At 71.7% G+C, this 44326-nt stretch carries 44 protein-coding genes and 3 pseudogenes; 23 read left to right on the top strand and 24 right to left on the bottom strand.

All coding sequences use genetic code 11. The annotated features are described in order from the left end of the window. Positions 1–91 precede the first annotated feature (91 nt). Positions 92–502, bottom strand: a complete 411-nt coding sequence (locus AB0M76_RS40115; RefSeq protein ID WP_030293449.1) for a Fur family transcriptional regulator — start codon at positions 500–502, stop codon at positions 92–94. 217 nt (positions 503–719) lie between these two features. Here AB0M76_RS40115 and katG point away from each other — a divergent pair, with 217 nt between their 5' ends. Next, on the top strand, positions 720–2951 hold the full coding sequence (katG, locus tag AB0M76_RS40110) for a catalase/peroxidase HPI (RefSeq protein WP_365957684.1): 2232 nt from the start codon (positions 720–722) through the stop codon (positions 2949–2951). A gap of 60 nt (positions 2952–3011) precedes the next feature. Here the strand turns inward: katG and AB0M76_RS40105 are convergent, their stop codons facing one another. Then, a complete protein-coding gene (locus AB0M76_RS40105) occupies positions 3012–3503 on the bottom strand; it encodes a DUF6194 family protein (RefSeq protein WP_365957683.1) in 492 nt (163 codons plus the stop codon). A gap of 86 nt (positions 3504–3589) precedes the next feature. On the opposite strand from AB0M76_RS40105, the gene AB0M76_RS40100 reads away from it, so the two are divergent. From AB0M76_RS40100 to AB0M76_RS40085, 4 genes are all read left to right on the top strand, one after another. Then, on the top strand, positions 3590–4312 hold the full coding sequence (locus tag AB0M76_RS40100) for a MerR family transcriptional regulator (protein WP_365957682.1): 723 nt from the start codon (positions 3590–3592) through the stop codon (positions 4310–4312). A gap of 103 nt (positions 4313–4415) precedes the next feature. After that, entirely contained in the window at positions 4416–5357 is a 942-nt protein-coding gene (locus AB0M76_RS40095) for a DUF5996 family protein (protein ID WP_365957681.1), read from the top strand. Positions 5358–5421: 64 nt separating this feature from the next. Continuing rightward, positions 5422–7470, top strand: coding sequence for a SpoIIE family protein phosphatase (locus AB0M76_RS40090; RefSeq protein ID WP_365957680.1), 2049 nt, complete (start codon positions 5422–5424; stop codon positions 7468–7470). Positions 7471–7699: 229 nt separating this feature from the next. Beyond that, on the top strand, positions 7700–9334 hold the full coding sequence (locus tag AB0M76_RS40085; protein ID WP_365957679.1) for a hypothetical protein: 1635 nt from the start codon (positions 7700–7702) through the stop codon (positions 9332–9334). A gap of 102 nt (positions 9335–9436) precedes the next feature. Here the strand turns inward: AB0M76_RS40085 and AB0M76_RS40080 are convergent, their stop codons facing one another. The 6 genes from AB0M76_RS40080 to AB0M76_RS40055 form a co-directional block, all read right to left on the bottom strand. Further along, positions 9437–10675, bottom strand: a complete 1239-nt coding sequence (locus tag AB0M76_RS40080) for an MFS transporter (protein ID WP_365957678.1) — start codon at positions 10673–10675, stop codon at positions 9437–9439. Beyond that, positions 10672–11901, bottom strand: coding sequence for an ATP-grasp domain-containing protein (locus AB0M76_RS40075; RefSeq protein WP_365957677.1), 1230 nt, complete (start codon positions 11899–11901; stop codon positions 10672–10674). Before AB0M76_RS40075 ends, AB0M76_RS40080 begins: the two co-directional genes overlap by 4 nt. Before the next feature lie 78 nt (positions 11902–11979). After that, positions 11980–13122 (bottom strand): peptidogalycan biosysnthesis protein, encoded by a 1143-nt coding sequence (locus AB0M76_RS40070; RefSeq protein WP_365957676.1) that lies wholly within the window; start codon positions 13120–13122, stop codon positions 11980–11982. 112 nt (positions 13123–13234) lie between these two features. Continuing rightward, positions 13235–14131, bottom strand: a complete 897-nt coding sequence (locus AB0M76_RS40065) for a homocysteine S-methyltransferase family protein (RefSeq protein WP_365957674.1) — start codon at positions 14129–14131, stop codon at positions 13235–13237. Next, positions 14128–14901, bottom strand: coding sequence for a hypothetical protein (locus AB0M76_RS40060; RefSeq protein ID WP_365957673.1), 774 nt, complete (start codon positions 14899–14901; stop codon positions 14128–14130). Before AB0M76_RS40060 ends, AB0M76_RS40065 begins: the two co-directional genes overlap by 4 nt. Before the next feature lie 454 nt (positions 14902–15355). Next, positions 15356–15874, bottom strand: a complete 519-nt coding sequence (locus tag AB0M76_RS40055; RefSeq protein ID WP_365957687.1) for a hypothetical protein — start codon at positions 15872–15874, stop codon at positions 15356–15358. Positions 15875–15933: 59 nt separating this feature from the next. Between AB0M76_RS40055 and AB0M76_RS40050 the strand changes: the two genes are divergently transcribed. Next, positions 15934–16437 carry a GNAT family N-acetyltransferase gene (locus AB0M76_RS40050; RefSeq protein ID WP_365957672.1) on the top strand — a complete coding sequence of 168 codons (504 nt, stop codon included), beginning with the start codon at positions 15934–15936 and terminating at the stop codon, positions 16435–16437. Positions 16438–16489: 52 nt separating this feature from the next. Here AB0M76_RS40050 and AB0M76_RS40045 read toward each other — a convergent pair. Beyond that, a pseudogene (locus tag AB0M76_RS40045) lies at positions 16490–16709 on the bottom strand (IS701 family transposase); the annotation flags it as partial. Positions 16710–16953: 244 nt separating this feature from the next. On the opposite strand from AB0M76_RS40045, the gene AB0M76_RS40040 reads away from it, so the two are divergent. After that, the gene (locus AB0M76_RS40040) at positions 16954–18120 is read left to right on the top strand and encodes a CopD family protein (RefSeq protein WP_365957671.1); all 1167 of its coding nucleotides are present in this window, start codon (positions 16954–16956) and stop codon (positions 18118–18120) included. A gap of 243 nt (positions 18121–18363) precedes the next feature. Here the strand turns inward: AB0M76_RS40040 and AB0M76_RS40035 are convergent, their stop codons facing one another. Then, a complete protein-coding gene (locus tag AB0M76_RS40035; protein WP_365957670.1) occupies positions 18364–19635 on the bottom strand; it encodes an MFS transporter in 1272 nt (423 codons plus the stop codon). A gap of 129 nt (positions 19636–19764) precedes the next feature. Here AB0M76_RS40035 and AB0M76_RS40030 point away from each other — a divergent pair, with 129 nt between their 5' ends. Next, positions 19765–20748 (top strand): ArsR family transcriptional regulator, encoded by a 984-nt coding sequence (locus AB0M76_RS40030; protein ID WP_365957669.1) that lies wholly within the window; start codon positions 19765–19767, stop codon positions 20746–20748. A 34-nt stretch (positions 20749–20782) separates the two neighbouring features. On the opposite strand, the gene AB0M76_RS40025 is transcribed toward AB0M76_RS40030, so the two are convergent. Together AB0M76_RS40025 and AB0M76_RS40020 are read right to left on the bottom strand one after the other, a co-directional pair. Next, positions 20783–22060: an Nramp family divalent metal transporter gene (locus AB0M76_RS40025; protein WP_365957668.1), complete on the bottom strand. Its 1278-nt coding sequence runs from the start codon at positions 22058–22060 to the stop codon at positions 20783–20785. Positions 22061–22193: 133 nt separating this feature from the next. Continuing rightward, positions 22194–22424: pseudogene (locus AB0M76_RS40020) on the bottom strand (hypothetical protein); the annotation flags it as partial. Between the two features lie 43 nt (positions 22425–22467). Here AB0M76_RS40020 and AB0M76_RS40015 point away from each other — a divergent pair. From AB0M76_RS40015 to AB0M76_RS40000, 4 genes and pseudogenes are all read left to right on the top strand, one after another. After that, positions 22468–22545 (top strand): annotated as a pseudogene (locus tag AB0M76_RS40015) (DJ-1/PfpI family protein); the annotation flags it as partial. A gap of 62 nt (positions 22546–22607) precedes the next feature. Beyond that, complete coding sequence (locus AB0M76_RS40010) at positions 22608–24116, top strand: APC family permease (protein ID WP_365957667.1); 1509 nt, start codon at positions 22608–22610, stop codon at positions 24114–24116. Positions 24117–24149: 33 nt separating this feature from the next. Next, a complete protein-coding gene (locus AB0M76_RS40005; RefSeq protein WP_365957666.1) occupies positions 24150–24578 on the top strand; it encodes a universal stress protein in 429 nt (142 codons plus the stop codon). A 55-nt stretch (positions 24579–24633) separates the two neighbouring features. After that, positions 24634–24930, top strand: a complete 297-nt coding sequence (locus tag AB0M76_RS40000) for an SDR family oxidoreductase (protein WP_365957665.1) — start codon at positions 24634–24636, stop codon at positions 24928–24930. A 12-nt stretch (positions 24931–24942) separates the two neighbouring features. Here AB0M76_RS40000 and AB0M76_RS39995 read toward each other — a convergent pair whose 3' ends face one another. The 6 genes from AB0M76_RS39995 to AB0M76_RS39970 form a co-directional block, all read right to left on the bottom strand. After that, complete coding sequence (locus AB0M76_RS39995; protein ID WP_365957664.1) at positions 24943–25323, bottom strand: VOC family protein; 381 nt, start codon at positions 25321–25323, stop codon at positions 24943–24945. A gap of 109 nt (positions 25324–25432) precedes the next feature. Then, complete coding sequence (locus tag AB0M76_RS39990; protein WP_365957663.1) at positions 25433–26323, bottom strand: hypothetical protein; 891 nt, start codon at positions 26321–26323, stop codon at positions 25433–25435. A gap of 35 nt (positions 26324–26358) precedes the next feature. Beyond that, positions 26359–27813 carry a DUF6493 family protein gene (locus AB0M76_RS39985; RefSeq protein ID WP_365957662.1) on the bottom strand — a complete coding sequence of 485 codons (1455 nt, stop codon included), beginning with the start codon at positions 27811–27813 and terminating at the stop codon, positions 26359–26361. Between the two features lie 98 nt (positions 27814–27911). Next, positions 27912–28568, bottom strand: coding sequence for a LysE family transporter (locus AB0M76_RS39980; RefSeq protein ID WP_365957660.1), 657 nt, complete (start codon positions 28566–28568; stop codon positions 27912–27914). Positions 28569–28704: 136 nt separating this feature from the next. Then, positions 28705–29478 carry an ABC transporter permease gene (locus AB0M76_RS39975; protein WP_365957659.1) on the bottom strand — a complete coding sequence of 258 codons (774 nt, stop codon included), beginning with the start codon at positions 29476–29478 and terminating at the stop codon, positions 28705–28707. Continuing rightward, positions 29475–30005 carry a hypothetical protein gene (locus AB0M76_RS39970; protein WP_365957658.1) on the bottom strand — a complete coding sequence of 177 codons (531 nt, stop codon included), beginning with the start codon at positions 30003–30005 and terminating at the stop codon, positions 29475–29477. The genes AB0M76_RS39975 and AB0M76_RS39970 overlap by 4 nt, the downstream gene beginning before the upstream one ends. Positions 30006–30101: 96 nt before the next feature. On the opposite strand from AB0M76_RS39970, the gene AB0M76_RS39965 reads away from it, so the two are divergent. Continuing rightward, positions 30102–30722 carry a putative glycolipid-binding domain-containing protein gene (locus AB0M76_RS39965; protein WP_365957657.1) on the top strand — a complete coding sequence of 207 codons (621 nt, stop codon included), beginning with the start codon at positions 30102–30104 and terminating at the stop codon, positions 30720–30722. Positions 30723–30796: 74 nt separating this feature from the next. On the opposite strand, the gene AB0M76_RS39960 is transcribed toward AB0M76_RS39965, so the two are convergent. Beyond that, positions 30797–31258 carry a Rieske (2Fe-2S) protein gene (locus tag AB0M76_RS39960; protein WP_365957656.1) on the bottom strand — a complete coding sequence of 154 codons (462 nt, stop codon included), beginning with the start codon at positions 31256–31258 and terminating at the stop codon, positions 30797–30799. A 151-nt stretch (positions 31259–31409) separates the two neighbouring features. On the opposite strand from AB0M76_RS39960, the gene AB0M76_RS39955 reads away from it, so the two are divergent. Next, positions 31410–31943, top strand: coding sequence for a DoxX family protein (locus AB0M76_RS39955; protein ID WP_365957655.1), 534 nt, complete (start codon positions 31410–31412; stop codon positions 31941–31943). 33 nt (positions 31944–31976) lie between these two features. On the opposite strand, the gene AB0M76_RS39950 is transcribed toward AB0M76_RS39955, so the two are convergent. Beyond that, on the bottom strand, positions 31977–32438 hold the full coding sequence (locus AB0M76_RS39950; RefSeq protein ID WP_365957654.1) for a hypothetical protein: 462 nt from the start codon (positions 32436–32438) through the stop codon (positions 31977–31979). 219 nt (positions 32439–32657) lie between these two features. Here AB0M76_RS39950 and AB0M76_RS39945 point away from each other — a divergent pair, with 219 nt between their 5' ends. Further along, entirely contained in the window at positions 32658–33266 is a 609-nt protein-coding gene (locus tag AB0M76_RS39945) for a winged helix-turn-helix domain-containing protein (RefSeq protein ID WP_365957653.1), read from the top strand. On the opposite strand, the gene AB0M76_RS39940 is transcribed toward AB0M76_RS39945, so the two are convergent. After that, entirely contained in the window at positions 33204–33491 is a 288-nt protein-coding gene (locus AB0M76_RS39940; RefSeq protein WP_365957652.1) for a hypothetical protein, read from the bottom strand. The genes AB0M76_RS39945 and AB0M76_RS39940 overlap by 63 nt on opposite strands. A 388-nt stretch (positions 33492–33879) precedes the next feature. Between AB0M76_RS39940 and AB0M76_RS39935 the strand changes: the two genes are divergently transcribed. Together AB0M76_RS39935 and AB0M76_RS39930 are read left to right on the top strand one after the other, a co-directional pair. Further along, on the top strand, positions 33880–34917 hold the full coding sequence (locus tag AB0M76_RS39935; RefSeq protein ID WP_365957650.1) for a GlxA family transcriptional regulator: 1038 nt from the start codon (positions 33880–33882) through the stop codon (positions 34915–34917). An 87-nt stretch (positions 34918–35004) separates the two neighbouring features. Continuing rightward, positions 35005–35775, top strand: a complete 771-nt coding sequence (locus tag AB0M76_RS39930; protein WP_365957649.1) for an MBL fold metallo-hydrolase — start codon at positions 35005–35007, stop codon at positions 35773–35775. 24 nt (positions 35776–35799) lie between these two features. Here the strand turns inward: AB0M76_RS39930 and AB0M76_RS39925 are convergent, their stop codons facing one another. After that, the gene (locus AB0M76_RS39925) at positions 35800–36417 is read right to left on the bottom strand and encodes a DM13 domain-containing protein (protein WP_365957648.1); all 618 of its coding nucleotides are present in this window, start codon (positions 36415–36417) and stop codon (positions 35800–35802) included. Between the two features lie 220 nt (positions 36418–36637). On the opposite strand from AB0M76_RS39925, the gene AB0M76_RS39920 reads away from it, so the two are divergent. The 5 genes from AB0M76_RS39920 (at position 36638) to AB0M76_RS39900 (ending at position 41672) form a co-directional block, all read left to right on the top strand. Beyond that, positions 36638–37180 carry a hypothetical protein gene (locus AB0M76_RS39920; protein WP_365957647.1) on the top strand — a complete coding sequence of 181 codons (543 nt, stop codon included), beginning with the start codon at positions 36638–36640 and terminating at the stop codon, positions 37178–37180. Between the two features lie 138 nt (positions 37181–37318). Next, a complete protein-coding gene (locus AB0M76_RS39915; RefSeq protein ID WP_365957646.1) occupies positions 37319–38143 on the top strand; it encodes a CPBP family intramembrane glutamic endopeptidase in 825 nt (274 codons plus the stop codon). Positions 38144–38193: 50 nt separating this feature from the next. Then, positions 38194–39426: a sensor domain-containing protein gene (locus AB0M76_RS39910; protein WP_365957645.1), complete on the top strand. Its 1233-nt coding sequence runs from the start codon at positions 38194–38196 to the stop codon at positions 39424–39426. Further along, the gene (locus tag AB0M76_RS39905) at positions 39390–40034 is read left to right on the top strand and encodes a response regulator transcription factor (protein WP_365957644.1); all 645 of its coding nucleotides are present in this window, start codon (positions 39390–39392) and stop codon (positions 40032–40034) included. The genes AB0M76_RS39910 and AB0M76_RS39905 overlap by 37 nt, the downstream gene beginning before the upstream one ends. A gap of 147 nt (positions 40035–40181) precedes the next feature. Beyond that, the gene (locus AB0M76_RS39900) at positions 40182–41672 is read left to right on the top strand and encodes a cellulose binding domain-containing protein (RefSeq protein ID WP_365957643.1); all 1491 of its coding nucleotides are present in this window, start codon (positions 40182–40184) and stop codon (positions 41670–41672) included. A gap of 109 nt (positions 41673–41781) precedes the next feature. Here the strand turns inward: AB0M76_RS39900 and AB0M76_RS39895 are convergent, their stop codons facing one another. Further along, a complete protein-coding gene (locus AB0M76_RS39895; protein ID WP_365957642.1) occupies positions 41782–41997 on the bottom strand; it encodes a hypothetical protein in 216 nt (71 codons plus the stop codon). Between the two features lie 15 nt (positions 41998–42012). After that, positions 42013–42750: a VOC family protein gene (locus tag AB0M76_RS39890; protein WP_365957686.1), complete on the bottom strand. Its 738-nt coding sequence runs from the start codon at positions 42748–42750 to the stop codon at positions 42013–42015. 289 nt (positions 42751–43039) lie between these two features. Between AB0M76_RS39890 and AB0M76_RS39885 the strand changes: the two genes are divergently transcribed. After that, positions 43040–44236 carry an aromatic acid exporter family protein gene (locus AB0M76_RS39885; RefSeq protein ID WP_365957641.1) on the top strand — a complete coding sequence of 399 codons (1197 nt, stop codon included), beginning with the start codon at positions 43040–43042 and terminating at the stop codon, positions 44234–44236. The last annotated feature ends 90 nt before the right edge of the window (positions 44237–44326 follow it).

Here is a 44326-nt window from a genome sequence, read left to right as displayed (position 1 = left end):
ACCCGAGTACGCCCGGTACGGGGGCGCCGCTCCGCCGTGCGATCCACCGCACCGCACGACGCGGAAACGCACCCCACTTCCCCGAGACCGCTCAGGCGCAAGAAGGGCACAGGCCGCGGTAGGTGACCTCGGCCTTGGACACCGTGAAGCCGAAGCGTTCCTCCGGCGGGAGGCCTGTCAGGGGATCGCCCGTCGGGTGGACGTCGCGGATGGTGCCGCAGCGGGAGCACACCAGGTGGTGGTGCGGGTGGTGCGCATTGGGGTCGTAGCGCTTCGCGCGGCCGTCCGTGGACAGCTCCACCACCTCACCGAGGGCGACCAGTTCACCCAGCGCGTTGTAGACCGTGGCGCGCGAGATCTCCGGCAGCCGCTCCACCGCGCGGGCATGCACCTCGTCGGCCGTCAGGTGCACGTGGTCCCCGTCGAGTACCTCCGCAACGACACGCCGCTGGGAAGTCATCCGCCAGCCACGCCCACGCAGTCGTTCCAGCAGGTCACTCATGTCGGTTCACCCATTCAGGTTCGGTGGGACACCCGGAGTTTGGAGAACGGTCCGGATCCCTATTGGTTATGGGTTTGGTGTGCTTCTTGACTTGGATTGTGTCCATCGTAGGATCGGTTCGGTCGGCAGCCAACCCTCACGACAGCCGCGCCCGTACGACGCTTCCGCCACCCGCACTTCCTTAGCAGCGCGATCCGCCCGGTTTGGAAGGATTCCCATGTCTGAGAACCATGATGCAAACGCCGTAGACGCGAAGAAGGAGGGTGGAGGTGGGTGCCCTGTCGCGCACGAGCGCGCCGCACACCCGACGCAAGGCGGTGGAAACCGCCAGTGGTGGCCCGAGCGGCTCAACCTCAAGATCCTCGCCAAGAACCCCGCCGTGGCCAACCCCCTCGGCGAGGAGTTCGACTACGCCGAAGCGTTCAAGACCCTCGACCTCCCCGCGGTGAAGCAGGACATCGCGCAGGTGCTGACCATGTCGCAGGACTGGTGGCCCGCCGACTTCGGCCACTACGGCCCGTTCATGATCCGGATGGCCTGGCACAGCGCCGGCACCTACCGGATCAGCGACGGCCGCGGCGGCGCCGGGGCGGGACAGCAGCGCTTCGCCCCCCTCAACAGCTGGCCGGACAACGGCAACCTGGACAAGGCCCGTCGCCTGCTGTGGCCCGTCAAGAAGAAGTACGGCCAGAGCCTCTCCTGGGCCGACCTCATGATCCTCACCGGCAACGTGGCCCTGGAGCAGATGGGCTTCGAGACCTTCGGCTTCGCCGGCGGCCGCGCGGACGTCTGGGAGCCCGACGAGGACGTGTACTGGGGTCCCGAGACCACCTGGCTCGGCGACGAGCGCTACACCGGCGACCGTGAGCTGGAGAACCCCCTCGGCGCGGTCCAGATGGGCCTCATATACGTCAACCCGGAAGGTCCGAACGGCAACCCCGACCCGCTCGCCGCGGCCCGCGACATCCGCGAGACGTTCCGCCGGATGGCGATGAACGACGAGGAGACGGTCGCCCTGATCGCGGGCGGCCACACCTTCGGCAAGACCCACGGCGCGGGCCCCGCGGACAACGTCGGCGCCGACCCCGAGGGCGCTGCGATCGAGCAGCAGGGCCTTGGCTGGAGCAACAGCTTCGGCACCGGCAAGGGCGCCGATGCGATCACCAGCGGCCTCGAGGGCATCTGGACCAACACCCCGGTGACCTGGGACAACAGCTTCTTCGAGATCCTCTTCGGCTACGAGTGGGAGCTGTTCGAGAGCCCCGCCGGTGCCAACCAGTGGCGGCCGAAGGCGGGCGCCGGAGCGGGCACCGTCCCCGACGCCCACGACGCGTCGAAGAGCCACGCCCCGACGATGCTGACGACGGACCTCTCGCTCCGCCTCGACCCGGCGTACGAGCCGATCTCGCGGCGCTTCCTGGAGAACCCCGCGGAGTTCGCGGACGCCTTCGCGCGCGCGTGGTTCAAGCTGACCCACCGCGACATGGGCCCGATCGTGCGCTACCTCGGCCCGGAGGTCCCGTCCGAGACGCTGCTGTGGCAGGACCCCCTCCCGGCCGTGACGCACGCGCTCGTCGACGCCGAGGACATCGCCTCCCTCAAGAGCAAGATCCTCGCCTCGGACCTGTCGGTGTCGCAGCTCGTCTCCACCGCGTGGGCGTCGGCCTCCTCCTTCCGCGGCAGCGACAAGCGCGGCGGCGCCAACGGCGCACGCATCCGCCTCCAGCCGCAGAGCGGTTGGGAGGTCAACGAGCCCGACCAGCTGACGACGGTGCTGCGCACCCTGGAGGGCGTCCGGCAGTCCTTCAACTCGGCCCAGGCCGGCGACAAGCAGGTCTCGCTCGCCGACCTGATCGTGCTCGCCGGTGGTGCGGGCGTCGAGCAGGCCGCGAAGAACGCCGGCTTCGACGTGGAGGTCCCCTTCACCCCGGGCCGCGCGGACGCCGTGCAGGAGCAGACCGACGTGGATGCGTTCGCGGCGCTCGAGCCGGTCGCCGACGGCTTCCGCAACTACCTGGGGAAGGGCAGCCGGCTGCCGGCCGAGTACCTGCTGATCGACCGGGCGAACCTGCTGACGCTCAGCGCCCCCGAGATGACGGTCCTCGTCGGTGGGCTCCGTGTCCTGGGCGCGAACCACCAGCAATCGTCGCTCGGCGTGCTCACCACGACCCCCGAATCGCTGACCAACGACTTCTTCGCCAACCTGCTCGACCTGGGCACCACGTGGACCGCGACGTCCCAGGACGCGAACACGTTCGAGGGCCGCGATGCCACCACGGGCGAGGTCAAGTGGACCGGAACCCGGGCCGACCTGGTCTTCGGATCGAACTCCGAGCTGCGTGCGCTCGCCGAGGTCTACGCGAGCGATGACGCGAAGGAGAAGTTCGTGAAGGACTTCGTCGCCGCGTGGGACAAGGTGATGAACCTCGACCGGTTCGACCTGGTCTGATCGTGGCGTCCGGGTCGGTCGGCCCTCACCGGCCGGCCGACCCGGGCGTCCTCTTCTCTTTCACCCCTGCGGGCCGCGGTTCCCGGTCACCGCGCCCGTGCGCCGCTCATGGCGCGCACGCGCCAGGTGGTGCGCGTGGCGCAGCAGTTCACGCAGGGCCGCATCCGTGCGCCCGCCCGGATTCACCACGGCGAGCCAGCCGAGAGAACCGTGGACGGGGTGCGCCATCACGGTGTCCGTGGCACCGGGGTCGTGGTCGGTGGCCGGATCGCGCGGCGCACGGCCCGTCCAGCGGATGAACTCCTCCCTCCCGGCGGCGACGTTGACACGGAACGTGCCGGGCGGGTCCAGGCGCGACGATGCGTCGCCCGGATAGTCCTTCGTCACGATCGTCGCAAAGGGCTGGGCCGCCGTCGGGACGGCGCCGTCGGGCGAGTGGTAGAAGAACGTGTCGCCCCAGCTGATCTCGGGCGACCCGTCGCCGGGGCCGGGCCTGACGGCCAGGACTCCCTCGAGGGCGCCCACGAAGTCGATGATCTCGTCGATGGTCATGTCCGCAAGCGTTTCATTAAAGTGCTTGTGGAGACTTCGGCCGCAGCATGGAGGAGAGATCGGTGCCAACCCTCAAATCTCCGGTCATGCGGACGGTCGATGTCGCGCGGCGGGCCGGCTACTCGGTCCAGCAGATCCGCAACCTCGAGCGCGACGGCGTGCTGCCGCCCGCGGCGCGCACCACTGCGGGCTACCGGGTCTACGGAGAGGTCCACCTGAACTCCGCGCTGGCCTACCGGGCCCTCGCGGCCGGTACGGGCCCGGTGGAGGCCAAGGGGATCGTGCGCGCCGCTCACGAGGGCCCGATCGCTCGGCTGCTCGCGCTGCTCGACGCGGTGCACGCCAGGCTCGACCGGGAGCGTACGGATCTGGGGCTCGCCAAGGAGGCCGCCGGGGCGATCTCGGCCGAGCCGATCGCCGACGTGCGCCCGGCGGACGCGATGGGCGTGGCCGAGCTCGCGGCGGCCCTCGGGGTACGCGCCTCGACCCTGCGGCACTGGGACGCGGAGGGGCTCGTCATCCCCGACCGGCTCTCCGGACGGGGAACCCGGCGCTACTCACCGGCGCAGGTCCGCGATGCCAGAATCATCCACCAGCTCCGCAGCGCCGGGTACCGCATCGATCCGCTCCGCACGCTGATGCCGCATCTGCGGAGCGGGCACGGAGGGAAGACCGTGGAGGCGGCACTGGCGGCCCGGGAGGCGAGCGTCGAGACGCGCTCCCGTGCCCTTCTCGACGCCTCGACCGCCCTCCGGGCCGTCATCGACCTCGCAGATCAGGCCACCCCGGACCGGCCGACTTCGGCGTAACGCCTCCGCGCGCCGTACGCCGTGCCGGGAATTTGCCTTGCGGCGGGGTGAAGATGTCGGTGTCCGGGCCGCGAGGCGTAGCGCAACGAGCTGAGGATGCTCAGTGGACCTGTTCCCTGCAATTCCGCTGTCGGAGTGGCGAGACTCCAAGGAGACACTGCACCGGTTCACCCAGATCGTCGGCAAGATCCGGCTGGCGAGCAGTGTGCGGCGCAACCACTGGTGGAATGTCCCGTTCCATGTCACTGGCCGGGGTGTGACGACCCGCCCGATGGGCGGGATCGACGGCAATCCGGTCTTCACGATGGACTTCGATTTCGTCGACCACCAGTTGAACGTGTCGTGTCTCGACGGCTCGACCGCTTCCTTCCCGCTCGCCGGTCAGTCCGTGTCGTCGTTCTACCGTGAGGTGCTCACCGCTCTGGACAGGGTCGGCGTGGCAGTGACCGTCGCGCACCCCCGCCCGTACGGCCTGCCCGGCACACAGCGGCCGTTCGCCGAGGACACGGAGCATGTTTCCTACGATCCGTTCTGGGTCAACCGCCACTGGCGGGTGCTCAGCCAGGTCGGCCTCGTCCTGGAGGAGTTCGCTTCCGGCTTCTCCGGGAAGATCAGCCCGGTGCACCTCTTCTGGCATTCCTACGACATCGCGGTCACCCGGTACTCCGACCGCTTCGTCGAGCTGGGGGCGAGTGTCGACCCCGTGACCCGTGAGGCCTACTCGCGCGAGGTCATCAGCTCCGGCTTCTGGTTCGGCGACGACGCCTCCCCCCGGCCGGCCTTCTACGCGTACGCCGCGCCGGAGCCGGACGGCCTGACCCGGCATCCGCTGCGCCCGGCGGCCGCGCGCTGGGTCGAGCGGGGCGTCAGCCGCCTGGCCACGCTGGACTACGACGAGGTCCGGGGCAGCGCGAACCCCCGGGAGACCGTCCTCGATTTCTACGAGTCCCTGTACCGGACCGCAGCCGGCCTGGCCGGCTGGGACATCGAGCGCCAAGCCTGCCCCGGCGGCATCACCGATCCCCTGGCCCGTGAACAAGCGTGAGAGAGGGGTGTTTCAGGTGGCCCGAAGCGAGTCGACCGCACATCTGAACGGGCCGGAGGCTGCGATGCTGGACGCCCTGTTCAGCCAGTCCCCCGTGGGCTTGCACCTGCTGGACACCGAGCTGCGCATCGTACGCATCAACACCGCCACGCCCGCCATGCAGGGCGTGCACGTGGAGGACGTCGTCGGGCACCGTTTCGACGAGGTCTACAGGGTTGTCGACCCAGACGAGGCCATGGACCTCGCTCGTGGAGTGCTGGACAGCGGTGTGGCCGTGGTGGGGCATCTCCTGCGGGCGCACCGCCTGACCGATCCCGACACGGAGCACTTCTACGAGGTCTCCGTCTTCCGCCTCGAGTCGCCGTCCGGGGAGGTGCTCGGCCTCGCCGTGGCCGTGGTCGAGGTCACCGAGCGGGAGAAGGGGCGTGCCCGCGCGGAGGTGCTCCGTATCGCCCGCGAGCAAGTGGGGCGAACGCTCGACGTGATGGCCACCTGCCAGGAACTCGTGGACGTCGTGGTGCCGCGGGTGGCCGACGTCGCGGTCGTGGAGGTGGTGGACGCCGTACTGCGGGGCGACGAGCCCCCGCTCGCTCCCCTCCCGCGCCAGGTTCCGCTGCGCCGCGCCGCGTTCCGCAGCAGCATCGCCGGCGAGAGGGGTGGCGGTGGCGCCGACGGGCCACAGGCGCATCCGCTGGGCGACGTACGCGCCCTGCCCGCCCCCACGCCCTACACACAGGCCCTCTCCGACCTGCGGCCGCGCGCGGTCGCCCTGGACGGCGACCTCCCGTGGCTCGCCGCGGATCCGGACCGCGCCGAAGCGATCCGCGCAGCAGGGGCGCATCACCTCATCACGGCTCCGCTGGCGGTACGGGACACCGTGCTGGGCCTGATCAGCCTGTACCGGACGCAGCAGCCCGATCCGTACGACGAACACGATGTCGCTCTCGTGCTCCAGCTGGCCGACCACACGGCACTGTGCATCGACAACGCCCGCCGCTACACACGCGAGCACACCATCGCCGCGACCGTCCAGCGGCAGCTGCTCCCCCACCGCCCGGCCTCCCACACGGCGCTGGAGACGGCGTATCTGCTCCTGCCTTCCGACAGCGGAGTGCAGTGGTACGACACCGTCCCCCTGTCCGGAGCCCGTACGGCACTGGTCGTGGGCGGCGTCGTCGGCCAAGGCGTCCACTCCGCGGCCGTCATGGGGCAGCTGCGCACGGTGGTCCGCTCCCTGGCCGCGTTCGACCTGGAACCCGACGAGCTCCTCGCCCGGCTGAACGACACGGCGACGTTCCTGGCAGCCGAGCGCGCGGCCCTGCCGACCGCCGACCCGGTGCACCGCCAGGCCTTCGCCGCGCGCTGCACGTATGCCGTCTACGACCCGCTGACCCGGATCTGCACGGTCGCGGGAGCCGGGTCCGCGAGTCTCGTCGTCGTCCACCCGGACGGAAGTACCGAGTTCCGTGACGTACCGTCCGGGTCCCGGTTGGGGAGCGCCGAGGGAACGCCCTTTGCCGCGACGGCCTTCGAGATCCCGGAGGGCTGTCTCCTGATCCTCTCCGACACGCCGATCCCGACCCTGGAGCCGCCCGCCGACCCGGACGTCTTCCGGGGCCTGCTCGCGCAGGCCGACCGCTCCCTGGAGGACCTGCGCGACGACATCCTGTACGCGTTCGCGGGCGGTCCCCAAGCCGGCCCCACCGCGCTGCTGCTCGCCCGTACGCGCTCCTTCCCCGCCGACCGGGTGGCCGTCTGGCAGCTCCCGGACGCCCCGACGGCCGCCGCCACCGCCAGACGCCTGGTCCGCGGACGGCTCGCCGCCTGGAACGTGGAGGAGGAGACGGCCTTCGACACCGAGCTCATCGTCAGCGAGCTCGTCACCAACGCCGTCCGTTACGGAAACCCGCCGCTGGAGCTGCGCGTCATCAACGACCGCGCCCTCACCTGCGAGGTACGTGACAGCAGCCAGTCGGCTCCGCACCTGCGCCACGCCGGTGTCGTCGACGAGGGCGGCCGCGGGCTGTTCATCATCGCCGAGCTCGCCCAGGCCTGGGGCACCCGGTACACCGCCATCGGCAAGACCATCTGGACCGAGCAGACGCTCCGGTAGCCTCCTCCACGAGGCCGGCTTCCCGCTCGCCCGCCCGCCTGGTACCGCCTCGCCCCGATTGTCCACCGGGCCCCGACGGGCCTCGTGGATTCGCTGCGGTCAAACAGGGCCACCCCCGTGATCAAGGCTCTGCGGCTGTGTACTCTGAGCGAGCTTTCGAACCTGTTCAAGCGTAAACGGAAATGGGGGGCCGGTGCGCAATCGCCGACTCGTAATGTCCGCTGCCGTCGTGGCAGCGAGTGTGGGTCTCATACCGGGGGTGGCCCAGGCCGGGCCGGCCACGCCGGGCACCGCGGGCACGCACGGGGTGACCGTGCCCGACGTGGACCTGAACAAGGCCGCGGCGTCGAACTTCACCACCTTCAAGAGCCCTGCCGAGCAGACGGTCCAGACCTCGTCCGCCGCCAAGACCAACGGCAAGGGCGCTGCCTCCCCGCAGGCGGAGGGCACCACCGCGTCGGAGCCGACGGTCGGCATGACCGCCAAGGGCATCAGCGCGCGCGGGATCAGCCTGGACGTCGCCGTCGCGAGCGACCCGGGCACCGCGCTCTCGGTCAACGTCGCCTGGGGTGACGGCACCAGCGTGACGTTCGGCGCCAACGGGCCGACCAACTCGACGGAGACGCACTCCTACCCGGAGATCGGCTCGTACACCATCAAGGTCACCCTGTCGGACGGTTCGGGCGAGCGGGCCGTCAACCAGCTGCAGGTCGTGACGCCCGGCTCCGACTTCACCCCTTACGCACCCACCCGTCTGCTGGACACCCGCAGCGGCATCGGTACGGAGCAGGGCAAGGTCCCCGCGTACGGCACCACCCGGGTCAAGATCTCCAGCAACGGCGCGATCCCCGCGGGTGTCACGGCCGTGGTGCTGAACGTCACCGCCACCAACACCACCAGCGGCGGCCACGTCACGGTCTACCCCGAGGGCAGCGACCGTCCGACCACGTCGAACGTCAACTTCTCGGCCGGTCAGACCGTCCCGAACCTGGTGATCGTGCCGGTCAACAAGAACGGCTACGTCGACCTGTACAACGGCGGCTGGGAGTCGGTCGACCTGATCGCCGACATCACCGGCTACTTCACCCGCACCTCGTCCAGCGGCTACACCCCGCTGACCCCCTCGCGGTTCCTCGACACCCGCGAGGGCCTCGGACAGGTCGCCGGCCAGGGCGCCATCGGCGTCCAGATCACCGGCAAGGGCGGCATCCCGTCCGGCGCCACGGCCGTCGCGCTGAACGTGACCGTCACCAACCCGCGCGAGGACGGCCACCTGACGGTCTTCCCGAGCGGCGGGTCGGTCCCGACCACGTCCAACCTGAACTTCCGCGGTGGCCAGACCGTCGCCAACTCGGTCATCGTGCCGGTGGGTCCCGACGGCTCGATCAAGGTCCGCAACGGCGCCTGGAAGGGCACCGACGTCATCGTCGACGTGGTCGGCTACTACAGCCAGGACAGCCAGGGCGCCTACCTGCCGTTCCTGCCGGAGCGACTGCTCGACACCCGTGACCCCGCGGACTGGCCGTACGGCCAGCTGGAGGGCCAGGGCTACATCTACATGCCGCTGTCCACCACGCGCCCGAGCAACACGGCGTACGTGCTGAACACCACGGTCACCAACCCCCGGGGCGACGGTTACCTCACGGTGTCCCCGGACCCGAACAGCCTGTACGACTACGACAACGGCTGGGAGATCTGGCCGACGCCGCCCAACTCCTCCAACCTGAACTGGAAGAAGGGCAACACCGTCCCGAATCTGGTCCAGGCGGGCATGGGCAACAACGGCATCGTGGACTTCTGGAACCGCGGCTGGGACAACATCGACCTCGTGGTCGACATCTTCGGTGTGTACCAGACGAACTGACCCAGGCGAAACGATCCGCCGGCAGGTGTGAACGACAGCGCCCCGGGACGGCCTTTGCGGCCGCCTCCCGGGGCGCTGTGCGTGTTCCCCCTCCCCGGCCGGTCAGGCCGGCGCCGTCACCGGGGCCCGGGTGCGGGCGAGGAGGGCACTGAGGAGGGTGCCCAGCAGGGCCACGGCCGCGAAGGCGATCCAGAACGCGGAGGCCGAGGCGACGAGCAGCCAGGATCCGGCGACCGGAACGACCACCGAGGCGAGGGACCAGGACGACTGGTAGACCGACATGCAGGTGGCCTCGGTACCCGGTTCCGCGAGGTCCGCGGCGTAGCCGTCACTGGCCGGGGCGATCACGATCTCTCCGAGCGTGTAGACCGTCATCGCGACCAGGGCGACGGCGACGGTGACCGCCGGCAGCACCGCGTCCTGCAGCGGGGCGATCAGCGCGAAGCCGAGGCCGGACGCGGCGTACAGGGCGCCGCCGAAGAGCATCATCCGCGGGGCGGGGCGGTCCGCGGTGCGCTTGACCAGCGACTGCTGGAACAGCACGACGAGGCCGCCGTTCACGGCCAGCACGGTACCCGCCGCCCAGCCGTCCAGCCCCGCGTGGTCCACGAGGTACAGGCCGGTGAACATCGACACGACGGTGGCGCACACCGTGAAACAGGTCTTGGCGGCGCTCAGCAGCGCGAAGCCCGGCAGGCGCAGCACCCGCAGGGCTCCGCCGCCGGCCGTATCCCGCTCCATGTCCTTCCGGGCGGCCGGGGCCGCAGCGCCCGCCTGTCCGCGCAGCCGCAGCAGCACCACCGTGGTGACGGCGAAGCTGGCCGCGTTGACCAGCACGATCACCCGAAGGCCGGTCGCGCTCTGCGCCGACGCCAGGACGCCGCCGACCAGGGACCCCAGACACAGCCCGATGTTCCGGGCCCAGCCGACGGTGCTGAACGCCCGCCGCGCCCGGGGGCCGCGCGCCAGCCCTGCGATCGTGGCGCCGAGCGAGACCCACACCGCCTTGTCCAGTACGGCGGACAGGACCAGCGCGCCCACGGCCACGGGGGCGGGCAGGGCCACCGCGTAGAGGACGAACAGCGGGGCGCGCACGGCGTTGCCGGCGATGAGCGAGCGCATCGAGCCGTACGTCTGCACCAGGCGCCCCAGGGGCGCACTGGCCGCAATCAGCGCGAGGTTGGCCACCGTGAGCGCGGTGCCGACGGTCCCGACGCCCAAGTCCTGCACGCGTACGAAGTACAGCAGCGCGAACGGCATGAACATCCCCGAGCCCACCGCGTCGACGATCATCGCCGATACGAAGAGCCGGGGCAGCGGCCCCTCCCCCGGCCCGCTCACGCGTCCGGCATCCGCGTCAGGCCGAGGACGTCGAGCAGTCGGGAGTTCGCCTCGGAGAGCTGCATGAGCAGGTCGCCGCGGTCCGGCCCGCTGCCCAGGACGTAGCCGGACCGCCACCAGTTGGCGTCCACGCTGCCCAGGGTCGTACCGGGCGGCAGCAGGCGCTCGGCGTGCGAGACGAGCGGCAGCCCGTCGCGGACGCCCGCCATCGTGGGGGCATCCGCGATGGTGCCGGTGGCCGCCACGAACTCCACCGCCGCCACCTGCGGGGTGCGGGCCGTACGGGGGCGTGCGGGGTCCTCCGAGCCGAGGGCGACCGAGAGCGCGGCGTCGTACAGGTCCAGCCCGGTGGCGCGCAGCAGCACGTCGCTGATCAGTCCGCCGGCCGGTCGGAAGGCCGCCTCGATCAGGTGCCAGCGGTCTCCGTCGTACTTGGCCTCCAGGTGCAGCACGGCGTTGTCGATGTCCAGCGCCGCCACGACGTTCTCGACGAAACGGGTTGCGGAGGGGCCGAGTTCGGCCTGGACAGCGGGATCGATCACGTGCCGGGTCTCGACGAACGAAGGCGGCGCGGTGCAGGTCTTCTCGGTGACGCCCACGAACAGGGTGCGCCCGCCCGACACGACGGCTTCCAGGGACACTTCGGGCCCCGGGACGAAGTGCTCGACGAGGGCCTGCGGCTGACCGGTCGTGTTCATGACGGCCGAGATCGCGTCGGCGAGGTCCGCCGGGTCGGACACGCGGCGGATGCCGAGGCTGGCCGCGCCGTCGACGGGTTTGACGATGACCTCGCCGGACGGCGCCGAACGCAGGAGTTCCGCGGCCTCTCCCGCGTCCGAGGTCAGGACGAAGGGCAGCTCCACCCCGGTGCCGGCGAGCCGGCGGCGTACGTCGCCCTTGTGGGCCAGGTCCTCGGCCACGGCCACGCCGGCGCCGGGCAGGCCCCACTCCTTCGCGAGCCGGGCGGCGACCCGGGTTCCCCAGTCGGTCAGGGCCAGCACGCCGTCCACCCGGCCGGCGAGCGAATCCAGCAGATGCAGGTCGGGACCCGGGTCCTGGTGGTCCGTCAGACGCCAGGCGTAGTTCTCGGTGGCCAGCCGGTCGTAGCGGGAGTAGGCGGTCTCGTCCACGAGGATCGTGTCGACACCCCTGCGCTCCGCCGCTGCGAAGAATCGTTCACGCAGCGGTCCGATGCCGATGACGAGGACGGTGGGACGTGTGTTCAAGGCGACCTAAATCCTTCAGGAGTGAGCAAGTGGGGAGAGAGCGGGCGGACGGCGGACGGCCCGTGCGGTCACGGACGGTCACGGGCGAGCGGTGAAGGCGGCGTCCGTACGACGCAGCAGTGCGCCGTGCGCGGTGGCGGCAGGCGGTACGGCGCTCAGCAGCGGCTGTGCGACGGCCCCCCGGCGGAGTTTGGGGGTGCCGGTGCCGGTGCCGAGCAGCACCCGGGAGCATCCCCTACTGCGGGCCAGCCGCATGGGCAGGTGGTAGGCGACGTGGAAGTACGCGCCGATCTCCTCGCTGCCGGGCCCGAGCCCGACCATGCGCAGGAGGACGTCACGGGTGCCCAGCACCAGGGTGGCGCTCGCGACGGCGCGGCCATCACGGTCGCGGACCAGCGCCACGGCGTAACGGCGGCCGAAGGCTGTGCGCAGCCGCTCGTTCACGCGCAGCAGGCGGGCCGGGTCGCCGGGGATGCCGTGCTTCTCGTCCGCGCACGCCTCCAGCCACGCGACCTCCTGCTGGATCGTGTCGGTCACCGTGTCGCCCCGGTGGATCTCGGCGGTCGCGCCGGCGGAATCCAGGGACGCGAGCTCGCGCCGCAACTGGCGGCGGCGGTCCGCCGGGAAGCGGGCGAGGTAGCCGGCTTCGTCCGCTCCGATGTCCTCGATCAGGAAGTACCGGTCGGTGACGCCGACGTGCCAGCCGCGCTCCCGCAGGACCGGCAGCACCGGGTTGGTCTCTTCCAGGTGGAGGAAGGTGAGCAGCCGGCCCTGGCTGCCTGCGTGTTCCTCGAGCGATGTCACCAAGGCGTCCGCATCGAAGGCGGGGCCGGCGGAACGTGAGCCCTCGGCCCCGTCGTGGCCCGCGCCGTTGGGGAGGCTCGCGGGGAATACGGACGGTCCGTACCCGAGGGCGCAGACGTTCAGCTGACGCAGCCCCTCGGCCCGGGCCTCCTTCAGGTCCGCCTCGGGCTGGGTCACGTCACGGCCCGTACCGGCAGCGATGTCGGTGCAGTTCATCCGGGGGAAGCCGATGTGGTCATCCTGGGTGCGCACCGCACAGGCCGCACCGGCTCCCGTGTCCGCCAGGAAGCGCACGCCGTCCTCGGGCCACCGGTTCGCGGTGAGCCATGCGGTCGAGGCTCTCGGGTCCGCCGGATCGGTGCTCCAGTACCCGGCGGACAAGCCGTCCACGGTGGCGTACTCCCTGAGCGTCACCACGCCATCCCTCCCATTTCCTCACGCACTCGGCCCCACCGCGCCCCGCGGGCAGGGGCCTCCCCACCTGGGGAAGCGTAGTCGAGGCGATCCTGCGGGCCCCACGCGAGGAACGTCACGAGGCCGCCCCCGCAAGGCGCTTGGCGGCCAGCGCGCTGATGTGCTCGGGTGCGGTTCCGCAGCAGCCGCCGACGAAGCTCAGCCCGAACTCCGTGGCCCAGCCGTACGTCAGGTCGGCGAACGCGGCGGGCGACAGGGCCGGCGGCAGGGAATGCGCGCTGTGCTCCCACTCGTCGAGCGCTGCACGGTCCTCCAGGTTCGGGTAGACACCCACGGACGCGCCGAGGCCGGAGAGCAGTTCCAGGGCGCGCGGAACGGCTGCGTGCGGCAGACAGTTGGCGGATACGGCGCTCGCGCCGGCCTCGACGCAGGCCCGTGCCGCGTCCCGGAGCGCGTCGCCGTCGGGGAGTGTCGCGTCCTCGGTGACGACGAAGCTGACCCATGCGGTCAACCCGCGTTCGGCGGCGGCCTCGACCGCGATCACCGCCTCACGGCGCGTGCACTGGGTCTCGACCAGGACGAGATCGGCCTCCGAGTCCGTCAGGACTGCGGCCATCCACCGGTGTTCGCGGCGCAGGGAGTCCTGGTCCGGGGTGAGGGCCGGGGTGTAGCAGTCCTCCACGGGGGCGACCGAGGCGGCCACGAGGGCGTGCGGTGCACCGGCGGCCCGGCGGGCCCGTACGGCGCAGGCCACGGCCCGGTGGACGTAGTCGGCCTGCTCCCGCTCGGCCACGCCCATACGGGACAGCGCCCGGGTGTTGGTGCGGAAGGTGTTGGCGGTGAGGATGTCGCTGCCGGTACGCAGGAACTCGGCGTGGACGCCCTCCAGCGCGTCCATACCGGCGGCGTCGCGCAGTGCCGCACTGGTGAGCCAGGGTTCGACGATGGGTATTCCGGCCGCTTGCAGACCGGTTGCCGTACCGCCGTCGAGGATTCTCGGACGCGGGCTCATACCAACTCCTTGCGATGTTCCACCGTGTGATGCGCGACGCTCTGCGCGCGGCCCCACTCAAAAAATTCCTCGACCCATGCGGAAGGCATCAGATTGACCTTCTGATCAGCGAAAGGGCGCTCCGACGGGCAGATCCAGTCGTCGTCACCGCGGAGCGGAACAGAACCGTCCGGCCGGAGAATGTGCGGTCCGTAGTAGAACCAGGAAATCTGCCCGACGAACTCGTTGAGGACCGCTCCGTGAACTTCCGGGGAAAACATCCTCAGGTGCGCGTAGGCCACGGAGAGCTCGCCCCGGAGATTGAACGGCGCGCGGACCTGATAGTGCCCGAAGTAGTCGTGAGTGGCCCGCAGGACGTCGTTGTGGAAGGCCCGGGCGCCGTCGATCTCGACCTCCGACCGGAGCAGGAGCGGGTTGTCCGGGTCCTTGTACCCCTCCGGCCCGTGCCCGTGCTCGGTGGGGTAGACGTACAGGTCCGCGCCCGCGTCCAGGGCTTCGCAGAGCTCCTGGGACGTACCGTACGGCTGCCCGGGGCGCCGGTACATGCGGACCTTCACTCCCCATTCGGCCATGCAGGCGAGCTGAGCCTTCGCCTCGTCCGCCATCCGCAGGTACTGGGCGCGTACGTCGGGATCGTTGGGGCGGTGCGGCTGTTCATGGAAACGGTTGGCTATCTTCCGGACCAGGCCCTCGGGAATACCGGAACCCTCGAATCCGGAATGTAATCGCCCGCTCTCCATATCGGTGCTGCGCAGGTAGGCACGTGCCACTTCACGAACATCGACGACCATACAAACCCCCTGAGGGCGCCCGTCCGGAAACATTCCATTCATAGATCCGTTACAAAACTCATCATGATCGTCGGCGCCCGATTCTACAAGTCGAACAAATGGGGCATCGCAGATATAGGGGGATCAAAAAATCGGTCGACAGCATGCGCGGATTGCGCTACCGGGCCCCTGAATCATTGAAGCCGGAATCGATTCACGCTTCTTTCACAAACGGATCGCCTGACCGGCACGGTCGGCACCGGGTCCGCACGGGGCGAGTGCCCGGCACGGGTCCGGCACACTGGTGCAGTGGGCGCAAACAGTCAACGTTCCGATGGCCGGCCGCCCTTGCCGCCGCGGCCGCTCCTGCCCGACATGACCGCGGCACGCAGTCGCGGGCCGGCCGACGCCATCGAGGCCATGACGCTGGCGAACCGGTGAGGACGATGTCCGGTCAGCCCTCGTCCACGTTCCACCGTCGCGGCAAGTCCGCGTCGCAGAAGACGCAGACGAAGTCGCCCTCACGCACGACGTTCAACTGCCGGCAGGACGCGCAGCGGCGGAACACGACCTCGTGTGTGAATCCGGCCGGACCCTCGATCCCCGCCCGGTCGAGCGCATCGGCCACGGCCGGCCACGACTCCACATCGGGGCAGTAGCCGGTCGACTGGTTGCTGACCTCAGCGACCACCCACCGCCCCGACTCCTCGCGCAGGCCCATCTCGCCCGCACAGAAAACAGCCTCGCCACCCGCACACACCACATGCTCGCTACGGCGCGGCGCGAGGCGCAGCACGCCGTCCGCGGCGACGACGAAGGTGAACGGCTCCGCCAGATCCGCCGCAGGCAGCCCCGAGACCCACTGCTCGAGCCTTCCGGGCGAGCCCACGGCCCAGCCGTCACTTCCGACGCGGACCAGAGCCCTCAACTCGGCCGGCCCGACATAGCGATACAAGCGCCCCCGCACACCCATGTCGGACAACCTCATACTCCAGCTGTGGTTCGTGATGATCCGTGGGGCAGAGTAGGGGCATGTCCACGTACGAGACCATGTCGTTCCACCTTGAGACCGAGCGGCTGATACTGCGGCCGTGGGCCGAGTCGGACGCCGCCGAGTTCTGCGCCCTCCTCTCCGAACGCGGCAACGGGACGCCCACGGTTGACCACACCCGGACGGCCATCGCGAAGCTGCTCACCGCAACGGCGACAACGGGGATCGCCCTGCTGCCCATCCAGCGCCGCGACGAAGGCGACTTCATCGGCTATTGCGGGTTGATCATCGGTCGCTCCACCGTAGAAGAACCTGAAATCGCGTATGAGTTGTTCCAGCGCGCGTATGGGCGTGGCTACGCCACCGAGGCGGCCGGCGCGGTGCTCGATGCCGCTTTGGCGACCGGGCGGAAACGGCTCTGGGCGACCGTCGGCACATGGAACACACCGTCGTTCCGTGTCCTCGAGAAGCTCGGGTTCGAGCGGGATCACGTATCCACGGAGGACAGCGGCGAAGTGGTATGGCTCACACGCTCGCTGCCGTGACACGAGGTCGCGCCCCGGGGCTTCATGCTCACGTGATCGAGTGCGCTCAGGCAGAGTACCGCCGTTGGACGGCAACGCCGTGGCTGCCCTTCTTCACGCCTCCGGCCGCGTCCACTACGAGCGCCGCCTGATCGTCGTGCACATTGTCGGCCACGTACTCGCGCAGGTGCTGCGTCCCGTCCGGATTCGCCTCGCGCGCCTACTCCGCAATCGTCCGGCAGTTCTTGCCGCCGGCTCCGGCGGCGAGGTTCGACCCGGACGAACCGGCCCATGGACTCCAGCAGCGCGAGCAAACCGCGCAGATGTCGGCCTGCCTGTTCACGCGGCTCCGACCCGCTGAAGTACCGCATCCCGCCCGGCCCACCCTGTGTTGTGCCTCGTCAACCGGCATGCCCAAGCGGCGAGGGCCGGAAAGTGGGGGCCGACGGGCGGGTGTGGTGGTGGGTCAGGGGAGAGTCACCGATCTTTACCTGGGCTTTATGTTGACACCATCTTTACTTAGGTTAGCCTCACCTCATGATTCATGCCGACCTCGCAGCAGCTGCGGCCTACACCACCCCTCCCCTCTGGCGGATCCTCACCAAAACCGGCTATTTCGTCGGCCTGAGCGGCGCCATCGGCTCCACCGTCACGTACGCAGCATCGGTTCGTCCCAGCCTGCGAGCGCCGGAGAGCGAGGCCGACGACGTCGTGGCCCTGCAGCGGCGGACGTCGGTGTACCTGGCGTGGGCCGGGGTGGTGCTGCTGGTGGCGGGCTACTTCCAGCTCGCCGGACGTGTCGCACGCGCCGGCAAGGGCAGGCCCTTCGGGGAAGCCCTCGCCCCTGGGCAGATCTGGGACTTCCTGAACGCACCTGCGGCCAAGGGCGCCTGGGTGGCCCAGGGCACGATCTACATCGCCCAGAACCTCATCCTCGTGCTCGCAGCCGCCGCCCTGATCTCGCTGTTCACCGCAGCCGGCCGCCGTCACCTCAACGCCGTCGCGCGGACCGCACTCCCGCTGTCCCTGGCCATCACACTCGTCGGAGCGATCCCGGCCACCGCGCCCAAGAACTCCGAGAAGTGGCTCGACCTCGTCTTCGGCCAGGCCCACATCATCAGCGGCACGGTGTGGATCGGCGGACTGGCGCTGCTCCTCGCCCTCACCGGCACCCGCCGCCGCCTGAGCGGGAACGCCGGCCTGCTGTGGGCGGACATCTGGCGACGGTTCGGTCTCGTCGCCCTGGTGAGCGTCGCAGCAGTGCTGATATCCGGCCTGTGGTTGTCCTGGAAGCACATGGGCAGCGTGGGGCAGCTCTGGACGACGACCTACGGCCTCTTCCTCCTGGTCAAGATCCTGCTGGTGCTCGCGATGGTCGCGGCCGGCGCCCTCAACCAGCTCTGGCTGATGCCGCGCATCGTCCAGGCCCGTCAGGCCGATGCTTCAGCCTCCCTCCTGCACCTGACGCTGCGCCACTTCCCGAAGGTCGTCTGCGCCGAGGTCGCTCTCGGCGCCGCCGTCCTGGGCATCGTCCCCTTCCTCGCCGGCTCCGCCCGCACCGAGGCGGGCAGCCCGGCGCCCGTCGCAACCGGCAGCATCTTCGCCGTCGGCGCCCTGCTCGTCCTCACCCTCGCCGCGTCGCTGTACATCACGGCCAAGGCTTCCGACGCCCTCGCGCAGCGCCAGATCGCCGCCAGTTCCTGATCCGACGCCATGCGGTGAATCGTTCCTGCCCGCCCCGGCGCCGGACCACGGTCCGATGCCGGGAACCGGCCCCTGCTCCGACGCGGGGACGGCCCTCCCCCCGGGAACGCCGGCTTCGCCTCCATGAACGGCAGCGACACCCAGCCCGCGTGCACCGAGCCGGTGTGGGCGGGCGTCGCGACGGGGCGAACGTTGCCTGACGCGGCACCAGTCAGAACCCGTTCGCGCGGGTGGCGCGCTGCTTCAGCCGGACGTACCGGCGCTGGGACTGGCGATCGCGGTGCTGTCCTCGGGGCTGCCGTACGCACTGGAGCTGCCGGCCCTGCGGCGGCTGCCGGCGGCGACCTTCGCGGTGCTGATTCCCCTCGGCGCGGGGAGCGCCGCGAGGTGGCGGGCCAGGGCCAGTACGGCGAGCAGGGCCACGAGCACGCACACGCCCCACCACCCGGCCCGGCCGTAGAGGCGTACTCCGAGCCAGGAACCCGCGCTGCCGCCCAGGTAGACACAGGTCATGTAGGCGGTGTTCAGCCTGCCGCGGGCATCGGGGCGCACGGCGAAGACCCGTGCCTGATTGGCGACCATGCCGGACTGCATCGCAAGGTCGAGCAGGAGCGTGCCGATCGTCAGGGCGGTCAGCCCCGCCACGCCGCCCGAGGCGCCGGCGGCCAGCACCACGGCGGAGAGGAGCACCCCGAGCAGGCAGACGAGGTTCACCAGGTCGGAGCCCCTGCGGTCCACCAGGCGTCCGGCGAGCGGGGTACAGAGCATGGTGGCCGCGCCGACCAGGGCGAGCATCCCGACCGCCGGGCTGCCCAAGCCGTAGGCCGGGCCGGTGAGAAGGAGCGCCAGGCAGGTCCACACGGCGGAGAACCCGGCGAAGACCGAAGCCTGGTAGATGCAGGAGCGGCGCAGCTCCGGCTCGGCACGCAGCAGGCGCAGCGGCTCGCTCGGCAGTGTCCGGTACGGCTCGCGCGAGGCCCCGGCCGTGGCCGGCACCGTGCAGCTCAGGACGGCCGCCAGGAGCAGGACGACCATGCCGGCCACCAGGTAGGGGACCCGCCACCCCAGCCATTCGCCGAGTGTCCCGCTGAACGTGCGGGCCAGCAGCATTCCGCCTATGGACCCGCTCAGCAACGTGCCCATCACCGCGCCGCGGCGGTCGGCGGCCACGAGCCCGGCTGCCAGCGGGGCGATGACCTGCGCGGCCACGGTGGTGACCCCGATGAGACCACTGGCGGCGACGAGGAGCGCCAGGGTCGGTGCGCAACCCGCGGCGAGAAGACCCAGGCCGGTGAGGGCGAGCAGGGTGACGAGGAACGGGCGGTGCGCGAGCCGGTCGGCCAGCGGAACCAGCAGGAAGATCCCTGCCGTGTAGCCGACTTGAGTGGCGGTGACCACCATGGAGGCGGCGTCGGGAGAGGTGTGCAGTCCTGCGGCGATCAGCGGGACGATCGCCTGCGGGAAGTAGAGGTTGCCGACGGCGACGGCGCAGGTCACGGAAAGGATCAGAACCATCCGGCGGCTCATGTCAGTCCACCGGCCCGTCGTCGGGCGTGGCTGTGCACCGCGCAGGAGTCGTGTGTGTCATGTGCGGAAGTCCACGGCACCCGCGTCCCGCTGCCAATTGATGTAGCGTAGCGCTTAATGATCAGCTTCGTGCTCGGCGTCGAGGACCTAGCGGACACCCGGTTCGCGGTCTCGCCCCTGAGCGAAACCGTCTTCAGCCTGCGGGTGCTGCGTGACCCGGGCTTGTCCGCGGTGCACCTCCCCTGGCGCAGGTCCGTCCTCGGCCGACTCGACGCGCTCGACACCGACCTGCTGATGTCCCTGGTGGCGCGGCGGCTCACCCTTCCCGACTTCCTGACGCCGCGGCCGACGAGCTTCTCCCCCGCCTTCGAAGAGGAACTGGCCGTCGTCCGCGAGGCCTCCCCGGACCTGGTGCGCCGCGACCTGTCGGCCGCCCACGCACCGGATCCGCTGCCCGAGGCCCTGCGCGACGCCGCCGCGACGGACGATGCGCCGGTCCTCGGACTCCGCGATGCGATCTGTGACCTCCTGCAGCGGTACTGGGAGGTCGCCGTCAAGCCGATGTGGCCGCAGATGCGGCTGCTGCTCGAAGCCGACATGACCTACCGGGCCCGGCAGTTGGCCATGGGCGGCGCCCGCCTGCTGTTCGCCGGCATGCATCCGAACCTGCGCTGGCAGGACGGCGTGCTGCACATCGACAAGATGATCAGCAGGCACCGGGTCGCCGCGTCCGGTCGGGGGCTGCTGCTCGTGCCGTCCGTGTTCGCCCACAAGCCCGCACCCCCGGTCAGCCCCGAGGAGCCACCGCTGCTGATGTACCCGAGCCGTGGGGTCGCGACGATGTGGGCCCCGGCGCCGACGGCCGACGCGTCCGCTCTCGTGGCGCTGCTCGGCGCGCCCAGAGCCCGGCTGCTCGGCCTCCTCACCGAGCCGCTGCCGACGATCGAGATCGCGCGCCGTTTCCGGGTCACCCCGAGCGCCGTGTCCCAGCACCTGCGCGTCCTGCACGCCACGGGCCTGGTCTCCCGGGCACGTGACGGACGGCAGGTGCTGTACCGGCGCAGCCCGCTGGGCGACCGGTTGGCCGGCCCGCATTCCTGATCGCCCCTGCCGGCTCCGCCCCCGCGGCGGCCTGCTACCAGGGCAGTTCCCGTACCTGCTGTACGCACAGCAGCACGAACAGCAGGCCGGCGGCCGCCAGCATCACGTTGCTCAGCAGGCCGTTGCGCCAACCGGCCGGTGTGCGTGAGCTGTTGAGCAGCCACAGCAGGGTGAGGGCCAGGAACGGCATGAAGAACGCGCCGATGACCCCGTACACGATGACGAGCCCGAACGGCTGGTCGAGGAAGAGCAGGCTGATGGGCGGGAAGGTCAGCCAGAACAGGTAGGCCCGGAACGGCAGGGACTTCTCGCGACTCGTCCCGTCCGGGACGAGGGACGGGCGGTACTTCGTCACGAAGTCGGCGAACATCAGGCTCACGCCGTGCCACACGCCGATCAGAGAGGTGAAGGACGTCGCGAAGAAGCCGACCAGGAAGAGCTTGGCGGTCGGTGTTCCGTAGCGGTCCGCGAGGATGTCGGTGAGGTCGAGCAGCCCCCGGTCGCCCTTCGCGATCGCCCCACCGGAGGAGTGCAGCAGCTCGGCACCGACGAAGAGCATGGCCACGACGAAGATTCCTGTGGTGACGTAGGCGACCCGGTTGTCCAGGCGCATCACCTTCATCCAGCCCGCGTCGGTCCAGCCCTTGGCGTTGACCCAGTAGCCGTATGCGGCCAGGGTGATCGTACCGCCGACACCGCCGATGAGGCCGAGCGTGTAGATCAGCGAACCGTCCGGAAGGACGGGCGCGAGGCCGGCGAAAGCGGCGCCGAGGTGTGGCGTGACACGGATCGCGAGATACACGGTGACGAGGAACATGACGCCGACCAGCACCGTCATGACCTTCTCGAAGACGGCGTACCGGTTGAACCAGACGAACACCAGGCCCACCAGGCCGCACAGGACGGCCCAGGCCTTCAGGTCCATGGTGTCCGGGAAGAGCGCGGCGAGCGGGAGGGCGCTGGAGGACATCGCCGCGGCACCGTAGACGAAGCCCCAGACGACGACGTACCCGGCGAAGTACACCGTGGTCCAGGATCCGAGGCTGCGCCAGCCGTCGAACAGCGTGCGGCCGGTGGCGAGATGCCAGCGGCCGGCGGCCTCCGCGAGGGAGATCTTGACCAGGCATCCGATCACCGCCGCCCACAGCAGCGTGTAGCCGAATTTGCTGCCGGCGATGAGTGTGGCCACGAGGTCGCCGGCACCCACGCCGGTCGCGGCGACGACGATGCCGGGGCCGATGTAGCGCCAACTCGCCTTGCGCGGGGTGCTGTTCTCACTCTCCCCCGTGCCGGTCTGGAGGGTCTCCTCCATGCGTCTGCCGCCTTCCCGTTCGCAGCTGCGGTGGACCCGGTCACCAAACCGGCTCGGCGGCGGACGCGCAAGAGGCCCTCGCTGGTCACTGCACGGCGGCGGCCTGGCCCCGGAAGGCGCGACGGCAGGCGTGGGGGCTGGTGCCGGTCTGCTCGCGCAAGCGCCGGTTGAGCGTGCGTACGCTCATCCCGGCCTCGGCGGCGATCTCGTCGAGGGCCGGCTCGTGATGTGCCGTGTCCTCCATCCAGCGCAGCAGGGGCTCCAGCGTCGACCTCGATCTCCGGGTACCGGGCCGCCAGGAGGGGGCGGCCACCCAGTGCGTGGTGGCGCGCAGTCCGTCCCGCAGCCCCGTGGCGGCGAGCACGATCCCCGCCCTCCCGGACACCACCGGCGCGGTCGCGGCCGACGCCCGCGTCGTGGACGACGGCGACCCGGTGAGCGGCGCGGGTGTCACCTCCGGCCTCGACCTGTACCTGCTGGAGCGCGCGCACCCCCCGGACAGCGCACGCGCCTCGCGCAGCACCGCCGGGTGCGTGACGATGCCTGTATGGCCCAGGACAGTGCCGGCGGCGCAGCGGGTGCAGAGATCCCGGACGCGGAGCTCAAGCACAACGCGATCGGCTTCCTCGATGCGCTCGTCATCGGCCTGAACTCCACCTCGCCCGCCTACTCGCTGGCCGCCGTCATCGGGCCGATCGTGGCGCTGGCCGGGATCTACGCGCCGGGCGTGATGCTGGCGTCGTTCGTTCCGATGCTGCTGATCGCCGCCGCCTTCTACTACCTCAACAAGGTCGACCAGGACTGCGGGACGACGTTCTCCTGGGTGACGCGGGCCATGGGCCCCTGGGCGGGCTGGCTCGGCGGCTGGGCGATCACGATGACCGGCGTCCTGGTCATCGGCTCGCTGGCCGACGTCGCCGTCAACTTCGGCCTGCTCGCCGCCGGCCTCGACAGCTGGGCCGCCAACCCGGTGATCCGGCAGACCCTCGCCGTCGTGGTGATCCTCGCCATGACCGCAATCTGCGTCATCGGCACCGAGCTGTCGGCCCACCTCCAGGACATCCTGATCCTCGCCCAGGTCTTCTTCCTCCTGGCCTTCGCGGTGGTCGCCATCTACCGGATCTACGCCGACACCAGCACCCTCGACTCCATCGAGCCGTCCCTCACCTGGCTCAACCCCTTCGGCGCGGGCGGCGCCGCCCTCACGGGCGGGCTGCTGCTCGGCGTGTTCATCTACTGGGGCTGGGAGTCCGCGGTGAACCTCACCGAGGAGGTGGAGAACTCCGCCACGGCGCCCGGCAAGGCCGGCATCTGGTCGACCGTGGTGCTGCTGGTGACGTACCTGTCCGTGGGCTTCGCCATCGTCGGCTACGCCGGAACCGCCTTCCTCGCCGAGAACGCGGGCGAGGAAGAGGCCATCTTCGCCGTGCTCGCGCACGAGGTGATGGGCGGCTGGGACTGGGTGGTGCTCCTGGCCGTCTGCACCTCCGCGCTCGCCTCCACCCAGACCACGATCATCCCGGCCTCCCGGACGGCCCTGTCGATGGCCCGGCGGCACGCGCTGCCGCATCCGCTGGCGCACATCCACCCGCGGTTCCGGACCCCGGACGTGAGCACGTGGTGGGTCGCCGCCATCGCCATCGCCTGGTACCTCGTCGTCAACCAGATCAGCGAGAACGCCCTCCTGGACTCGCTGACGGCGCTCTCCCTGCTCATCGCCTTCTACTACGCGCTGACCGGTGTCGCCTGTGCCGTCTACTACCGCCGCCACCTGCTGGAGAACCTGCACAACTTCCTGCTCATCGGCCTCGGGCCGCTGATCGGCGCGGGCCTGCTGGCCTGGCTGCTGGAGGAGTCGATCAACGACATGTCGAACCCGGAGAACTCGGCCAGCGGGGTCTCGTGGTTCGGTCTCGGCCCACCGCTGGTGATCGGGATCGGGATCACCGTGGTCGGCGTACTGATCATGTGCTTCTGGCGGGTACGGGACGGCAGGTTCTGGCGGGAGCGGCGGGGCGTCGTCGATCCGGAGCTCGTCCACGGCAGGAAGCGGTAGCCCGGCGAGCCCGGCGTCCGGAAGGAGTCCCTGATGTCTGTGGTCCTCGGGTACGACGAGTCACCCGGCGCGGAACGGGCCCTGCAAGTGGCGCTCGAGGTCGCCACCGCCTTCGGCGAACCGCTCGTCCTCGTCTACGGTGCCGCCGCGCCCGGCGCTGCCGGGGAGGAGTACGTGGCGCACCGGGAAGCCGTCCGGCAGGCGGGACGCAGCGCCCTCGCGCGGGCCGTCGAGGCCGCCGACGAGGCGGGCGTCCCGTCGACCGTCGAGGTGGTCGACGAGAAACCGGCCCAGGCCCTGCTCGACGCCGCGGAACGGCACCGGGCGCGGGTCATCATCGTCGGCAGCTGGGGGGACAGCCCGATCCGCGGCGCCCTGCTGGGCTCCACCCCGCACAAACTGCTGTACCTGTCGCCGATCCCGGTGCTGTGCGTCCCGACGCGGGGCGACACCGCGGAGTAGGCGTGTCACGCGGTGAGGGACGTGGCCAACTCGACGAAATCCTGGCCGCGTTCCGATGCGCGGTCCGCACCTCGGCGCGGTGGCCGCAGCGGCTCCGGTCAGGGCGCCGGCCGTGGAACTCGCGCCGATCCGGGTCAACGCCGTGGCGGCGGGGGTGGTGCGCTCGCCGCTCTGGTCTCGGCTCGAACCCGCCGAGCGGGAGCGGATGTACGAGCAGACCGGGGCGGGTCTTCCCCTGGGCCGCGTGGGAGAGGCCGGGGAAGCCGCCGAGGCGTACGTCTACCTGCTGCACCAGACCTTCGCCACCGGCACGGTGGTGACCGTCGACGGCGGCGGGACCGTACTGGCCTGACCTACATCCGACCTACATCCCGTTCGGCTGGAGCACGGAGAGGATGTTCCCGGCCGGGTCCTTGAACCATGCGATCGCGGGGCCGGGCGTCTCCCGGGCGATTCCCTTCGCGTCCTGGTCGAATGCCTCATACCGCTCGAACGCCACGCCGCGTGCGGCCAGTTCGTCGACGGCCCTGTCGATGTCGTCCACGGGGAAGTTCAGAACGGTGAAGGTCGCGGCCTCGTGATTCTCCTTCGGGTACAGCATGACGTCGGTGTTCCCCGCCAGGTGCAGGGTCAAGAGACCGTTCTCCTCGGACACCCGCAGTCCGAGCGTCTCGCCGTAGAAACCCTTGGCGCCCTCGACGTTGTCCACCGAGTAGCCGCTGAATCCCTTGCTGTCTCCCAGCATGGTGGTTGCCCTCCGTTCGCCGCAGCTCATCCGGCATCGGCCCCCTGGCTTCAGTGTCCCTCCGATCGCCCCCTGTCGCCCGGCAGCCGGGCGACAGGGGGCCCTCCGGTTACTCCTCCGCCCCCGGCAGCTCCGCCAGCCGGTCGGCGGCCGCATCGGCCTTGCGGCGCGCCGCACCCGCCGTGCGGGCGGCGTCCCGGACCCGCTCGGCGGCTTCGTCCAGGGCGCGCCGCGCTTCGGCCTGCCCGGTCTGCGCCTCGCGCAGCTGCCGCTCCACCTCGGCGACACGCGCATCGGCTTCGGCCAGCGCCTGGTCGTGGTCGCGTTGCTCCTGCTCGGCCTCGCGCAGTTCCGCCTCCCGTGCCGTGGCCTCGACGCCGGTCTCCTCGGCCATGCGGCGGGCCTGTTCGTGCCGGGCCCGGCCCTGCTCCCCCTCGCGGGAGGCCTTCGGCTTCGCCGGAGCGCCGGCCTGGGTGACAGCGGGCTGCGGGCGTACAGGGGCTGTGTCGGGGAGGCCCGTGAAACCGGCCGGTGGGGTCAGCGCGGTGGTCAGGCGTCCGCCCGACCACTGCTCGGCGGCCTCCGGGTCGGCGAGGGCGGCGTGGAAGGTCTGCTCCACCTCGTGCGCGACGCTCTCGCTGACCGCCTGGCCCTCCTCCTCGGCCAGTTGCCGGGCGGTACGCGCCAGTGCGGCGACCACCACATGCCGTTGGTGGGAGAGGTCTTTCAGCTGGGTGCCGTCCAGTGACCGGTGGGCTCGGCGCAGCGCTTCGCCGAGTTCGAGGAACGCGGCGACCTCTCTCGGGCGCCGCCGCACCAGCAGGTTCGAGGCGAACGCCGCCCGTGTGGGGCGCCGCAGTCCTGCGATGGCCCTGGCCGCCTGCGCCTGTCCCGCCTTCCGGGCCCTGGCCGCCCGCTCGTCCCGGGCCGCGGTGAACCGGCCCGGGACCAGTCCGTACAGCTCGTCGGCAACCGCATCCACATCAGCATCAACGTCCACGACATCCACCATGACGCACACCAGGTCCTGCGGCGTTACGGGCGCCGCCCGGCCAGTACGTCGCGCAGCCGGCGGGCCTCCCGTACCGACTGCGCCGAGCCCGGCCGCGCCGCAAGGGCATCGACCTCGGTGACGGTGCCGCGCGCGTCGCAGCCCTGCGCGCAGTCAGCGGCCAACGCCAGCAGCGGCACGTGCGGCCTGGACACGGCTCCCGAATGCACCGCCGCCAGCAGACCGGGCAGCATCGCGGCCAGCACCGGCCACACCGCGCCGGCGCTGTCGGCCGTACGGGCACCCTCACCGGCACCGGCACCGGCGGCCCGGCCCAGCGACTCCGTCACCACCGGCATCCGCAGGGTTTCCGGCAGCACCAGCCGGGCCAGCTCACCGCCCAGCAGCGCGCCGTCCAGGCGGCCCTGCCCGGCCAGGATCAGCAAGGCCTCGACGGCCGCCTCCCGGTCGGCTTCCGGGCGGGCGCCGAGCCCGTAGGCCAGGGCCAGATGCACGGCCGGCCCGGCCGGGCCCGGGCTCTGCGCCAGCGCGGGCAGGAACTCGGGGCTGCCCGCCCCGTCCTGGTCGGCCGTGGCCGCGACCTCCGTCAGCAGCCGGGCCGCCACGATCTCGGGATGCCGCGGCAGGGCGGCGACGGCATGCCGCTCCCGGTGCCCCAGCAGCAGGTGATGGCAGCCGATCAGCGGCTCGAAACCGCGGAACAGCGACCAGAAGGGCCGGGGGAAGTCGCCCCGCCCGTCCAGGGGTTCGGTACCGACGAGGACCCGGCGCCCCACCCGGGCCCCGTACCGACGGCTCGGCCGCTCCGGCTCCCCGGGCTCCCGCACCACGGCCGCACCCGGCTGCGGCAGACCGCCCCGGCGCAGCCATGCGGCGATGCGCGGGCCCTCGGGCGGCGCCGGCTCGGCCACCGCGCGCACGACGTCCTCGTCGGCGGGGCCGCCGCCGCAGCGCAGCAACGCCTGCCCCAGGTCGGCGGGCCCGGGCCGGGCGCCTGCCTGCTCGTACTCGGTGAGTCGCATCACCAGGTCGAACGGGTCCACGGTGCCGTCGGCCCGGCTCGGCGTGGCCAGCAGCATCGGCACCGTCTCCCCGTACCGCAGCCACCCGCAGATCTCCGCGATCCGTGCGCCGACCACGTCGAGGACCGCCGTATGCCGGCAGACCTCCAGCCACGGCCCGGCCTCGCTCCGGTCGGCCACCGCGCGCTCCTCGACCGGCGCCGCGGCGCACCGTACGACGGCCAGCAGCCGCCTGGCGGCGAGCACCCGAGGCTGATGGACACCGCCCCAGCGCTCCGCGACCGGGCGCAGCGCCTCGGCGAGCGCCGCTCGATCCCGTCCCGCCCACCGGACCACGGCGTCGAGCAGCGCTTCGTACGTCGTCACGCTTCCGCCGTCCGCGTCGATCAGCTCCGCGGCCGTACGCGCCACCACGGCGAGCGGCGCGGGTACGGCATCCTCGGCCACGTGCCCCATCCGTTCCCCCCTCCCCTGTCCGCCCGGTACTCGGGCGGCGCGCGAGGATAACAAGCGGTTCACCGCGTCCGGTTGCCCGGCGGCAGGCCGGTGGTGGATCAGTTGAGCAGGGCCGTGCCGAACTCGGTGAACAGCAGCGCGGACGCGACCAGCAGCAGGAGGCCGGTGGCGGCCAGCAGGAGGCGGTACGCGCGCGTCCTGATGCGGTTCCGGGCCCGGGCCACCGCGAGGGCGAGCAGCACCTTGCTGCCGACGAGCAGGGTGTAAAAGCCGAGCAGGAACCCGCCTGCGGCCGGCGGTCCATGCCGCCAGGCCGCCACCAGGACCGGGGCTCCGGTGGTCAGCCAGAACGTCCACGGATGCGGGCTGAGCAGATTGGCCACCGCCCCTTCGCGCAGCGCCCGCCGGCCCTGCGCCCGTGCCCGTACGGGGTCGGCCGCGGTGGGCGGCGTCGCGGTACGGGCTTCACACAGCGTGGAGACGGCCAGCCACAGCAGGAACGCCCCGCCCACGACGCCCCCGGCGGCGACGAACCGCGAGGGCAGCACGCTCAGGACCGCCACCGACAGCATGATGACCGGCAGGTCGGTCAGCAGGGGGACGGCTGCGATCCGCAGGCCGACCCCGAGCCCGCCGCGCAGGGTCCCGGACAGCACCAGGGCGAGCAGCGGCCCCGGGCTGACTCCGGCGCTGAACCCCAGGGCCAGGCCCAGCGCCAGCTCTCCCACGCTCCCCACCCGCCTCTCATCCACCATCGATTGACGGTGATGATGCCCGCGGGACGGGTACACCGACGGCGGCCGACAACCCCAACGCCCGGTGGATCCGGGCGAGGGCCTGCTCGGGACCACACGGACGAGTGACGCCACCACGGCAGTGCCTGCTCGTCGGTCATGCGTCGCGCCGGTGCAGCAGCACACCACCGGCGAGCAGGGCCGCCGCCGTCCATCCCGCGAGGACGCCGAGCCCGGCCCAGGGGCCGATGGGCAGGTGGTCGAGGCCGGTCGTGGCCTGTACGGCCAGCCCGGCGGTCATCGGGGCGACCTGCGCGAGACGCCGCTGCCACGCCGGGTCGGTGACCACGTGCGTCACCAGCGGGACGAGGTAGAGCAGCCCCAGGACGATCCCGATGGCGCTCGCGGCCTCCCGGACCGCCGTCGCCACCCCGAGGCTCAGCAGCGCGATCAGGACGAGGTAGAGCACGGAGCCGAACGCGGCGCGCAGCGTGGGGCCGTCGGCCAGGGACAGGGGCGGATAGCCGTGTGCCTCGGTGAATCCGTTGCCGGGCAGGAGGTACCGCCCGGCGAGCAGGCAGGCCAGGACGGCCGCGGTCCCGGCTGCCGCCACGGTCGCGGCGAGGACGGCTGCCTTGGCGGTGAGGACGGTGATCCGCCGCGGCACGGCCGCGAAGCTGGTGTGGATCATCCCGGTCGCGTACTCCCCGCTGACCGTCAGGACGGCAGCGATGGCGACGACGGCCTGGCCGAGGACGATCCCGGTGAGCGACAGCCGCACCCCGTCCTCGCCGCAGCCGAGGTCCGGGCAGGTCACCGCCTTGGCCGTGCCGGCTCCGAGTGCCACCGTCAACGCGATGGCTAGGAGGAGTTGCCCGGTCCCCCGCGTCGTGCGCAGCTTCGTCCGCTCCGCGTGCAGTGCGTACCTCATGCGTCCCTCCCCCGCAGCCGTGTCGCCGCCAGGACCAGCGCGAGTACGGCGTAGCAGCACAGCACCCCGAATCCCGCCCACGGTGACAGCGGGTGGCAGCCGGTCGAGGGCTCGTAGACGCTCAGGACCTGCGCGTAGCGCGGGAGCGTCTGCTGGATGGCGAAGCCGGCGGCCGGGGTGACCCTCAGCAGCCACTCCGAGGGTCCCGCGGGCAGCACGCCGGCGCCGGCGAGGAGGTACGGGAGCACCAGCGAGGCGATGACCACGGCCGCCGCCGTCACACTGCGGCGCAGGAGCGTGCCGACCGCCAGCGCGAGCACGGCGGTGACGGCGAACAGCAGGGCGGTGCCGAGGACGACGCGCAGTTCGGTTGCCGTCGCGACGGGGAAGACCCTCAATCCCCTGCCCTGCGCGCTCTGCCGGGCGAGCGGGATGACGACGGCGGCGCCGGCCAGCCCGGCGGCGAAGGCTGCGGCTCCGACCACGGCCGACTTCGCCAAGACGACACCGGGGGTGGGATACCGCATCGCCGGCTGACGTACCCCGCGGTCCGGCGCCCCGCCGAGCCCCCTCCGAGCCCCCTCCGAGCCCCCGCCGCCGTCATCGTGCGCGAAGATCGCTTCATGGACGATTTCGTACGCTTCACCCGCACTTGGCACGTCTCGGCCGGCAAGGGATACGACACCGCATGGGGGGAGTTCGAGCGAGACCGGCTCCACGCGCGGGGCCGGGCACTCGCCCTGGAGGGTGGCCCGTACTGGGTCGCCTACCGGCTCGAGACCGGGCCGCGCTTCGTCACCCGCTCGCTGCATGTCAGCGTGGAGGGGCCGGGCCACGCGAGGCGCGAACTCGCGCTGTGCCGCGGCGACGACGGGCGGTGGACGGTCGACGGGCAGGCGCGTGCCGAGTTCGACGGCGCCCTCGACTGCGACCTCGGGCTGTGCCCGCTGACCAACACCATGCCCGTACGCCGCCACGGGCTCCACCTCGCCCGCGAACAAGGCCCCGAACAGCAGTTCCTGATGGCCTGGGTGGCCGTACCGGAACTGACCGTGACACCGTCCGCGCAGACGTACACCCCGCTCGGCGGTCACCGGGTGCGGTACTCCTCCGACAGCTTCCGCAGTGACGTGGAGTTCGACAGCACCGGACTCGTCCTCGACTACCCGGGGCTGGCCACCACCCACCTGGGCGACGGCAGCGCTTACGGCGACGGCAGCGCTTACGGCGACAGCGACAGCTGACGCCGGGCGGTGCGGGCGTCCGCCGCCGGGCTCGGCCGGTCAGGCGGGCTCGGCGCGTCCGGCGGCGGACGGGTTCAGGCGAGGGTGATCTTGTCGCCCTCCACGGATATCTTCGCCGCAGCCAGCGGACGGGTGGCGGGGCCTCCGGCGACCGTACCGTCCGCGATCTTGAAGAGGCTCTGGTGGCAGGGACAGACGATGTTTCCGTCCTTCACCGTCGCGACCGAGCAGCCCTGATGCGTACACGTCGCCGAGAAGGCCTTGAACTGCCCCGCCATCGGCTGGGTGACCACCACCTTCTGGTCCTTGAACACCTTGCCGCCGCCGACCGGGATCTCCGACGTCTGCGCGAGCGCCTGCCCGCCACCGGCGCCGCCGCCGGAACCGCCACTGCCACCGCCCGCCGAGGGTGCGGCAGGCGCGTTGTCGGCTGCTGCGTCCGACCCGCCGTCGCTGCCGCAGCCGCTCAGGACGGTGCCTGCCAGCGTGGCGGCGCCCGCCGCGAGAACCGTGCGCCGACGCGTGGTGTCACCCATGGCCGTATCTCCTTCTCGTACCGGAAGCGGACCGGAGCATCCCTTGCCACTCCAGCCTCAGCAGGAACACGCAGGGAAGCGGCGGGCGGTTCAACGCGTCCTTCGCGGAATTTCGGCCGAACCGGAGCGCGGGTTCCTGCGTGTCCAGGGTGTGACTACGACATCCCCCGACCTGCGCACCCGAGCGGCCGAGTACGCACTCCTGCCGCTGCGCCTCTTCCTCGGCATCACCTTCGTCTACGCCGGGCTGGACAAGCTGACCGACGCGGCATTCCTGTCCGCCGGCGGCGACGGCTCGATCGGACAGCAGATGGAAGCCGTACGGGACTCGGCCGCCCTCCCCGGGCTGATCGAACTCTCCTCGCAGAACCCGGTGGGCTTCGGCATCGCGATGGCCCTCGGTGAACTGGCCGTCGGGCTGGGCGCCCTGGCGGGGCTGCTGACCCGGGTCGCGGCCCTCGGCGGCGCCCTGATCTCGCTGAGCCTGTGGCTGACCATCAGCTGGCCGACGACCCCGTACTACTACGGCAACGACCTGGTGTACCTGATGGCCTGGATCCCGCTGGTCCTCGCGGGTGCCCCTGCGCTCTCGCTCGACGCGCTGCTGCACCGCCGCCGGCGCCGGCCGGCGTCGGCGCACGCGAGGTCCGGGCCGAACCCGGCCACCACCGCCGTCCCGTCCTGAACCGCCGGGGATCATGAGGCAGGTGAGACTGCGTCAGGTCCCTTGTCCGTGGCGGCGCGGCGGCGCGGCGTCGAGCAGGGCCCACACCCGGCGCCCGTCGGGCCCGACGTCACTGCCGCAGCTGACCACGGTGCGCAGGGCTGCGAGTTCGGTGAGGACGGCGCCCTCGTCGAGCGCGGCACCGGCGACGTGGCTGAGGGCGACGGCGAGGATGCGGTGGTCCTGGTCGGCGAGGTGGACGCTGATCCGTTTGCCGCCGTCGGCGACCGCCGCGTCGACGAGACGCCGTACGGCGGTCTCCAGGTCCGGCTCGTCGAGGTGTGCGTATCCCCAGGCCCGGACCGTGGCCGTCGCCTGGGCGCCGGCTTTCTTCGCGGCCCACGGGTCCGCGCGGAACGTCAGCCCGGCGGTCTGCCGGTTGCGGATCTCCATCCGCGGGCGGGCCCGGTCCGGCGGCACGTCCGACCCGCCCGCCTCAGCCGGTGTCGTAGTCATGCGAACACGCTACGCGCACGGACGGACTCTCCGAAAGGCCCGCAGGGCCGGAGGGGTTGGTGGACGGCGGTGGTGCGGCCGCACGCGGGGTACGGCCGCACCCGCGGTTCAGCGCCGCTGCCAGAGCTGTCCGGGACCGCCGTTGCAGGGCATCTGGCGCACCTCGCGGCGACTGCCGGACGGCATGCCCGCGTCTTCCAGGCAGAGACCGGTGACCCGGTGCCTGATGGTGTGCCGGCCGTCGTTCCGGTCGAACTCCCAGTCGGCGGGCTGCTCGGCTCGCTGCACCCGGAGATCCGCTGGGAGGCGCCGGTGCTGACCGTGCCCTGCGCCGCCACCACGGACCTGAAGCTGGAGGGCCGCGGGGTGGTGCTCGTCCCGACCTTCTTCCGGCCCGACCCCCTTGTGCTGTGCGACAACGCGGAACCCGAACGGCCGCTCGTCCTGCGCTATCCCGTCGCCCACGACCTGGCCGCCTACCGGGCCGTCTGCTCGGCGGCCGCTCCGGCCGAGCCGGACGGCGCCCTCGCCGCGCTGCTGGGCGCCACCCGCGCACGCACCCTGTACGCCGCCGCGAGCCCGGCCGGCACGGCCGAACTGGCGCGCCGTACGTGGACCTCGCCCGCCACGGCGAGCCACCACGCCACGGTCCTGCGCGCCGCGGGCCTGCTCACGACGGAGCGGGACGGGACCGGTGTCCGCCATGCACTGACGCCGATGGGGCGGGCGCTGCTGGGCGACCACGCGCACGGGCCGGCCGGCCGCTCAGCCCAGCGTCACGGCGACCAGCGCCGCGGCGACGGTGATCGCCGCGCCGGTCAGCAGTAACGGCCGCCCGGTGGTCAGCACCCACCCGATACCGCGGCATCCGGCGGTGTCCGATGCCGGGTCCTCCTGTAAGACCGGGCCGTCAGCACCCGCCGTCGGGCGCACGGTGGCGTCGGGTTCGCGCAGGAGGGCGCACTGGCTGCACTCCTCCGTACCGTGGAGGGACGAGTCGGAGTCGATCCAGTACGCGCCGTTGAGCTCTGCGAAAGAAACATCGGGGGACACGACTGGACGCGTAGAAGCTTCCATGACCGCCAAACGGACCGCCTGCCGCGGAAGCAACGGTGGTCACCGCATCCGAGACCGGATCGTCACCGGAATGCCGTCGACCCCATGCGGGTGGGCCGCTGTTCGGCCAGGGCCTTCCACAGGGCGGGGTCCTCGAAGCCCAGGGCCAAGAGGCCGGGGGCGCGGACTTCGAACCGGCGAGCCGAGCGGCTTCGCCTCTGTCGCCGGGCCCGTGCCGGCAGCAGCCATGCGCCGCGCCCAGGGAAAGGACCTGGCCCGGCTCAAGGCCCTCCTCGAGCGGCAGGCTGCCGCCTCGGAGTGATGTCCGGATCCTGCAGATGCCCGTCATTGCAGACGCATGGGCCGGGGCCGGATATTTGGGGTCATGAACTCCCGCTCACACTCCCCCCTCTCCGGCCCCCACGTGGTCGTGTTCGCAATGTTCCCCGGGATCGACGCGCTCGACGTGACGGGGCCGGCCGAGGTCTTCGCCATGACGAACCTCGTACTGGAGGCCGGGACCGGGCACCCGGGCCACGGCGGCGGCCGAGGCGGCGGCTACGAGGTGCACCTGGCCGGTGAGCGGCGCGGCCCGGTGGAGACCTCCGCCGGAGTACGCCTGCACGTGGAGGAACTGTTCTCCGAGCAGGGAACGATCGACACGCTGGTGGTGCCGGGCCGGATCCGGATCGGCGCCGACGGCCCCGAGCCGCATGTCGATCCCGCCGTGGTGGCCTGGCTCCGCGAGGCCGGACCGGCCGCGGGCCGGGTCGCTTCGGTGTGCGTGGGCGCGCAGGTGACCGCCGCCGCCGGTCTGCTCGACGGCCACCGGGCGACCACCCACTGGGCCACCGCCGACCGGTTCGCCGCGGACCACCCCGCCGTCGAGGTCGACCCCGATCCCATCTTCGTCCGCTCGGGCCGGATGTGGACGAGCGCCGGCATCACCTCGTCCATGGATCTCGCCCTGGCCCTCGTGGCCGAGGACCACGGCGCCGAGGTCGCCCTCGAAGTCGCCCGCATCATGGTCATGTACCTTCAGCGGCCGGGCGGCCAGAGCCAGTTCAGCGTGCCCCTGGCCCACTCTGCGGGCAGCCGCGACGATCTGCGCGAGCTGCGGCGGTGGATCGGCGAGCACCTGGACGCCGACCTGTCGGTGCCCGCGCTCGCCGTGCGGATGTCCATGAGCGAGCGGCATTTCGCCCGGGTCTTCCGGGCCGAGACCGGCAGCACGCCCGGCGCCTACGTCGAGAGGATGCGGCTGGAGGCGGCCCGTCGGCTCCTGGAACGCACCTCACGGCTCGCGCCCGACATCGCCCGCGCCTGCGGCTTCGGCTCGGTCGAATCCCTGCACCGCGTCTTCCGCGACCGGCTGGACACCTCTCCCGGCGAGTACCGCAGCCGGTTCCGCACCGCCGCCTGAACCCCCGTCCCCGAAACCACGCCCCGCCCGGGCATACCGGGTGCGGCGGCGGTCCCGCACGCCCTCACCCACCTTGGAGTCACCACCGTGAAGTTCTCCGCCACCCACATCGGCACCGCCACGGTCCTGCTGGAGATCGCAGGTCTGCGTCTGCTGACCGACCCGGTCTTCGACCCCGCGCCCGCCGAGTACCGCCACGATCCGGTCGTCCTGCGCAGCACGGCCGGCCCGGCGGTCGCCCTCGCGGACCTGCCGCCGGTCGACGCCGTGCTCCTCAGCCACGACGACCACCCCGACAACCTGGACGCCGCCGGCCGCACCCTGCTCGCCGGACGGCCCGTCCTGACCACGCAGAGCGGCGCGGGCCGCCTCGGCGACCAGGCCGTCGGCCTGGCGCCGTGGGCCACGTACGAGCTCACCGTGCGCGGCACGACCCTGCGCATCACCGCCACCCCCGGCGTCCACGGGCCGGTCGGCGACGTCATCGGCTTCGTCATCGAGGCCGAGGGTGACGAGGAGGGCCACGGCGAGGGCGAGGCCGTGTACCTCTCCGGCGACACCGTCTACATCGACGAACTCGACCGGATCGCCGACCGGTTCAGCATCGGCACCGCCTTCCTCCACCTCGGCGCGGCCCGGATCGCCGCCTTCGGTGACGGCCGGCTCATCACCATGGACGCGGCCCAGGGCGCGGCCCTGACCCGCTCGCTGGGCGCCCGTACGGCCGTCCCCGTGCACTACGCATCGTGGGAGCACTTCAGCGAGGACCGCGCCGGGATCACCGCCGCCTTCGCCGCGGCCGACGTCGGTGACCGCCTCCGCTGGCTCACGCCCGGCGCTCGGGAAACCCTCGGCTGAGGCGGGCGCAGGAGGCCGGCCGGTTCAGGCGGTCCGGAGGGCCGCGGCGCCGAAGGACACGTTGAAACGGTCGCACCAGATGGTGACGCTCGAGTAGTCGGCGAGGTTCACATCGGCCGGGATCTCGTAGTTCTGATCGCCCTTGTTGCCCTTGAGCTTGCCCAGGCTCACGTACTTGCCGTCGTCGAAGACGAACCAGCCGTCCGAGCCCTCCTTCACCGGCGCGTCGGTCAGCCACACGCGCAGGTCGGGGCCGCTGCTGGTGTCGAGGTTCTCGAGCCGGAGCGTGCGCGAGCCGTCGGGCAGCTTGATGAGTTTCACCGTGCCGGTGGTGCTGTGCTCGTGGCTGATCAGGGAGCCCTGGGCAACGGTCTGCGGTCCCTGCGCCGGGGCGGCCCCCGGCCGCGAAGAGCCGGGCCCCGGGGCGGTGGAGGCAGTGGGCAGCGCCTCGTTGACCGTGGAGTTCTGCCAGAGCTTCCACGGCTGGGCCCAGTACAGCCCGGCGCCCAGCACCAGCGTGGCCGCGACCAGCACCCAGGCCAGCAGCCGGCCGCGCCGCCGGCGCGTCCCCGTCACCGTCCCCGTTGCGGCCCCGGCCCCGGCCTCGGCCCCGGTCCCGGTCCCGGCACCCGTCCTCGTCATGACAGCCCCTCTTCGTCGATGCGTTCCTTCGTCATTCAACGCGGGCGGGAGATCCGAGCGCCAGGATCTCCTGATGACGAAAGCCTTACGTCCGCCGCAGGCCGGGCGGCTCGACGGCGATCCGATGTCCGTCGATCCGGGCGCCCGGTGCGCCGCATGACAGACTGCTTCCTTGATCGCGGGGGCACCGGGCGCCCGCGCACGGTGGATTGGGAGAGTAGTGCGCAAGGCGAAGTGGGCGGCCGCGGCTGTTGGTGTGGTGCTGTTGGTCGCCGGTTGCGGCAGCGAGGGCGGTACGGACAAGGGCAAGGGCGGCGAGGCGCCCGCGTCCGGTTCCTCGGCCCCGGCGGCCGGCGCGGGGGCGGGTTCGGGCGGTTCCGGCGCCCTGGACGCCGCCGCGGTGAAGAAGGAGATCGAGTCCGCGGCCACGGCGGCCGGTTTCGCCGAGAAGCCCGGTGACGACGTACCGGCGAACCTGAAGTCCTGCATGGTCTCCTGGACCGCGGACAGCAAGAAGGTTTCCGACTCCAGGAAGTCCTACGACGCCACGGTCGCGACCCTGGCCAAGGGCGGCTGGAAGGAGACCCGGACCGTCGATCAGCCGGCCGCGGTCATCAAGGCGCTGGACAAGAGCGGCTGGAGCGTGAAGGCGAGCCACCAGGGCAAGGCGGGCGCCCTGCTGGTCGTCTCGTTCATCGCCACGGACAACGGTCCGACGTGCGCAAAGGCCTTCCAGGAAGACCTCGCCAAGAACAAGCAGTAGCCTCCCTCCTCCCCCTTGCCCCGCCGGGTGGGGTGTACCTGGGTACACCCCACCCGGCAACCAGGTGCAGTGGCTGCGGCCTCGGCAGAAGGCATCGTCGACGGCGTACCAGTTCGACCCCTGACGGAGGCTGAGGACATGGGGAACGCCGATGGACAGACCCTGGCGAGACCGGACGCGGAAGGAGCGCCACGCATCGCCGGGCCGGGCGGCCGCGTCACGGCAAAAGCGGCGGTGTTCCTCGCCGTCGCCTTCCTGGCGGCCGGAGCGCTCGGCGCCGCTCAGGCGGGTACGCCGATCCCCACCGAGGTCGTCCAACTGACGCAGTTCGGACCGGCTCTCGGAGTCGCGGTGGTTGCCCTGTTCTGGCGGGGCGAGATCCGGAGCCTGCTCGCCGGGGCACTGCGCGGCGGCGCACGCTTCGGCAGCCGCGGCGTCCTGCTGCTCGCCACCGCGCCCCTGATCGTCGCCCTCTGTGCGACGGCGTACGGCGTTGTCACCGGGGACGTCCGGTTCACCGGCCCGAGCTCGCTGGGCAACCCGCTCGTCGTGATCGTGGTGGCGCAGTTCATCGGTGCGTGCGGCGAGGAGCTCGGCTGGCGCTGCCTGCTCCAGCCTCTGCTCCGTACGCGCTGCGGCCCGCTCGCCTCGTCGGTCACGGTGGGTCTGCTATGGGGCGTCTGGCACGTTCAGGTCTTCGCGCAGGACCCGGCGTACGCGGGGGCGTTCCTCCTCGCGACCGTGTCCCTGTCGGTGGTGCTGGGGTCGGCCCTGGAGCGGGTGCGCGGGTCGCGCCTGCTGCTCGCCGGAGGATTTCATATGCTGATCAACTTGGGCCTGTTGCTGTTCATGGACGAGGAATCAGGAGCTGTTCTCCCGATGGTGCTGTTTGCTCTGGCCTGTCTGACGGCGGCCGTCGTACGGGCCCTGGGGGCCAAGCGGGCTGCGGGCCCGGCGCGTTGACACAGAACACGGTGAGGGCGCGGCCGGGCACACCGCCCTGGGCTGCCGTCGTGCGCTGCCAGCTGCTGAGCCTGCTCGCCCTCGCCGTGTCCTGCGTCGGCGGGCTCGCGGTGGTCGCCCTGCTGCTCCTGCCGGTCGGAGCCGGCTTCCCGCTGCTGCCGCCCGCCGCGAAGGCGCTGCGCGCCCTCTCGGACCGCTCCCGCCGGTGGGCCACCGGGTGGAGCGGCATCCGGATCAGCCCGCCCGAGTCGTTGACCGTGGACCGCACCGCGTCCCACCGTACGAGGGTCGCGGCGGTCCTCGGGAACGAGGGGTTCTGGCGCGACCTCGCCTGGGCCTGGCTGGAGCCGCTGGTCGGCGGGCTGCTCGTGGCCGTTCCCCTCGCGCTCGTCGAGTACGGGGCGTTCGGCGCGCTGGTGCAGCCGCTGGTGTGGCGGCGGCTCGGTGACGGCAACTGGTATGCGTTCATTCCGGTGCACAGCACCCCGACGATGCTCGCCGCGCTGATGCTCGGCCTCGCGTTCATCGCCGCCGGCGTGCTGTGCGCACCCGCGGTGCTCCGGCTCCACGCGCGCTGGATCCGGTCGCAGCTGTCCGCACCGCGTACCACCGAACTCACGCGGCGCGTCGAGCAGTTGACCGATACGCGTACGGAGGCACTGGACATCCAGGCGGCGGAGCTGCGGCGCATCGAGCGAGACCTGCACGACGGCGCCCAGGCCCGCCTCGTCGCGCTGGGTATGACACTGGACCGGGCCGCCCAGCTCATCGACACCGATCCGGCCGCCGCCCGCGGCCTGTTGACGGACGGCCGGGAGACCTCCGCCAGGGCCCTGCAGGATCTGCGGGAGCTGGTGCGCGGCATCCATCCGCCGGTACTGGCCGACCGCGGTCTCGGTGACGCCGTGCGGTCCCTGGCGCTCGACAGCTTCCTCGACGTGCACGTGGACAACCGGCTGCCGGGCCGACCGCCGGCGCCGGTCGAGTCCGCCGCGTACTTCGCGGTGAACGAGCTGCTGGCCAACGCGGCGAAGCACTCCGGCGCCCGGCGCGTCAGCGTGCTCCTGGAGCACCACGAGGATGCGCTGCTGCGGATCGCGGTCGTCGACGACGGCCATGGCGGCGCGGACGACCGCGCCGGTGGCACCGGACTGCGCGGTGTCCGCCGCCGGTTGGGTACGTTCGACGGCATCCTCGTCCTGCACAGCCCGCAGGGCGGCCCGACCACCGTGACGATGGAGATTCCATGCGTGTTGTCCTCGCCGAAGACCTCTTCCTTCTGAGGGACGGGCTGGTACGCACGCTCCAGGACCACGGTTGCGAGGTGGTGGCGGCGGTGGACAACGGCCCGGCCCTGCTGCGGGCGTTGCTGGCCGAGGCGCCGGACGTCGCGGTGGTCGACGTACGGCTGCCGCCGACATTCACCGACGAGGGTCTGCAGGCTGCACTGGAAGCGCGGCGGCGGCGCCCGGGCCTGCCCGTCCTCGTACTGTCCCAGTACGTCGAACAGCTCTACGCCAACGAGCTGCTGGCGGACGGCTCCGGGGGCATCGGCTATCTGCTGAAGGACCGGGTGACCGACACCGGACAGTTCGTCGACGCGGTCCGCCGCGTCGCCGCCGGCGGTACGGCCATGGACCCGCAGGTCATCGCGAAGCTGCTGGCACGCAGTGACGCCCGCGGGCTGACAGACGGGCTGACTGCGCGGGAGCACGCCGTCCTGGAGCTGATGGCCGAGGGCCGGTCGAACGCGGCGATAGCCGGCGGGCTGCACATCAGCGAGAGCGCCGTGGCCAAGCACACGGCCGGCATCTTCGCGAAGCTCCGTATCCCGCCGTCGCCCGACGACAACCGCCGGGTGCTGGCCGTGCTGGCCTACCTGAAACGCTGAGCACGGCGAGGCGGTCATTAACCCTCCCCGATCCGTTCCTTAAGCCGGCCTCAAGAACACGGGAGTGGGGCCCGAACCGCACGTTTGTCCGTTTTCCGGTCGCTAACGTGCTGCTCGAACCTCATCCCCGCACAGAGGCAGGTCCTCATGGCTGGCATTTCCCATCGCCGTACAACGAGCGCCAAGGCGAAGGCGGCCGCGGCAGTGGCCGTCGCGGCGGCCGTCGGGGGCACCGCCCTGGTGCTGACCGGTACCGCACAGGCAGCGTCGGTCGGCGCGACCTTCACCAAGGCGAGCAGCTGGAACACCGGCTACACCGGCCAGTACGTCATCACCAACCGCAGCGGCGGGACGCTCAAGGACTGGACCCTCGAGTTCGACCTGCCGGCCGGCACGGCACTCTCCTCCCTCTGGAACGGTGAACACACCGTCAACGGGCAGCATGTGACGGTCAAGCCGCCCCGGTGGGACACGGCCGGTCTCACCGCCGGCGGCTCGGTCACCGTCGGGTTCGTGACCAGCGCGAGCGGGAACCCGGGCAGCCCGACGGGGTGCCTGATCAACAAGGAGAAGTGCTCCCCGGCCACCGGGCCGACGCCCAGCCCCAGCGGCCGTCCCACCACCGCGCCGACGGCCTCCGCCTCGCCCAGCTCCAAGCCGACGACCGCTCCCACCGCGACGGCCACGGCGACGGCGACGGCCACTGCGAAGCCGACCCCGACCCTGCCCCCGGGCGGCGGCACCACGTCGGCCGGGTTCGCACCGTACGTGGACACCTCGCTCTACCCGGCCTTCGACCTCCTGGACACGGCGGCCAAGACCGGAGTGAAGGAGTTCAACCTCGCCTTCATCACCTCCGGCGGCGGCTGCTCCCCGCTCTGGGGCGGTGTCACGGCTCTCGGAGACGACCGGGTCGCCTCGCAGATCGCCGCGCTGCGTGCCAAGGGCGGGGACGTCCGGGTGTCGTTCGGCGGTGCGGCCGGCTCCGAGCTGGGCCTGGTGTGCACCTCCCCCGGCGACCTCGCCGCCGCTTACGGCAAGGTGGTGGACACCTACAAGCTGACCAAGGTGGACTTCGACATCGAGGGCGCGGCCCTGCCCGACACGGCGGCGAACACCCGGCGCGCGCAGGCCATAGCTCAGCTGCAGAAGTCGCACCCCGGGCTCGACGTCTCGTTCACCCTGCCCGTGATGCCCGAGGGGCTCACCCAGCCCGGCGTCGACCTGGTCGGCAATGCCAGGCAGAACGGGGTGGCGGTCTCCGCCGTCAACATCATGGCGATGGACTACGGCCCGGCGTACAGCGGCGACATGGGCGGATACGCCATCCAGGCGGCCACCGCGACGCAGGCGCAGATCAAGGGCGTACTGGGCCTGAGCGACGCGGCGGCGTGGAAGACGGTGGCCGTCACTCCGATGATCGGCGTCAACGACGTCTCCAGCGAGATCTTCAAGGTGGACGACGCCACCCAGCTCGTGGAGTTCGCCCGCTCCAAGGGTCTCGGCTGGCTCGCGATGTGGTCGGGCGCCCGTGACAAGCAGTGCCCGGGCGGCGCGAAGAACTCCGCCGACGCGACGTGCTCGTCCATCGTCCAGGAACCCCTCGCCTTCACGAAGGCCTTCGCCGCCCGCGGCTAAGCGGCCGAGCACCCGCGGCGGGTGGCGGCGATCAGGCCGCCACCCGCCGGGACGGCGACACACAGCACCGTCGGACCGCTGTCGGCAGGGCGCTCCCGGTCGCGCAGCGCTAGTCGGGGGAGCCTCCGGTGACGCGCTTGGCCGCTTCGCTCTCGGCCGCAGGCGGTGACAGCTCGGAGAGGGTGTCGAGCGCGTGATCGTCCCGCAGTTCTGCCTCCCACGCAGCTGCCAGCTCCTCCTGCCGCTCACGCGGCAGCTGCTCGATCTCTTCCCGGCGGGCCGGCGTCAGGGCCTTCAGGAACCGCGAGAGCTCGTCCATGGCCATCGTTCTCCTCCTTCGTCAAGCGGGCGTGTCCGGGGGCGTGACCGCCGTGAAGAGGCCGCCGTCCGGGTCGCTCAGGGTGACCCGGCGCCCCGTGGCCGTGGTGTGGACGGGTGAGACGGTCCGGCCACCGAGCCGCACGGCGGTCTCCACGGCGGTTTCGAGGTCGGGCACGTGGAAGTGGACGTGCCAGCGCGGCCGGACCTGCGGATCCGGGGCCTCCTCGACGGCTCCGCCGCTGATCAGGGCCACGGTGTCGCGGCCGCGCCGGACGACGACGTGGCCGTGCTCGTACGAGACGTCGCAGCACCCGGCGCGCTCACAGGCCCAGTCGAGCACCTCACCGTAGAAAACGGCCGCGGCGAAGGCGTCGCGGGTACGCAGTTCGAGCCATCCGGCGGCGCCGCCGGGATGTGCCGTCCAGTCCGGGATCACCTCGCCCTGCCAGAAGCCGAAGACCGCGCCGTCGGGGTCGGCCGCGAGCGCGGCGCGCCCGGTGCCGAAGGCCAGCGGGCCCACCGCCATCGTGGCACCGCGCTCGCGCACCCGGGCGGCGGTGTCGTCCGCGTCATCCACGGCGAAGTACGGGGTCCACGCCACCGGGACACCCAGGCGCGGGGCCAGCGCACCGATTCCGGCGACCGGTACGCCGTCCTGCAGCGCGACGGAAAAGCCCTCGCCGAGGCGGGTCGGGCGAAACTTCCAGCCGAGCACGGCGCCGTAGAACTGATGGGCGGAATCGAGATCGCGTGCCATCAGGGTGACCCAGCACGGCGCGCCGAACACCTCATGGCTTGACGTCGACACCGGCACCGACCTCCCTCGACCTCCCCCCGACCCACACTAGCCCGGGGCCGGGTGACCGGCTTCGAGGCTGGGCCGCTCGTGTCTCGGGCGAGGCCGCCGCCACCGCCCAAAAACAGCGTACGGCGTACGGAGTGCTGGGGGGGGGCGGTTGCGGATGCGGGCAGCGGCCGCGCGGCCGGACGTGGCTTCTTGATCCCTGTGACGCGTGGTGCCGCCGAGTCCGGGAAGGAAGGCACGTATGCCGGAAGTCATCGTCACCGTACGCTCCCTCGTCCGCCGCCACCGGGAACCTGTCGTCGTACAGGCCGTCCGGTCGACGGCGGCGGCCGTGGTGTCCTATGTCGTCGCGCTCTGGCTGAGCAGCGAGCCGGCGCCGCTGACCGCACCGCTGACGGCGTTGCTCGTCGTCCAGGTGACTCTCTACACCACCCTCACCACCGGCATCCGCCGGGTGAACTCGGTCGTCGCGGGCGTCCTGGTCGCCATCGGGTTCAGCGCCCTCGTCGGTCTCACCTGGTGGAGCCTGGGCCTGGTCATCCTCACCTCGCTCGTCGTCGGTCATCTGGTGCGGGTCGACGAGTTCGTCCCCGAGGTCGCGATCAGCGCGATGCTGGTGCTCGGGGTGACTCAGGTGGCGGCCACGGCCTGGGACCGCGTACTGGAGACCCTGATCGGAGCCGGTGTGGGGCTCCTGTTCAACGTCTTCCTCGCACCGCCCGTATGGGTGGCGCCGGCGAGTGAGGCGATCACCTCACTGACCGGCCGCATGCGCGACCTGCTGGTCCACATCGGCGACGAACTGGACCAGCACACGCCCGTGGAGCAGGCGGCGGCACGACTGCACGAGGCACGGCGGCTGGACAACGACATCGCGCACGTGGACTCGGCGCTGCGGCAGGCCGAAGACAGCCTGCGCCTCAACCCTCGGGTGAAGGAGGCACTCCTCTTCCGCCTGGTGCTCCGTACGGGACTCGACACGCTGGAGATCTGCGCCGTGGTCCTGCGGGTCTGCTGCCGCACGCTGACCGACCTGGCCAAGACGCGCACGGACGGCCCGCTCTTCCCCGAACACGTCGCGCAGTCGCTGCGGGAGCTGTTCGGGCACATGGCGATCGCGCTCGAGAACTTCGCCGTACTGATCACCGCGCAGATCACGGCCAGTGCGGAGGAGGCGGAGGTCCGGCTGACGCAGGAGCTCGCGGCGGCGCGGATCAGCCGCGAGCGGGCCGCGCGTCTTCTGCAGGAGGAGGCGCGATCGCGGCCGGGGGCGTGGCAGTTGTACGGTGCCCTGCTCGCGGAAGCCGACCGGGTACTGGACGAACTGGGGGTGGAGAAGCGCTCCGAACGGCTGGTGGAGGAGCTCGACCGGCACTCGCGCATGGCGCGCGCCCGGCGCCCGCAGCTCCGGCGCCTGTGGCGGGGCCGCGCGAGCTAGTGCCGCGTCAGGCAGCGTTTGCCCTTCAAGGAGCGGCGTCCGGTGCGTGCTCTCGGCGTGCCGGCCGCAAGCGCTCGTACTGGACGTACT

Origin of the sequence: Streptomyces sp. NPDC051364 (genome assembly GCF_040682115.1) — a bacterium.
Lineage (GTDB): Bacteria > Actinomycetota > Actinomycetes > Streptomycetales > Streptomycetaceae > Streptomyces.
This window is presented reverse-complemented; position numbering and strand designations above follow the sequence as displayed.

What these genes read in the sequence shown, in the direction of transcription:
- AB0M76_RS39965 (WP_365957657.1), top strand. Translation starts at nt 30,102, where the DNA reads ATGGACGATTTCGTACGCTTCACCCGCACTTGGCACGTCTCGGCCGGC.
- AB0M76_RS39995 (WP_365957664.1), bottom strand. Translation starts at nt 25,323, where the DNA reads ATGCTGGGAGACAGCAAGGGATTCAGCGGCTACTCGGTGGACAACGTC.
- AB0M76_RS39915 (WP_365957646.1), top strand. Translation starts at nt 37,319, where the DNA reads ATGGGGAACGCCGATGGACAGACCCTGGCGAGACCGGACGCGGAAGGA.
- AB0M76_RS39900 (WP_365957643.1), top strand. Translation starts at nt 40,182, where the DNA reads ATGGCTGGCATTTCCCATCGCCGTACAACGAGCGCCAAGGCGAAGGCG.
- AB0M76_RS39985 (WP_365957662.1), bottom strand. Translation starts at nt 27,813, where the DNA reads ATGGGGCACGTGGCCGAGGATGCCGTACCCGCGCCGCTCGCCGTGGTG.
- AB0M76_RS40100 (WP_365957682.1), top strand. Translation starts at nt 3,590, where the DNA reads ATGCGGACGGTCGATGTCGCGCGGCGGGCCGGCTACTCGGTCCAGCAG.
- katG (WP_365957684.1), top strand. Translation starts at nt 720, where the DNA reads ATGTCTGAGAACCATGATGCAAACGCCGTAGACGCGAAGAAGGAGGGT.
- AB0M76_RS39885 (WP_365957641.1), top strand. Translation starts at nt 43,040, where the DNA reads ATGCCGGAAGTCATCGTCACCGTACGCTCCCTCGTCCGCCGCCACCGG.
- AB0M76_RS40035 (WP_365957670.1), bottom strand. Translation starts at nt 19,635, where the DNA reads ATGGTTCTGATCCTTTCCGTGACCTGCGCCGTCGCCGTCGGCAACCTC.
- AB0M76_RS39935 (WP_365957650.1), top strand. Translation starts at nt 33,880, where the DNA reads ATGAACTCCCGCTCACACTCCCCCCTCTCCGGCCCCCACGTGGTCGTG.
- AB0M76_RS39975 (WP_365957659.1), bottom strand. Translation starts at nt 29,478, where the DNA reads ATGAGGTACGCACTGCACGCGGAGCGGACGAAGCTGCGCACGACGCGG.
- AB0M76_RS40090 (WP_365957680.1), top strand. Translation starts at nt 5,422, where the DNA reads ATGCTGGACGCCCTGTTCAGCCAGTCCCCCGTGGGCTTGCACCTGCTG.
- AB0M76_RS40000 (WP_365957665.1), top strand. Translation starts at nt 24,634, where the DNA reads ATGCGCGGTCCGCACCTCGGCGCGGTGGCCGCAGCGGCTCCGGTCAGG.
- AB0M76_RS40050 (WP_365957672.1), top strand. Translation starts at nt 15,934, where the DNA reads ATGTCCACGTACGAGACCATGTCGTTCCACCTTGAGACCGAGCGGCTG.
- AB0M76_RS40025 (WP_365957668.1), bottom strand. Translation starts at nt 22,060, where the DNA reads ATGGAGGAGACCCTCCAGACCGGCACGGGGGAGAGTGAGAACAGCACC.
- AB0M76_RS40005 (WP_365957666.1), top strand. Translation starts at nt 24,150, where the DNA reads ATGTCTGTGGTCCTCGGGTACGACGAGTCACCCGGCGCGGAACGGGCC.
- AB0M76_RS40040 (WP_365957671.1), top strand. Translation starts at nt 16,954, where the DNA reads ATGATTCATGCCGACCTCGCAGCAGCTGCGGCCTACACCACCCCTCCC.
- AB0M76_RS40105 (WP_365957683.1), bottom strand. Translation starts at nt 3,503, where the DNA reads ATGACCATCGACGAGATCATCGACTTCGTGGGCGCCCTCGAGGGAGTC.
- AB0M76_RS39960 (WP_365957656.1), bottom strand. Translation starts at nt 31,258, where the DNA reads ATGGGTGACACCACGCGTCGGCGCACGGTTCTCGCGGCGGGCGCCGCC.
- AB0M76_RS39970 (WP_365957658.1), bottom strand. Translation starts at nt 30,005, where the DNA reads ATGCGGTATCCCACCCCCGGTGTCGTCTTGGCGAAGTCGGCCGTGGTC.
- AB0M76_RS40030 (WP_365957669.1), top strand. Translation starts at nt 19,765, where the DNA reads ATGATCAGCTTCGTGCTCGGCGTCGAGGACCTAGCGGACACCCGGTTC.
- AB0M76_RS40115 (WP_030293449.1), bottom strand. Translation starts at nt 502, where the DNA reads ATGAGTGACCTGCTGGAACGACTGCGTGGGCGTGGCTGGCGGATGACT.
- AB0M76_RS39980 (WP_365957660.1), bottom strand. Translation starts at nt 28,568, where the DNA reads ATGGTGGATGAGAGGCGGGTGGGGAGCGTGGGAGAGCTGGCGCTGGGC.
- AB0M76_RS40065 (WP_365957674.1), bottom strand. Translation starts at nt 14,131, where the DNA reads ATGAGCCCGCGTCCGAGAATCCTCGACGGCGGTACGGCAACCGGTCTG.
- AB0M76_RS39895 (WP_365957642.1), bottom strand. Translation starts at nt 41,997, where the DNA reads ATGGCCATGGACGAGCTCTCGCGGTTCCTGAAGGCCCTGACGCCGGCC.
- AB0M76_RS39905 (WP_365957644.1), top strand. Translation starts at nt 39,390, where the DNA reads ATGCGTGTTGTCCTCGCCGAAGACCTCTTCCTTCTGAGGGACGGGCTG.
- AB0M76_RS39890 (WP_365957686.1), bottom strand. Translation starts at nt 42,750, where the DNA reads ATGGCACGCGATCTCGATTCCGCCCATCAGTTCTACGGCGCCGTGCTC.
- AB0M76_RS39950 (WP_365957654.1), bottom strand. Translation starts at nt 32,438, where the DNA reads ATGACTACGACACCGGCTGAGGCGGGCGGGTCGGACGTGCCGCCGGAC.
- AB0M76_RS40010 (WP_365957667.1), top strand. Translation starts at nt 22,608, where the DNA reads ATGGCCCAGGACAGTGCCGGCGGCGCAGCGGGTGCAGAGATCCCGGAC.
- AB0M76_RS39925 (WP_365957648.1), bottom strand. Translation starts at nt 36,417, where the DNA reads ATGACGAGGACGGGTGCCGGGACCGGGACCGGGGCCGAGGCCGGGGCC.
- AB0M76_RS40055 (WP_365957687.1), bottom strand. Translation starts at nt 15,874, where the DNA reads ATGGGTGTGCGGGGGCGCTTGTATCGCTATGTCGGGCCGGCCGAGTTG.